Below are 57,671 nucleotides of genomic sequence, written 5' to 3' on the forward strand. Positions count from 1 at the left end.
AGAGATCGTACGGATTTCCTACGCGGGGGTAGGCTCCTGCGGCTCTCTTGCTATACCTTCCGTCTAACAGCTTGCTAGACGTCACGTCTAACAAGCGGGGCGGCGCTCGCGGCCATCGGTCTCATCGAGTGGGCACGGGATGAGGCACCGGCCGGGCGGCGTCGGGTCGATCTCGATCTCTCTCGACAAGAGGAGCCGCAGCATGGCAAGCAGCACTGTCCGGCCGGAGGACCAGGACCGGCTCGCCGAGCAGGACGTCGCCCGACGCCTGCTCGATTCGGCCGCGAAGCTCTCGTACGACCCGGCCACCGAGGTGGACTGGGACACACCGCTCGACACGGACCACCACGGCGCGAGCCCCGAGTGGAGCACGCTCTACGGCACCGCGTACTGGCAGGAGTTGACCGAGGCCCAGCGCAAGGCGCTGACGCGTCAGGAAGCCGCGTCCGTCGCCAGCACGGGCATCTGGTTCGAGATGATCCTGCAGCAGATGGTGCTGCGCGACATGTACGCCAAGGACCCGACCGATCCACGGTTCCAGTGGGCGCTGACCGAGGTCGCCGACGAGTGCCGGCACTCCATCATGTTCGCCCGCGGCGCCGCGAAGCTGGGCGCCCGGCCTACCGGCCGCACCGGATGGTGGTCGAACTGGGGCGGGCCTTCAAGACACTCGCCTTCGGCGAGGCGGCCTACGCCGCAATCCTCGTCGCCGAGGAGGTGCTCGACGTGATGCAGCGCGACTGGATGCGGGACGAGCGGGTCGCTCCCTTCGTCCGGACGATCAACAACATCCATGTGGTGGAGGAGTCACGGCACATGAAGTTCGCCCGTGACGAGACCGCAGGCGGCTGCGGAACGCGGGCCCGCTGCGCCGGCACATCAACTCCCTCGTCGTCGCGATCGCGTCGTACTACATCGTCACCAGCATGGTGAACCGCGAGGTCTACGCGAACGCGGGTCTCGACGCCGGGCGCGCCAGGGCCGAAGCCGGGGCCAACGAGCACCACAAGTCCCTCATGAGGTCGAGCTGTTCGGGCCTGATGGAGTTCCTGTCCTCGGCACGCCTGCTCACCGGGCCGGCCCTGTTCTTCTACAAGCGCGCCTCCCTGATCTGATCCGAGCCGACAACCCGAGCTGACGAGATGACCTACGCCATCACCCAGACCTGCTGCAGCGACGCCACCTGCGTCGCCGTGTGCCCCGTCAACTGCATTCACCCGACGCCCCAGGAACGGGCCTTCGGCAGCACGGAGATGCTCTACGTCGACCCGGCGACGTGCATCGACTGCGGCGCCTGCGCGGACGCCTGCCCGGTCGACGCGGTCTTCCCGGTGGACAGCCTCTTCGGGGCGCAGAAGGAGTACGCGGCGATCAACGCCGCCTACTTCGCGACCAGGAGCCGGAGCCTGCCGCCGGGCCCAACTTCCATGCCTGGGGCGAGCCTTCGTACCCGCGCAGCCTGCCGTCCGACTTCGCACCGATCCGGGTGGCGGTGGTCGGCACCGGGCCGGCCGGGATGTACGCCGCCGAGGACCTGCTGCTGCACACCAACGCCGAGGTGACGCTGGTCGACCGGCTGCCGGTGGCCGGCGGCCTCGTCCGGTACGGCGTGGCGCCCGACCACCCCGCGACGAAGAAGGTGGGCGAGACCTTCGCACGCTTCCACTCGCACCCCGGGTACGCATGCATCTGGGTGTGGAGGTGGGCAGGGACCTCACCGCACAGGAGCTCGCCGCGCACCATGACGCGGTGATCTACGCGGTCGGCGCCTCCACCGGCCGCCGGCTCGGCATCCCGGGTGAGGACCTGACGGCCAGTACCTCGGCCACCTCGTTCGTGGCCTGGTACAACGCCCACCCGGAAGTCCCGCCGGAGACCGTGTCGCTGGACGCGGAGCGGGTGGTCGTCGCCGGCAACGGCAACGTCGCGCTGGACGTCGCGCGCATCCTCGTCACGGACCCCGCCGCGCTGGCGGGCACGGACATCGCCGACCACGCGCTCGCGGCCCTGCGGGACTCGAAGGTGCGCGAGGTCGTGCTGCTGGGACGGCGCGGCCCCGAGCACACCGCCTGCACCGCCTCCGAACTGCTCGCCCTCAAGCACCTGCCGGGCGTGGAGCTGGTCGTCGACGACCAGGATCCGAGGACGGGCGGGACGATCGACGGCGCGGCGCCGGGCGACAAGGCCGCCCTGTTCCGCGACGTACCCGGGAGGCGGTCGACTGGTCGCTGCCCCGGACGGGGGACGACGCATCGTCTTCCGCTTCCACTCCGCGCCCGTGGCGGCGCTGGGTCCCGACCGCGTCGAAGCCCTGCGCGTGACGGGAGCCGGGGGTGAGCAGGAGATACCAGCAGGCCTCTTCCTGCGGGCGGTCGGCTACCGCGGCCTGCCGGTGCCGGGCCTGCCCTTCGACGAGGCAACCGGCACCGTTCCGCACGAGGGCGGCCGGGTGACCGGCATGGCCGGGACGTACGTCGTCGGCTGGATCAAGCGGGGACCGGCGGGCGGCATCGGAGCCAACCGCACCTGCGCCGCCGAGACGGTCGGCACGCTCCTGGAGGACGCCATCGCGGGCGTTCTGCCCTCTCCCGCGCATCCGCCAAGGCGTTCCAGCGCCTCACGCGCAGGCGCGGCGGCGACGTCGTGGACGCTCGCGGACTGGCGGCCATCGACCGGGCCGAGCTGGCCCGCGGCCGTGAACACGGCCGTCCCCGGGTCAAGATCGCCACCGTGCCCGCACTGGTCGCGGCCTCGAAGGGCGGCCGCTGGAGGCCGTCGAGCTGACCGGACCGCCCGGAGCGGGAGCGGACCCGTGACAGCCGATGCCGGGTCTGCTCCCGCTCCGGGCGATGACAGTCGCCCGGCACCAGCCGTCGGCACCGGGACTCACCGGACCGGACGACCGGAGCGATCAGGCTTCGTCCGTCGGGTCCGCAGCCTGCCCCCTGGCCCGCTTGCCGACGACGGCGGCCGCCGCCACCGCGCTCCCCGCGAAGGCCAGAGCCACCGTCCAGGGGCGGTCGAACGCGTGACAGGTGGCGTGGTCGACGGAGTAGCGGCCTGGACCGGTCAGGCCGATCGCGGCGGCGGTGAAGCCGAGGAAGGCCGGGTACTCGTAACCGCCGCCCTGTGCGAAGAATCCGGCGGGTGCGTGGACGGCCACGGCTCCCGCCATGGCGCCGGCCGCCGCCGCGCCGGCCGCGGGGTGGCGAGGCCCAGGGCGAGCAGAACGCCACCGCCCGCCTCGCCGAGTCCGGCCGCGACCGCACTGTGCTTGGGCGGATGGAAGCCCATGGCCTCCATCGCGGCGGTGGTGCCCTCGATGCCACCGCCGCCGAACCACCCGGCCAGCTTCTGGCTGCCGTGCGCGGCCAGCACGGCGCCGGTGCCGACGCGAAGGATCAGCAGGCCGAGGTCTCGACGGTTGACGCTGCCCATGAGGTCTCCGGGAGGTATCGGGGGCTTGCCACGGACGCAGGGGCCCTGGGTGCGGTACGCAACCACTCTCCGTGCCGCCGGGCCCGGACGGGTCCCGGTGTTACGCCGTCCGGGCACTCGCGGACGGACCGTGCCCCCTGCCGCAGTGCGACCAACGTCATTGTGCAACTTGTTGCACAATGACGATCCGGTGGTCTAGAACTGGATCGACGACACTGCGCGAGGAGCCGCCGCATGAGCCCGTACCCGCACCTGCTGAGCCCGCTCGACCTCGGGTTCACCACCCTTCCCAACCGGGTCCTGATGGGGTCGATGCACATCGGCCTTGAGGAGGTCGAGCACGGCTTCGAGCGGATGGCCGCGTTCTACGCCGCCCGCGCACGCGGCGGGGTGGGCCTCATGGTCACCGGCGGCATCGCGCCGAACGACGCCGGCTGCACGTTCCCCGGCGGCGCGAAGATGACCACGGAGGCGGAAGCCGCGCAGCATGAACAGGTCACCGCGGCCGTGCACGCGGCCGGCGGCCGGATCGCCATGCAGATCCTGCACTTCGGGCGCTACGCCCACCACCCCGGCCTGGTGGCCCCGAGCGCGATCAAGGCGCCGATCAGTGCGTTCACCCCGCACGCGCTGACCGACGAGGAGATCGAGTCGACCATCGACGACTTCGTATCCGCGGCCGCGCTGGCACAGCGCGCGGGCTACGACGGCGTCGAGATCATGGGCTCCGAGGGCTACCTGCTCAATGAGTTCATCGCCGCCGCCACCAACCACCGCGACGACCGCTGGGGCGGCTCGTACGAGAACCGCATCCGCTTCCCCGTGGAGATCGTGCGCCGGGTCCGTGAGCGGGTCGGCAGTGACTTCATCCTGATCTACCGGCTGTCGATGCTGGACCTGGTGCCCGGCGGGTCGTCGCTGGAGGAGGTCGTGCAGCTCGCCCGGGAGATCGAGGCGGCCGGCGCGACGATCATCAACACCGGCATCGGCTGGCACGAGGCCCGTATCCCCACCATCGCGACGTCGGTGCCGCGCGGCGCTTTCACCTGGGTCACCGAGAAGGTGCGGGGTGCCGTTTCCGTACCGCTGGTGACGAGCAACCGGATCAACACCCCCCAGGTCGCCGAGGAGATCCTGGCGGCGGGCCGCGCGGACATGGTGTCGATGGCCCGGCCGTTCCTCGCCGACCCGGACTTCGTCGTGAAGGCGAGTGAGGGCCGTGCGGACGCCATCAACACCTGCATCGGCTGCAACCAGGCCTGCCTGGACCACATCTTCAGCGGCCAGGTCACCTCCTGCCTGGTCAATCCCCGTGCCTGCCACGAGACGGAGCTCGTCCTCTCGCCGACCCGGACCCGCAAGCGCGTCGCGGTCGTCGGCGCCGGTCCCGCCGGGCTCGCCTGTGCCGTGACGGCGGCCGAGCGCGGGCACGCCGTGACGCTCTTCGACGCCGCCGACGAGATCGGCGGGCAGCTCAACGTGGCACGCCGGGTCCCGGGCAAGGAGGAGTTCAACGAGACGCTGCGCTACTTCCGTACCCGGCTGGCGGAGGAGAAGGTCGAGGTCCGGCTCTCCACCGTGGCCACCCCCGGCGAGCTCGACGGCTTCGACGAGATCGTCCTGGCCACCGGGGTCACTCCCCGCACCCCGGCGATCCCGGGCGTCGACCACCCCAGTGTGGTCAGCTACCTCGACGTGTTGCGCCACGGGGCGCCGGTGGGCGACCGGGTCGCCCTCGTCGGCGCGGGCGGCATCGGTTTCGACGTGGCCGAGTTCCTGACCGACGGCGGGGACGCGGCGAGCCTGGACCCCGAGGCGTTCTTCCGGCAGTGGGGCGTCGACACCGAGTACCGCGAGCGCGGCGGACTCGGCACCGCCGAGCGGCCGAAGTCGGCCCGCACGGTCCATCTGCTGCAGCGCAAGGAGAGCAAGGTCGGCGCGGGGCTCGGCAAGACGACGGGGTGGATCCACCGCACCGAACTCCGGCACCGGGGCGTCACCATGCTGGCGGGTGTCGGCTACGACCGGATCGACGACGACGGGCTGCATGTCACGGTCGACGGGGAGCAGCACCTGCTGCCGGTCGACACGGTGGTGCTCTGCGCGGGCCAGGACCCCCGGCGTGACCTGCACGAGGAGCTGCTCGCGGCCGGCCGTCCCGCGCATCTGATCGGTGGCGCGGACGTCGCGGCCGAACTGGACGCCAAGAGGGCCATCCGCCAGGGCACCGAACTGGCCGCCTCGCTCTGACCTGGGCGGCCCCGCGACGGCCGGGCGGAGCGGTCCCGCGTCGCGGGGCCGCTCGTCGGGCCGGCCGCGGGAACATCCGGCCGTCCTTAGGATGCACCCCATGTCACTCCCGCACGCGATCCTCACCGCCCTGCTCGAAAAGCCTTCGTCGGGGCTGGAGCTGACCCGCAGGTTCGACCGGTCGATCGGCTACTTCTGGTCGGCCACGCATCAGCAGATCTACCGCGAGCTGGGAAAGCTGGAGCAGGCGGGGCAGATCAGGGCACTCGTGTCGGCGCAGCCCGCCCGCGGCCGGAAGAAGGAGTACGAGGTGCTGCCCGCGGGCCGCGAGGCGCTGTCCGCCTGGGTGGCCCGGCCCGAGGACCCCAAGCAGGTCCGCGATCCGCTGCTGCTGCGGATGCGGGCGGCGGCCATCGTCGGAGCGCCCGGTCTGGACACGGAGCTGCGGCGCCATCTGGACCTGCACCGGGCGCAGCTCGCGGAGTATCTGGCGATCGAGGAGCGGGACTTCCCGCCGGAGCGCGACGCGGCCGGGACCGGCTGCGGCATCTGGTGCTGCGTGGCGGCATCGATCTGGAGAACTTCTGGATCGGCTGGCTGACCCGCGCGCTGGCCGAGGACACCGCTCCCGCGGCCGGGCCCACTGAGTAACCGGCTGAACGGCCCCGCGTGCGCGCCACCGTTCAGCCCTGCGCCGGATTCCGTGTGAGCCGTGCGAGCCAGGCGTCGAGCGGCTCGGTCCGCTCCGGCAGCGGCGTGGCCGGGTCCCACCAGCGGACGGCCGCGATCTCCTCGTCGGGCCGGAAGGTGCGCAGCGCGGTGGTGCGGCCCGTGAACAGCGCGCCGTATTCCGCGCGCCGGTCGGGTCCCAGGAGGAAGGCCGCGTAACCCACGAAGGCGACGGGGTGGTCCGGCTGCTGGCCGCTCTCCTCAAGGAGTTCGCGCAGCGCCGCCTCGCGAGGCGTCTCCCCCGGTTCGATCGTCCCGCCGGGGAGCTCCCAGCTGTTGCGGTAACGGTCGAACACCAGGAGCACCTTGCCGTGGTGCCAGAGAGCCGTGAGGGACATGGGCACGGGGGCGTCGCCGGGAGGCTCACCCTCCACGCCGTGGCTGAAAGCCGCAAGGACGTTGCCGCGGTGGCCGAGGACCGGCGGCTCGGGCGGGAGTTCGGTCACCGGACCGTTCTTCCCCGCCCGGCCCAGGAGAATGCCGGCGGTTGTCCGGCGTCACCGCGCGGCGGCCCGCAACCACCGGCGCAGCGGGGCTACGGGACGGGCCTCAGGAGCGGCCGGCCCTGATCCTCCGGAAGTGCCCGGGTTCATGGTGCAGCGCCCGCGGACTCCGGATCACGACCCGGGAGGGGTGACGGGAGCGGGCACGGCCACGACCGCCTCGGGTGCGGGCGCAGTCCCGCCCTGCGCGCGGCTCAGCAGGAGTACTCCGCGTACCGCCGCTGCCGTGCCCAGCAGCGCCGGGATCAGACTGATCGTGCCGCCCTGCAGGCGCTCGCCCAGCAGGGCGAGGCCGATGACTGCCGCGGCAACCGGGTTGGCGAGGGTGACGACGGCGAGGGGTGCGCCGAGGCCGCCGCGGTAGGCGGTCTGGGAGAGCAGCAGTCCGCCCATCGCGAAGGCCGAGACGAGCAGCGCGACGACCACCAGGCGCCAGCTGAACAGCGGGCCGTGGTGTGGTCGGTGACGGCGACGGTCAGCGTCTGGGTGAGCGCGGAGGCGACACCGGAGGTGATGCCGGAGGCCGCGGCGTGCCGCAGCCCCGGGCGGGCCCCGGGCGGCTGAGGCCGGCGACGACGGCCATCGTCCCGGCGCCGACGGCCAGCGCCTCGACCAGGCTCAGCGTCTCGTGCGGAGCGGACCCGCCGGCGGTCAGCAGCAGGGCTCCGAGGCCGAGCAGGGTGAGCAGGGTGCCGCGCCACTCGGTCGTGGAGACGCGGCGTCCGGCCGCGCGGGCGCCCAGCGGGACGGCGGCGACCAGAGTGAGGGCGCCCAGCGGCTGGACGAGCGTGAGCGGCCCGTACTTCAGCGCGGCGACGTGCAGCAGCGCGCCGCCGGCGTTCAGCCCGACGGCCGACCACCATGCCCCGCGCGCGAGCATCCGGAGCGTCCCGGTGCCGGGTTCGGTGCGCCCGGCGAGCCGTGCCTGAGCCACCGCGGCCGACGCGTACGCGGCGGCGGAGACCAGGGACAGCGCGACGGCGATCAGGGTGGCGTTCATCGTCCGGCCCCGGACGACGCGTAGGACGGGGAGCGGCCGTCGGCACGGGCGGCGGTGGCGTACGGGCGGGTGGGCGCGGCCGGCCAGGGGATGTGCACCCCGACGGGGTCCGTGCGCGGCAGCCGCAGGGCCGCGAGCGCCACCGAGAGCAGCGCCGCGACCACGATCGAGTCGAGCCAGTAGTGGTTGGCGGTGCCGACTATGACGAACAGGGTGACCGCCGGGTGCAGCAGCCACAGCCAGCGCCACCGGGAGCGGGTCGCGACGACCAGGCCGACACCCACCATGAGCGCCCAGCCGAAGTGCAGCGAGGGCATCGCCGCGAACTGGTTCGCCATCGAGTCGGTGGCGGGCGTCGATCCGTACACCGTCGGCCCGTACACCTGCCCGGTGTCGATCAGCCCGGTGGCGGCGAGCAGCCGTGGCGGGGCGAGCGGGAAGAGCAGGTGCAGGGCCAGTGCGGCGCCGGTGAGCACGGCGAGGACGCGCCGCGACCAGAGGTAGTGGCGGGGGCGGCGCCAGTACAGCCAGCCGAGGAAGAGCAGGGTGGCCGGGAAGTGCACGGTGGCGTAGTAGGTGTTCGCCAGGTGGATCAGCGTCTCGTCGTGGAGCAGCAGGCCCTGTACGGCGCCCTCGCCGGGCAGGTGCACGGCCCGTTCGAGGTCCCACACACGTCCTGCGTTGTGGAACGCCTCATCGACGTGACCGTTGGCCGCCTGGCGGCCGAACTTGTAGATCACGAAGAGTCCTGCGACGAGAAGCAGCTCGCGGACGAGGGGCGGTCGGGCAGAAGTGTCCGGCTCCCGGTCCGCAGGCTTGCTACCGGTGTGCATCACCCGGTGCCCCTTACTGACGAAGCGCTGTTACGGCGGCATGGAACGGTCCATGCCGTATCGATACGCCAGTGTACCGATACGCGAACGTATCGGAACACTCGCGTATCGGTACACTGGCGTATCGATGGACCTCGTCGCAGAGTCGCAGAGAGGGAAAGCGCATGTCGTCGCAGGAAACCGAGCAGGAGGCGGCCCCCACGCCGCGCCGCTCGAAGATCACGCCGGAGCGGGCCCAGGAGCTCTACACGGCCGTGCTCGACATGCTCAGAGAGAACGGCTACGAGTCGCTGACCATGGAGGGCGTCGCCTCCCGGTCCCGCTGCGGCAAATCCACCCTGTACCGCCAGTGGGGATCCAAGCCGGAGCTGGTGGTCGCGGCCCTGCACGGCACCCGGCGGGGCCTGCTGCCGCGGATCGACACGGGCACACTCGCGGGAGACCTGCGCGAGGCGGCGCGGGTCATCGGCGTGGGTTCCGGCCGCGACACCTCACTGATGCTGGCCCTGAGTCATGCCGCCCTGCAGAGCCCGGAGCTCCTGTGCGCGCTGCGCGAGGCGCTGATCCTTCCGGAGATGGCGGCGATCGACGCCATGGTCAAGCGCGGCGTGGAGCGTGGCGAGGTGGCGGCGGACAACCCCGCGAGGGAGTTCGTCTCCACCCAGCTGCTCGGCGTCATGCGCGCCCGGCCGATGCTGGCGGGGACCCACGCGGATGAGACCTTTCTCATCCGCTTCGTGGAGGGCGCGGTCCTTCCCGCACTCGGCCTGGACGCGTCGGCGTCCGGGTCCTGACAGACGTGGGTCGTCGTCCGAGCGGATGACGACGGCCCGCCCGCGCCGCACCGTGGGGACGGGGGCGGCGCGCCATCCGGCCGGCCGGCGACTTCTCGCGAAGTCGCCGGCCGGCCGCGGTTCGGGCCGGGAACGGCCGCCGCCCGTACCGGCTCGGCATCTTCACCACCAAACAAACGATTGGTAGATTGACCAGGTCCCGGCAAGCGGCGCACCCGGCACCAGCAGAGGCGGATCATGGACATCGGCAACCCTGTGGACTTCTCCGGGCGGGCGGTGATCGTCACCGGCGGCACCAAGGGCATCGGCGCCGCGATCGCCCGGGCCTTCCTGTCGGCCGGCGCCCAGGTGCTCGTCTGCGGGCGCCGTGAGCCCCGGTCGCTGCCCGCGGCCGGCGGCCGCACCGCGCACTTCCGGGCCACCGACATCCGGGACCCGGCGGCGGCGGCCGCGCTGGTGGAGACCGCGGTGGCGCGCTACGGGCGGCTGGACGTACTGGTCAACAACGCGGGCGGCTCCCCGACGCCGAGGCCGCGACCGTGTCACCGCGGTTCGTCGAGAAGGTCGTCGCGCTGAACCTGCTCGCCCCGTTCCATACGGCGCAGGCGGCGAACCGGGTGATGCAGAGCCAGGACACCGGCGGCTCGGTCATCAATATCGGCAGCGTCAGCGCACACGCGCCGCAGCCCGGCACGGCCGCCTACACCGCGGCCAAGGCCGGACTGCTGGGGCTCACCCGGGCGCTGGCCCTCGAATGGGCGCCGAGGGTGCGCGTCAACCACATCACGGCCGGGCCGATCCGCACCGGGACCGCGGCAGCGGTGTACGGCCCGGACGAGGGCGCGGCGGTGGCGGGCGTGATCCCGATGCGGCGGATGGCCGTGCCGGACGACGTGGCACGCGCCTGCCTGTACCTGGCGGGCGGGCTGGCCCACTACATCAACGGCGCCGATCTGGCGGTGCACGGCGGGGGCGAGTTCCCGCCAGGTTCCTGGCCCGTGAGAGGGAGGCGAGAGCCCCCTTCTCGTCCCCTTGACGATATGCGGCTGCCCCATTATCGTCGTGATGACGAGAACGAGGGGTCCCATCATGGCCGACATCACCAGGCGCTTCGGCTGGCGCCATCTGCGCTCCGCGCCCACCGCCCACATCCGCCACCACAAGCGCGGCCGGCTCGCCCATGACGGGGCGGGTCTGAGCTTCTGGTACCGGTCGCTCAGCGCCGCGCTCTCCGAAGTCCCGGTCAACGACCGGGAGCTGGCCATGGCGTTCCACGCCCGCACGGCCGACTTCCAGGACGTCACCGTGCAGGCCACCGTGACGTACCGCATCAGCGATCCCGCCGAGGCAGCCGCGCGCCTGGACTTCTCCGTCGACCCGGACTCCGGCGTCTGGCGCGGCGCCCCGCTGGAGCAGATCGCGACGCTGCTCACCGGGACGGCCCAGCAGCACACCCTGGACGTGCTGGCCCGCACCCCGCTGGCCGGCGCCCTGGTCGACGGTGTGGCCGCGGTGCGCGACAGGGTCGCCGCCGGCCTGGCCGACGAGCCGCGGCTGCCCGCCACCGGCATCGAGGTCGTGGCGGTACGCGTCGTCGCCATCCGGCCCGAGGCGGAGGTGGAACGCGCCCTGCGCACGCCCGCCCGTGAACAGATCCAGCAGGAGGCCGACCGGGCGACGTACGAACGGCGGGCCGTGGCCGTCGAGCGCGAGCGGACCATCGCCGAGAACGAGCTCGCCAGCCAGATCGAACTCGCCCGCCGCGAAGAGCAGTTGGTCGAGCAGCGCGGCACCAACACCCGGCGCGAAGCCGAGGAGAACGCGGCAGCCGACGGGGTGCGCGCCGAGGCCGAAGCGGCCCGCAAGGTGCGGATCGCCCGCGCGGAGGCCGAAGCGGCCCGTGAGGTCGGCGCGGCCCGCGCCGAGTCCCAGGCGGCCTGGCTGCGGGTGCACGGAGAGGTGCCGGCCACGACCCTGCACGCACTGGCAGCCACCCGGCTCGCCGAGAACCTGCCGCGCATCGACAGCCTCACCCTGTCGCCCGACGTCCTCACCGGCCTGCTCACCAAGCTCGGCCGGCCCGCACCGGAGACCCGGGCATGAGCCTGGCCCCCCGAGCCGTCCTGGTCCACCGCACCACCGAGTACGAGGAGTTGCTCGCACGGCACGGCACCCACGGCCAGGCGGCCTTCTTCCTCTCCAGCCGGGGCCGGTCCATCGAGGAGGTGGCCCGGCGGCATGAGCGGACCCGGCAGGCGCTCGCCGATGTGGCGGCGGCCGTGCCGCTGCAGTGGCGCCAGTCCCGGGTGGAGCGCCAGGACCTGGACCGGTTCCTGTTCGCACCAGAGGACGTCGTGGTCGTGGTCGGCAGGACGGACTGGTGGCCAACGCCGCCAAGTACCTCGCCGGCCAGCCGGTGGTCGGCATCGACACCGATCCCGGCCGCAATCCGGGAGTCCTGGTCCGCCACCGGCCTTCGGACGCCGGCGCGCTGCTGCGGGCGGCCGTGGCTCCGGGCGCCTCGGCGGACGAACTCACCATGGTCGAGGCGGTGGCCGACGACACGCAGCGGCTGCTCGCCCTCAACGAGATCTACCTCGGTCCGTCGGGGCACCAGACCGCCCGCTACCGGCTCGGCCCGGACGTGGCGGACTCCCCCGCCGAGCCGCAGGCCTCGTCCGGCGTCCTGGTCGGCACCGGGACCGGCGCGACCGGGTGGCTCCGGTCCCTGTGGCAGGAACGCCGCAGCCCGCTGGCGCTGCCGGCCCCCACCGACGCCCGGCTGCTCTGGTTCGTCCGGGAGGCCTGGCCGTCACCCGTCACGGGCACCTCGCTGGTCTCGGGCGAGCTGGGCCGCGGCCACGGGCTGCGGCTGACCGTCGAGTCCGACCGGGTGGTGGTCTTCGGCGACGGCATGGAGGCGGACGCACTGGAGCTGACGTGGGGTCAGACCGTGCGGCTCGGCATCTCGGACACCTCGCTGCGGCTGGCCGGTTGCTGAAGTCCCCGGCCCGGGCGCGCCCGTAGGCTCGCTCCTCGTACGGACCCCACCGATCACTCCCCCGATCACTCCGAGGAGCATCATGGACAGCGACGCGGCGCAGGTACCCGCCCGCAACTCCCGCCCGCCACTGGCCCAGGCCGCGCTGGGCGTGGGCGTGATCGTGCAGGACCCGCAGGGGCGCATCCTGCTCGGCCGGCACCACAGCGGCACGTGGGAGCTGCCCGGCGGCAAGGTCGACCCGACGCACGAGTCCATCGCGGCGGCAGCGGTACGGGAGCTCCGCGAGGAGACCGGGCTGGCGGTCGCCGAGCGCGACATGAGCGTCTTCGCGATGCTGCACGACGCCGTCGCCGGCATCAACCGGGTGACGATGGCCGCCCTCGTCGTCCTGGAGTCGGGCAGCCCCCGGGTGACCGAACCCCACCTCATCAGCACCTGGCAGTGGACCCGGCCCGAGGCCCTGCCGGCCTCGCTGTTCGACCCGTCGGCGCAGATCCTCGCGGCCTGGCGCCCCGATCTCGGCATCGAGCACCCGCCCGCGCACCGGCTGAACGTCTCACCGAGAGTACGCAGGCACACCCCTAAGCTTATTAATCATTTGCCTAGGGGTCATAGGCAGAGTTAGCGTCGTCGGTATGAAGGCCGTGACCGAGCAGGACATCCGCACATCGTTCGTCAACTGCTCCAAGGGAGAAGCCAAGCGCCTGCCACTGCCGCGCGATCTCGAGGAGCAGCCGTGGGACGATCTCGACTTCCTCGGCTGGCGTGACCTCTCCGCCCCGGGCGCAGCTACATCGTCACCGAGCACGACGGCAGGCTCACCGGCATCTCACTGCGTTTCCCCTCCCAGCAGCGCGGCTTTCTCCACCGGAGCATGTGCTCGCTCTGCCTCACCACGCACCCGGGCAGCGGGGTCTCGCTGATGACCGCCCGCAAGACCGGAACGGCGGGGCGCGAAGGCAATTCGGTCGGCCTCTACATGTGCACCGACCTGGCCTGCTCGCTCTACGTGCGGGGGAAGAAGGCCGTGGCCTCGGGCGCGCGCTTCGAGGAGTCGCTGACGCTGGAGGAGAAGATCGCGCGCACCACGGCCAACCTCTCCGGCTACGTGGCCAAGCTCTTCAGCTGAGCGGCCCGCGGCCCCGCGCCCGCGCAGCCACCCGTCGGCGACCCCGCCGCACGGGCATCCGCGCAGGCCCGGCTATCCTGGCCGCCGAACCGGACACGGGGTGCCCCATACGGGGGCTGAGAACACACCCGTCGAACCTGAACCAGTTAGCACTGGCGGAGGGATGTCTTCATGTCGTTGCCGTACGCCCCGCACGAGCGCACAGCCGTGGACCCACGACCCGCATTCGACGGGCGCATGCCCACCGCCCCCGGCGATCTGCGCATCGAGGCACACGGGATAGCCCCCGTTCCGAGGACCGCCGCTACGGCGGACCCGGCCGGCTGTTCACTGTCTGGTTCGCCCCCAACCTGACGATGACCGGCGTCTTCACCGGCACCGTCGGTATCGCCCTGGGCCTGGACTTCGCCACGGCCCTCACCGCCGTCGTGCTCGGCACACTCGTGGGCGCCGTCCCCACCGCGTACCTGGGTACCTGGGGCAGCCGGACCGGCGCCGCTCAACTGCCTCTCGCACGACTCGCGTTCGGACGGGGCGTGGTACTGCCCGGCGCGCTGCAGTGGCTGTCGTCCATCGCCTGGGACGCGCTGATCGGACTGTTCGGCGGGGACGCGCTGGCCCAGTTGTGCGGCTGGCCGTTCTGGCTGGGAGTGCTGGTCATGATGGCGGCCCAGGGCGCGCTCGGCGTACTGGGGTACGAGGTGATCCACCGGCTCCAGACCGTGATGACCTTCGCTCTCGCCGCCGCCTTCGCCGTGCTCTCCGCGAAGCTCCTGCACGGTGTCCACCCCGCCACCAGCGGTTCCGTGCACGGCGCCGACCGGGCGGGCGCGTTCGTCCTGACGTGCACCATCGCCCTGAGCCTGGCGCTCTCCTGGGCGCCGTACGCCAGCGACTTCAGCCGCTATCTGCCGCGCACCGCCTCCCGGCCGCGGATGTTCTGGTGCACGCTGCTCGGCATCAGTGTCTCCTTCGTGGCCGTTCAGACTCTCGGCCTGTGGGGTGCGTCCGTCTTCACCGACCAGACCGCGCGAGGTATCGACACGCTTCTGGGAGGCGGCGCCCTCGGCGCGTTCGGGCTGCTCGCCGTGGCACTTGCCGCGCTGTGCAGCAACGCCATGAACGACTACAGCGGATCACTGGCGTTGCAGACCATGGGGGTCCGGCTGCCGCGTCCGCTCGCCGCGGCACTCGCGGCCGCCCTCGGTTTCCCGCTCGTCCTGTGGATGCACGCCGCCGACACCACCACGCGCTTCCAGAACGTGCTGCTCATGGTCGGCTACTGGATCCCGGGGTTCGTCGCGATCGTGGCCGTCGACTGGATCGTGCGGGCGAGGGCCCGTGGCGGCGCCCCCGTCGACCTGGCCGCCGAGAGCGCTCACGGGCAGCCGTGGTGGCCCGCGCTCACCGCCTTCACCGTCGCCTTCGCCGCCGCGGTGCCGTTCATGAGCACCAGCCTGTACGTGGGCCCGGTGGCGAAGGCGCTGCACCACGCCGACCTCGCCTACGGTGTGGCGTTCCTCGCGGCCCTGGTGGTCTACCTCCCGCTGCGGCTGCGCCACCGCCGCTGAACCGCAACGAGGGTCTCGGCCCCTCTGCACTGCGGCGCCGCCCCGCTGCCGGTGGGAGACTGGGCGTGTGACGGACAGCGAACACGGCATGGACCGGCGTCTGGAGCGGGCGATCCTGGAGCTGCTGGAGCGTCGCGGCCCGACCGCGACGATCTGTCCCTCCGACGCCGCACGCGCGGTGTACACGCAGGACGACGACGGCTGGCGCGCCCTCATGGAACCGGCCCGTCGCGCGGCCCGGCGTCTGGTCGCGGCCGGCGAGGCGGAGATCACCCAGGCCGGTCAGCCGGTCGACCCGGACCGGGCCCGGGGGCCCATCCGTATTCGCCGTGCTCGCTGACAGCCCGGCCATCACCTCCTCCGGAACGGGCTCCGCCCGGCCCGCGCGTTGCCCTTCCGACTCCGCATCCGCCGAAGGGCCGGAGAGGGTGAGCCCGCCGGGCCTCAGAAGGCGTACCTGACGCGCAGCCACGGCGCGTGTGCGGCCAGCAGTTGCTGGATGCGTGTCAGTGACTGCCGTTTGATCTCCAGGGAGTAGCGGACGTTGAGGGCCCCGTTCTGCGAGCGCTTGCTCTCCTGGGCGGCCGGCTGCCACAGCACCTCCTCGGCGCGGGGGTGCCAGCCCAGGTTGACCTCGTGCAGCGACCGGTTGTGGGTCAGCATGATGATCTCGGCCGCCGCCTGCCGCTTCACCCGGTCGGGCAGGACATCGTCGAGGTGCGTGAGCAGGTCGGTCCAGTCCCGTTGCCATCCCGGTCGCAGGACGACGGGCGAGAGGTTGAAGTGGACCTCGTAGCCGGCGTCGAGGAAGTCGGCGGCCGCGGCGATCCGCTCGGCGATCGGGCTGGTGCGGATGTCCAGCAGCCGGGCGTCGTCGGGCGGCATGAGGGAGAAGCGCACCCGGGTCCGCCCCTGCGGGTCGAGTGCGAGCAGGTCGGGGTTGACGAACTTCGTCGCGAAGGAGGCCTTCGCCGTCGGCAGGCCGCGAAAGGCGGCGACGAGATCTGCGGTGTTGTCGCAGACCAGGGCGTCCACCGAACAGTCGCCGTTCTCACCGATGTCGTAGACCCAGGCCTGGGGATCACACTGGTTGGGCTCCGTCTTGGGGCCCTGGGCCCGTACGTGGCCGCGGACATGGGCCACGATCGCCTCGATGTTGGTGAACAGCGTGATGGGGTTGGCGAAGCCCTTGCGACGGGGGACGTAGCAGTACGCGCAGGCCATCGCGCACCCGTTGGAGGGCCCGGGAGCGATCCAGTCGGCCGACCTGCCGTTGGGGCGCGTCAGGAGTGTGCGCTTCACCCCGAGGACGAGCGTCTCCGTCTTGATGCGGACCCATCGGGCGATGTTGCCGTCGTTCCCGTGGAGGGAGGGGATACGCCAGTGGCTCGCGACCTCGGTCACCCGCACCCCCGGCAGCCCGGCCATGATCTGCCGGCCGCGCGGGGAGTCCAGTGCCGCAGGCTCCGCGTAGACCTCCCGCACGTCGAGCATCCGGCGCGCCTGCGGGCTGTCCCGGAACGCCGACGGCGCGTGCGGCTCCGGTGCGATGCCCGACCAGTCGAAGAGCGCCTGCTGCTCGGGCTCCCCCGGGGCGGATTCCGCCGGCGGCTGGTCCACGTGCCTTGCCTTCCTTTCTACGACTTGACTGTCAGTCGCGGCGGCCGCGTTCCTGTTCCAGCAGGGCGTCGAGATCGCGGAGCCTGTCCAGCCCTCGCACCGCCCGGGTCATCCGCGCGTTGTGTTCGAACCGGTCGCGGTGGCGGTGCAGCAGGTTCCAGTACCCGGCGGTGAAGGGGCAGGCGTCCTCACCGACCCGTACGGACGGTTTGTACCGGCAGGGGCCGCAGAGGTCACTCATCCGGTCGATGTAGGCGCCTGCGGACGTGTAGGGCTTGGTGGTCATGCGTCCCCCGTCGGCGTACTGCGACATGCCCACCACGTTCGGGACCATGACCCAGTCGTAGCCGTCGACGAAGCTGCGGTGGAACCAGTCGGTGACGGCCCGTGGCTCCCAGCCCCGCTGGAGGGCGAAACTGCCCAGGATCATCAGGCGGGGGATGTGGTGTGTCCAGCCTGTCGTCCTGACCTGTTCCAGGACGTGGGAGAGGCAGTTCGCCCCGGTGCCGTCCGGGGACAGTTCCGCGAACCACTCCGGCAGCGGCCCGTGGTGGCCCAGGACGTTGCTCGTGCGGTACTGCTCGCCGAAGTACCAGTAGACGTGCCAGACGAACTCGCGCCACCCGGCGATCTGCCGCACGAACCCTTCGGCGCTGTTGAGCGGCACCTCGCCCGCCCGCCATCGCTCCTGCGCCCGCTCGACGCATTCGGCGGGGTCCAGCAGTCCGAGGTTGAGCGACGTGGAGAGCAGGCTGTGGCTCATCGTCGCGTCCCCGGACAGGACCGCGTCCTCGTGTGCGCCGAACGTGACGAGCCGGCGCTCCACGAAGCGACGGAGCGCGGCAAGTGCCTCCCGGCGCGTGGCCGGAAACCCGCGCGGACCGTCGTCGCCGAGGAACTCCACGTCGCCGTCCCGCACCCAGCGGTCGAGGTCGGACCGCACCTCGTCGTCGATCTCGCTCTCACGGGGGCGGTAGGGCGCCGGTACGCCCAGGTCGGTGGCGCCACGAGCCGGGGGCTGCCGGTTGTCGTGGTCCAGGTTCCACCGGCCGCCGGCGGGGCGGTCACCCTCCATCAGCAGGTCGTGGGTCTGCCGCACCCAGCGGTAGAAGTCCTCCTGACGGAGGTGTTTCGTTCCGCGGCCGTCCGCCCAGGCCCTGAACTCGTCGTGCGTCACGAGGAAGCCACGCGCCGGCAGCACGCGCACGGAGGGCAGCGTGCCTACGAATGCGTGGGCAGCGTGGGACGTCGGGTGGTGCACGGTCACCGGGGCGTCCCCCACCGCCTCGCGCAGGCCCTGACGGTAGGTGTCCGCCTTGACGTACCGCACGCGGTCACCGAGCTCGGCGGCCCGGTGGCGCATCGCCGAGAGCACGAGGTGTGCCTTGGCGCGGTGGAACCGCCGCCGTCGGAAGACGCCCCTGGACTCGATCATCAGCAGCGGCGTGTCCCGGTGCGGACCGCCGCGTGCCGGATCGACGAAATGGGGGCCGAGCTGATCGCCGAACAGCCAGTGGGGGGTGCCGGACTCTTCCTCGGTCATGCCGGGCGCTCCCTCGATGATCTGTGGCCCGGCCGGCTGCCTTCGCGGCGGGGAACCTTCCCGCACGATCAAAGCGCACGACGGCGCCGGTCGCGTCCGGCACACGCCGGGCGCCACGTGCGCGTGACCGTGTCACCGTCCCCGGGGGTCCCGTCGGGAAAAAGGACGTGGATGCGGTCCCTCCGTGTCGGGATCGGGAGACTCCCCCACGAGACCAGCGCCGCCACGACCACCGGCGCTCCGGACCGACCTGATTCGCCGACGCCGGTCAAGGGCTCAGGCCCCAACTGTCCCCAGAACTGATCAAGGGCCGGTTTCGGATTTCTCCGAAACCGGCCCTGACCTGCGACTCTTTCGAGTCGGGACGACAGGATTTGAACCTGCGACCCTTGACCCCCAGTCAAGTGCGCTACCAAGCTGCGCCACGTCCCGCTGCGATTCCCCCCGGTTTCGCCGGGCGGCTGCGCAGGACAAACATTACCTCACTCGGTGGACCGGATCGACGCCCGTGCCTGCTGGGCGCGGGCCGCCAGGGATTCCGCGCCGCAGGCCGTGGCCAGCTTGTGCGCCCGCGCGAGTTCCCGCGGGGAGCGGGTCGCGACGCCGTAGTCGACGAGGGCGAGTGCGAGCTCGTAGCCGGACGGCGACGCCTCCAGATGACGGACGGCCTCGCGGAGCAGGTGCACGGCCTCCTCCGGGCCGGCGAAGAGCGAGACGCAGCGCAGGGCCTCGCCGATCGCGGTCTCCGTTCCGAAGCGTTCGGCGTGCACGCGGGCCGAGTTGGCGAGCTGGGCGGCGCGGACCCGGTCGTCGTCGGCCAGTGCGCGGGCGAGGTCGCCGGCCCACGGGCCCCAGATGCCGTTGAACCTGCCGCGGGGTTCGAGGGACTGGCCCGCCGCCTCCAGTTCCGAGACGGCTTCCTTCGTACGGCCTTCGGCGAGCAGCAGACGGCCCCGGACGCACGGGGCGTCGGGCAGCACCATGGCGCTGGGGTAGGGCTGACCGAAGTCGTACTGGTCGGCGATCTTGCGGGCATCGGTGATCCGGCCCCGGGCCAGCAGGGTGTCGATGAGCAGGCAGGCGGCGTCCCAGTGGACGGGCAGTCCGCTGCCGACACGGTCGGCGAGGCGGAGCCCCTCACGCAGGAAGCCCTCCGCCTCGGCGAGTCGGCCGCGACGGCGGTGGACCAGGCCGAGGAGCGTGTGGGCGAAGGCCAGATGGGCGCCGCTCCAGCCGGAGATCTCGAAGGCGCGCACCGCCTCGCCGAAGAGCTCCTCGGCACGGTCGAGTTGGTCGGTGAAGGCGTAGGTGATGCCGAGCAAGGTGGGGAGTTCGAAGCCCCACTCCGTGTCGGTCCAGCCGAGGCCGCGGGCGGGATGGCCGTTGACCAGGGCGCGTTCGCAGAGGTCCACGATCAGCTGGGAGTTCTCGCCGCGCAGCATGGCGTCGAAGGCGCGCAGCGTGAGCAGGGCCCGCTCGGCGTTGTCCCGGCCGGCGAGGTGGTCGGCGTTGGCGGCGAGCCGACGGGAGCGGCCCGGTCCGTCCTCCTCGGCGGCCTGCATGCCCTCCCAGAGGAAGTGCGCGGCTTGCAGGCGCATCAGGCCGGGGCCGGGTGCGGTGCGCTCGGCCTCGGCCGCGAGGGCGAGCGCCGCCTCCTTCAGCTGGTTGTTGTGGGACAGCGCGGCTGCGAGCCGGTAGGTGGCGTCGACCCGCAGGTCGTCGGCGAGACCCGGGAGGTCGAGCGCGGCCCGCAGGTGCTGCACCGTCGTGGGCGGGGAGCTGAGCAGCGTGGCACAGCCCAGTTCGTAGAGCAGGGTGGCGCGCACGTCGTGGCGCGGGGGTTCCTGCATGGCGCGTTCCAGGCAGCGGCGGGCGGCTTCGGGGGCGCCGACCGCGAGGTGCTGGTTGGCGGCCGCCCGTAGCTGCTCGACCAGCTCCTGGTCGTCGTCCGGATGGACCTCCAGCAGGTGGCGGGAGGCCGCTGCGGGACCGAGGCCGGCCCGGGTGATCGCCCATGCGGCCCTGCCGTGCATGGCGGTGCGGGTGGCCGGCGGAATCGAGCGGTACACGGCGGTGGCGATCAGCGGGTGCACGAACTCCAGCGGGTCGAAGCCGCTGACGATGCGGGCCTCGCGCAGCCGGGCCGTGCAGTCGGCCGCCTCGGCGGGACTCATCCCGGCGAGGGTGGCGGCGAGGTCCTGCGAGATGTCGGTGCCAAGGACCGCGGCGGCCCAGGCGAACCTGTTGGCGTTGGTGCCCAGCCGCTCCAGCCGGGCGACGAGTCCGCTGCCGCGGGCCGACGCGCCGAGTTCGCGCAGCAGCCCGGCGGACTCCTCCAGCGGGGCCAGTTCACGGTCCTGCACCTTGGCGACGAGCTCGACCGCCTCGTACGGGTTCCCGCCGGTGACGGCCCAGACCTCACGGCAGAACGGGTCGTCGGCGTGGTCCCCGAGACCCGCCCGCACCAGTTCGGCGGTGGCGTCCGGTGTGAGGGCCCGCAGCGCGACCCGTACCTGCGCCGGATGACCACCGGCGGCGGTGCGCTCCGACTCCCGGGCCGCGAGCTCCTCGGGCCGGTGCGCCTGGACGACCAGGACCGGCAGTTCACCGAGCCGGGCGGTGAACGAGGCCAGCCAGGCCAGGGATTCGCCGTCGGCCCAGTGCGCGTCGTCGATGACGAGCAGCAGCGGGCGGTGGCTCAGCCGGGAGGCGAGCCGTGAGACGACCCAGTCGAGACCGTCGCGCACACCCTGCGGATCGGGTTGCGGACCGGTCGGCTCGACGAGCCCCAGCGCCGGTGCGGCGATCTCGTACCAGGCGCCGAACAGGGCCCGTACGTCATCGGCGGGGAACTGGTCCAGTGCCGGCTGCAGCAGTTGGCGCACGACGTGGAACGGCACGGAGGTGACGGTCTCGCCGCCGCGTGCGGACCAGACGGTGCACCGGTCTGCCGCCATGGCCTGGATCTCGGCCAGCAGCGCGGTCTTGCCGATGCCTGCTTCGCCGCTGAAGATCAGCAGCCCGCCGGCTGCCTGCGCACCGCAGAGTGCGTCAACGGCTTGTGCGGCAGCGGCGAGTTCCGGTTCGCGCTCGTACAACGGCCGGGACGGCTTCATGCCTACCCTCCCCCAAAGTGGTACGGACAACTTCCGAGACTAGTCGTGCGCGGGGCCCACCGACAGGGGTTCGGGCAGTTCGCCGCAGGTGCGGGCACAATCGGGGGTGGACGAGACTCGTAGGGACCGCGACACCGAGGGCCGGGCGCACAACGCGCGCCCCCGCGACGGGCTGGGACGCCCCTTGCCGTACGGAACGCCGGGGGTGGAGCGGCAGCCCGAGGGTGTGGTCCGCTCCCCGGAGGAGACCGTGCGCGAGGCGCAGCGGCTGCTGGACGCCGGGATGCCGTTCCACGCCCACGAGGTCTTCGAGGACGCGTGGAAGTCGGGCCCCGCGGCGGAACGGGAGTTGTGGCGCGGGCTGGCCCAGCTGGCTGTCGGGCTGACCCATGCCGCCCGGGGGAACGTGACGGGCGGGGCGCGGCTGCTGCGGCGGGGCGCGGCGGCACTTTCGGAGTTCGCCGGGCCCGGGGACGCCGACGCCTCCGACGTCTCCGGGACGCGTCCGAGGATCAGCTGGTGCACGGGATCCGGGTCGGTGCGCTGGCCGGCTGGGCGCGGGAGCTGGCCGGGCGGGTGGAGGACCCGGGCGCGAGCCCGGTCGACGCCGCTGTGGAGGCGCCGCGCCTGCGGACCGGCGACCGGTAGCGGCGTGGTGGGGCGGGGCCGCGGGCGCGTCCTTTCCCTGCCCTTGACCGAGAGCGGTGAACAGGGCCGCGCGAAGCTATTAACATCCCGGCTCATGAGCACTTCTGACCAGGAACAGGCCGTGGACGCCCCGATAGCCGCACCCGAAGCCGGGGAGTCGAGGCTGACGCCACGTCAGGCGAGACGGCTGCGCATCGTCCTCTCCTCGGTCGGGATGGCCGCGATGGCGGTCGTTCTGGGGCTGCGGATCGCGAGCCGGTCCTCCGTCCTGGTGGTCGGGGTGTACGGGCTGGCGCTGATCCTGTGCGGGATCGTGATCGAGCTCAGCAGGAACGGCCGGACCCGGCTGGGCAGCTGGCTGCTGGGCATCGGCCTGGTGGCGGCGATCGGTTCGGACTGGCTGCTGATTCCGTGAGCCACGCCTGACCGCCGCGGTCAGTGCACCGAGATCCGCACGGCGGCGCCGTGCGGATCCGCCCGGTCCAGCCAGTCGGCGGACAGGTGGAAGGGGTGTCCTGGCCTGGCGGGCAGCAGGAGGCGCTGGCGGTGCAGCTGCTGCCCGTCCTGACGGACCACGAGCAGCGGGGTGGTCAGCCGCCGCTCGGTGCGCAGGACGAAGCGGTCGTGCAGCGGCGGGTCGCCGTCGGGGCCGATGAGATTGGGCGCGATCCACTCCAGCGGGGCCGCGACCTCGATCGCGGCGCGGCCCGCGGGCCATGGCCCGGCGGCCAGGTGGCGCCGCACGGGAGCGGCCACGGCGCGCCCCTCGGCCGCCGCGGTGCCCGCGCTCTCCACCGCGTGCAGCAGGTTCCCGACGGCGAAGACGCCCTGCCCGCTGGTGCGGTACGAGGCGTCGTGGGCGGGGCCGCGGGTGCCGGGGTCCAGGGTGAGGGCGCCGAGCCGGGCCAGTTCGTGCTCGGGGATCCAGTCGCCCGTGAACACCACGGTGTCGCAGCGCAGGGTCGTGGTGCGGCCGTCGTGGTGGCGCACCGTGACTCCGGTGAGCCGCCCGCGGCCCGTCAGACCGGTCACGGTGGTGCGGGTGAGGAGGGGCGCGCCGGGGCCCCGGCGCAGCGCTGCGAGGGGCGCCGGCGGATGGCCGGTGACCAGGGCGACCACCTCGGTTCCGGCGGCGCGCAGGGTGTCGGCAGCGGCGTGGCTGACGGGTTCGTCGCCGACGACCACGGCGCGGGCCCCGATGTGCTGGTGGTGGAGGTGGACGGCCTGCTGGAGTTCGCCGGTGGTGTAGACGCCCGCCGGGCGGGTGCCGGGGACGAGCCGGGCGCTGCGCGGGCGTTCCCGGGCGCCGGTGGCGAGGACCACGGCGCGGGCGGTGATCCGTTCCGGTCCGCCCGGCCCGGTGGCGTCCAGAGTCCGGGGTCCGGCCCAGCCGGTGACGGTGATGCCGGTGCGCAGGGTGGCGCCGGCCCGTTCGGCGGCGGCCGCGCACCGCAGGGCGTACTCGGGCCCGGTCACGCCGCCGGTGGCGCGGCGGCTGCCGAACCCGCGGTGGTGGCAGTGGCGCGGGATGCCGCCCGCGCTCTGCTCGCGCTCCAGGATCTCGACCCCGGCTCCGGACGCGGCGAGTTCGGCCGCCGCGCCGAGACCGGCCGGTCCCGCGCCGACGACCAGCACGTCGAGCGTGCGCTCACGGCGGGTCATGACCTGGCCCCCTCGATCAGTGCGCGGAGACCGGCCCCGCAGGAGAAGCCCTGGCAACGGCCGTTGCCGGCCCGCGTCCTGCGGGCCAGCCCTTCGGCCGAACGCGCCGGCAGCACGCAGTGCAGTGCGTCGCGGATCTCGCCCGCGGTGACGCGTTCGCAGTGGCAGACCACGGTGCCGTAGGCGGGGTCCCGGGCGATGAGCGCGGCGTCTGCGTAGGGGCGTTCGGCCCGCTCACCGAGGCTGGGCATGGTGAGGGGCGCCAGCTCCCGCGGGGCGCCCAGGTCGATGCCGGTCCGGGCGAGGAGGGCGGTGACGTGTGCGGCGATGGCCATGGAGGCGGTCAGCCCGGTCGACCGGATGCCGCCGACCGCGACGTAGCGCCGGTCCGGGTACTCCTTGATCCGGTAGTCCTCCTGGCCGGTGGCCGCCCGCAGTCCCGCGTACACGGCGGTGACCTCCTCCTCGATCAGCCGCGGCAGGATCCTGCGGCCCTTCTCCCGCAGCAGGGCGATCGCGTCCCCGGTCGACTCGGTGGCGCGCTTGTCGTCGAGGTCCTCGGCGGTGGGGCCGAGCAGGACGTTGCCGAAGACGGTCGGAGCCACCAGGACGCCCTTGCCGGCCGCGGTGGGGACGGGGAGCAGGATGTGGCGGACCAGGTCGCGGGCGAGTTTGTCGAAGACGATGAGCTGTCCGCGGCGCGGTGTGACGGTGAAGACGTCGTTTCCGAGCTGCCGGTCGATCTCGTCGGCGTACAGCCCGGCGGCGTTGATCAGTTGGCGAGTGCGGAGCGGGCCGCGGCTGGTGGTCAGGGTGTGGACGTCCGTGCCGGAATCGATGTCGGTGACGCGGCAGTCCAGGTGCAGATGGACGCCGGCCCGCAGGGCCTGGGTGGCGAAGGCGAGCGGGGTCGTCCAGGGACAGATGACCGACTCGTCGGGATCTCCAAGGCACCGAGTGCGCCCGGTCCCAGGTGCGGTTCGAGCGCGGCGAGCCGGCCGGCGTCCAGCAGCCGTGGCGCGTGGTAGCCGTTCGCTTCGGCCTTGGCCAGCAGCGCGGGCAGCGCTTCGAGCTGCTCCTCGTCCCAGGCGACGAGGAGGGCGCCGACGCGTTCGACCGGGATACCGGTCTCGGCGGCGTACCGGGCGAGCCTGCGCTGTCCCTCGCGCACCAGGCGGGCTTCCAGCGAACCGGGTACCGCGTCGAAACCGGTGTGCAGGATCGCGGTGTTGGCCTTGGACGTGCCGTTGCCGATGTCGTCCGAGGCCTCGACTAGGGCGGTCCGGACGCGGTAGCGGGCCAGTTCGCGGGCGATCGCGGTGCCGACGACTCCGGCGCCGATGACCGTGACGTCGTACGGGAACCATCGGGCAGTGGCTGCCCGGCCCTGGTGACCGTGACGTCGTACGGGGGGCCGTCGGGCCGTGGCTGCCCGGCCGTCGTGACGGGGTGCGTCATCGGGCCGCCCGGGCGGCTGTCACGACCGCTCCAACAGGGTGGCGACGGCCGCCCGGAATCCGGCCAGCCGCTCGGCCGCCTCGCCCGGGCCGATGCGTGGCTCGTAGACCGCGGCCGGCTTCCAGTCGGGTACGGCCTGCTGGAGCGGGAGCCCCGGATCGAGGCCGAGCCGGGCCACGGCCCCGACGCCGAGCGCGGTGACGTCGGGCAGCGCGGACACCTCGACGGGCCGTTGCAGCAGGTCGGCCTGGGTCTGCATGAGCAGCGCGGAGCGGGTCAGTCCGCCGTCGACGCGCAGCACGGCCGGCCGCGCGCCCAGATCGGCCGCCACCGCTTCCGCGAGCTCGACGACCTGCGCGGCGATGCCTTCGCACAGGGCCCGCACCAGGTGGCCGGCTGTGGTGTCCAGGCTCAGCCCGGTCACCGAGCCGCGCAGGTCGCCGCGCCACCAGGGGGCGGCGAGTCCGGCGAGCGCCGGCACGAAGGTGACGCCCCCGGAATCGGGCACCGAGCCGCCGACCGGATCGAGGTCGGCCGGCCCGGAGATCACCTTGAGGCCGGTGAGCCAGTTCACCGCGGAGGCCGCCGTGTAGACCTGGCCGTCCAGGCAGTAGCTCGTGTGCCCGCCGAGCCGCCAGGCCACGCAGCTGACCAGTCCGGTGGAGCTGCGCCGGGGTACGGAACCGGTCCGGGCGAGGAGGAAAGCCCCGGTGCCGTAGGTGCACTTGGCGGCGTCCGGTGCCAGCGCACTCTGCGCCAGCAGGGCGGCCTGCTGGTCCACGAGGAGTCCGGTCAGCGGGAGTTCGGGGCCGAACGCGGTGGTGGTGCCGAACACTCCGGCCGCGTCCACCACCGACGGCAGCCGTTCGCCGCCCAGCCCGAAGATGTCCAGGGCCGCGGGTGACCAGGCGACCCGGTCGAGGTCGAGCAGCTGGGTACGCCCGGCCGTGGCCGCATCCGTGACGAAAGCACCGGTGAGCTGGTGGACCAGCCAGGAGTCGCTGGTGGTGACGGTTCCCTCGCGGGTCAGTTCGCGGCGGATCCAGGCCATCTTCGGGGCGGCGAAGTAGGGGTCGAGCGGCAGTCCGGTGAGTTCTTTGAGCTCCTCTTCGCGCCCGGCGAGTTCGGCGCACACCCCGGCGGCCCGCCGGTCCTGCCAGACGATCGCGTCGGTGAGCGGCCGACCGGTGTCCGGGTCCCAGGCGAGCACCGTCTCACCCTGGTTGGCGAGTCCGACGGCGACGACCGGTTCACCCGCGTCCGCCAGGGCCCGCGTCCCCGCGTCGACGACCGAACCGAGCAGTTCGGCGGGGTCCGCCTCCACCAGTCCCCCGGGACCGTACCGGGGTCGTACCGGAGCGGAAGCGGAACCGATCACGCCCCGCTCGGGGCAGATCACCAGCGCCTTGGTCCCGGAGGTTCCCTGGTCCACGGCGAGTACCGGACCTGTCATCGGCTCTCCAGTGGTACGCAAGCTCCGGCGCTTGAACGGAATCGTGATCTTCGTGACGGAAACCCAGGGTGGTGCAGCCCAGCAGTTACGTCAAGCGTCCGCAAAGCGTGCGTCCGCAACCGCTTGTCGGCGCTCAACCTCCCGTTTGCCCAAGTGACTTGAATAAGATCCACGAATCGTTCGGGGTTCGGAGCAACGGGCTCTAAACTCACCGCCGAGCAACAACCGGACGCTTTGCAACAGTTCATATTTCAACAGCTGTTTCACCCCCCACGTTTCTTGAGGATCGATGAGACCGACACCATGCCCCGAGCCAGTCCATGGCCAACAGTGATTTCCGGCCGGTTTACCATCCGGCCGGCCACGACAACGAACTCCGTTCCGCGTTACAGGATTTACGCACCGGCCGCTGGGTCGCCATGCGCAATCTGCTGGAGAGCACCCCGGACTGGACCCTGTGGACCCAGCGCACCCAGGTGCTCGGAGCGGTCGCCGCGGGCTCGGACGCGGTGCAGGCCTGGCTGACCGAGGAGCCCCGGAGCGTCGCGGCTGCCGTGATGCACGCCCGGGTCGTCGTGGAGCGGACCGTCCGCGCCCATCGCGAGGGCCACCACCGCGCGCAGGAGCTCTGGCAGGAGGCCTGGGAGGCGTGCCGCTCGGCCGCACACGCCTCGCCCGCGGACCCGGTGCCCTGGGTGTGCCTGCTTGCCCTCTCCCAACTGGACGAACGCCAGAGGCTGGAGGAGCACCGGCTGCATCCGCCGGGTCCGATGCTCTTCCCCGGACCGTGGGGGCTGCTGGCGGAGGCGGACAAGCGCGATCCGTACAACCGCGAGGCCTACCACCGGATGCTCCAGTTCGTCTATGCGCGCAAGGCCGGCGGCGCCCTGTCCGAAGCGGTCAACTTCGTGCAGTGGGCGGCCTCCGCGGCGCCCGAGGGGTCCGCCCTCCATGTCCTTCCGCTGTATGTGCGGGTCGAACGCTACCGCCGGGAGCGCGGCCACGAGAAGGCGCTGGACCTGCACTGGGTCACCGAGGACGCGGAGCGCGACGCCGTACGCGCCCTGGAGATCTGGTTCCGCCGCACACCCCCGGCCACCCACACCCTGCTCGACCTCAACCATCTGGCGCACGCCCTGTGGGGAGCTCTCCGGTTCGCCGACGCGGCGCCGGTGTTCCAGGAGCTCGGCCCCTACTTCACCTCGCTGCCCTGGGCGTACCGCACCCGCACGCCCAAGGACCCCGGCGGCGCGGAGGAAGTGTTCCTGCGCGCCCGCGGCCGCGCCCTCGCCTCGGCCCGCGACCCCGGCCGGGGACCGCACGGCTGAGCCGGTAACACCGCCCCTCTCTGTCCCCTGCACCGTCCCCGCTCACGGAGGTTTCTCCATGTCCATATCCACCTCGACCCAGACGGGTGCCGAGGCCACTGCGCCGCAGGACGAGGAGCAGCGGCTGCGCGAACTCGGGTACCAGCCGGTGCTGGCCCGCAGGATGGGCGGCTTCGGCAACTTCGCCATCAGCTTCTCCGTCATCTCGATCCTGTCCGGCTGCATGACCCTGTACGGCTTCGGCATGTCGACCGGCGGGCCTGCGGTGATGCTGTGGGGCTGGGCCGGCGTCGGTCTGTTCGTGCTCTGCGTGGGCATGGCGCTCGCCGAGGTCACCAGCGCCTACCCGACCTCCGGGGCGCTCTATTACATGGCGGACCGGCTCGGCGGCCGTAAGTGGGGCTGGTACACCGGGTGGCTGAATCTGCTCGGGCTGCTCGGCGCCATCGCCGGTATCGACTATGGTGCCGCGCTGTTCACCGGTGCACTGATGAATCTGCAGTGGGGGTTCTCCCCCACCCCCGGCAAGACCATGATCATTTTTGCCTGCATCCTGCTTCTGCACGCCGTGCTGAACCTCTTCGGTGTCCGCCTCGTCAGCGTGCTCAACTCGATCAGTGTGTGGTGGCACCTGGCGGGCGTCGCGGTGATCGTCTCCGTGCTGGCGATCGTGCCCTCGCACCACCAGTCGCCGTCGTTCGTGTTCACCGAGTTCGTCAATGACACCGGCTGGGAGAACCCCCTCTACGTGGCGGCGATCGGCCTGCTGCTGGCCCAGTACACCTTCTGCGGCTACGACGCCTCCGCCCACCTGTCGGAGGAGACCTCGAACGCCTCGGTCTCGGCGGCCCGCGGCATCGTCCGTTCGATCTGGGTCTCCTGGCTGGCCGGCTTCGTGCTGCTCGCCGGGCTGACGTTCGCGATCCAGGACTACGCGGGCACCCAGGACAGCGCCACCGGGGTACCGCCGGCCCAGATCCTGATCGACGCGCTGGGCACCTCGGGCGCCACGGCGATGCTGCTGATCGTGATCGCCGCGCAGCTGTTCTGCGGCAACGCCGAGGTCGCCGCGGCCAGCCGGATGGTGTTCGCCTTCAGCCGGGACAACGCGCTGCCGGGCTCGGCGCTGTGGCGCAAGGTGAGCGCCCGCACCCAGACGCCGGTCAACGCGGTGTGGCTCTCGGTGATCGTGGCCGGACTGCTCGCCCTGCCGTCGCTGTACTCCGCGACCGCGTACGGTGCGGTGACCGCGATCAACGTCATCGGCATCACGCCCGCGTACGCGATCCCGATCTTCCTGAAGCTGCGCGCCGGTGACCGTTTCGAGCGCGGTCCGTGGCATTTGGGCCGCTGGTCGAAGCCGATCGGCTGGATCGCCGTGGTGTGGGTCTCCATCGTGACCGTGCTGTTCCTGCTGCCGCAGTCCTCGCCGGTCACCATCGACTCGATGAACTACGCGTCGATCGCGCTGGTCGCCGTGCTGGTCCTGGCCACCGTGTGGTGGTTCGTGGCGCGTCGCTCGTACAGCACCCCCAAGGCGTACGGAAACGCGCGTGAGCAGGCGGAGATCGAGGAAGGCATCATCTGACCCCTGGTCGCCGTCCCCGCCGGCCCGCCCGGATCACCGCGATCCGGGCGGGCCGCGCTCAGTTCAGCAGCAGCTGGAGACCGCCCAGGACGGTCGCGCCGATGACCAGGCGTTCGAACAGCGTCTGGTTGATCCGGTCCACACAGCTGCGGCCGATCCAGGCGCCGGGAAGCACGAACAGCAGCATGCCGGCGTCGAGCAGCAGCGACCGCGCGTCGATCAGGCCGAGGCCCACGCTGAAGGGCACCTTGGAGGTGTTGACGATCAGGAAGAACCACGCCGAGGTGCCGAGGAATCCCAGCTTGCGGAAGCCCGCGGAGAGCAGGTAGAGCGACATGACGGGGCCGCCCGCGTTGGCGACCATGGTGGTGAATCCGCCGAGCACCCCGTACGAGCGGGCCTTGAGCCGCTCGGCCGCGGTCGGCGGGCCCGCGTCCGCCGACGGCTCCCCGCTCCCGGCGCCGGTGCGGCGCCGCCAGACCGTGACGCCCGCCATGAGGACGAGAATCGCGCCGATGGACGTGCGTACGGCGGCGTCGTCGGCCCACATCATGAACAGCGTGCCCGCCACCACGCCGACGGCGACGGCCGGGAAGAGCCGCAGCAGCGTCGGCCAGTGCGCGTGGCGCCGGTAGGCGAGCACGGCGAGCACATCGCCGGCGATGAGGATCGGGAGCAGTACCCCGGTGGATTCCCGGGCGGGCAGTACCGCCGCGAAGACCGCGAGGCTGATCGTATTGGCACCGCTGACGGCCGTCTTGGAGAAGCCGACGAGCGCGGATGCCGCGGCAAGTGCCGCCAGTTGCCAGAGAGTGAGGGTGTCCATGCCAGGGATAGATGGTAATCCCCGTGATTTGCGGCTGTCACCGAGCCCGGGGACCGGCATGGCTATGCTGCGCTCCAAGCGCTCACACGAAGCGTTCAAACGCACAACGCACAGCGGTAGGGCGAGGGGGCCAGCAGCATGCGGGAGCCGGTTGAACTCAGGCGTCAGCGAATCCTGGCAGTGGTGGAGGCGCGGGGCGCGGTCAAGGTCAGCGTGCTCGCCGACGAACTGGACGTCTCCGTGGTCACGGTGCGGCGGGATGTCGAGGAGCTGACCCGGGCGGGGCGGCTGCGGCGCGGACACGGAGTGGCCAGGCCGGTGCGGGACCCGGCGCGGATCGCGGCCGTGCCGGCCCCGCGGGACGGCGAGCCGGCCGGTGAGCGGGACGCGGTCGCCCTCGTCGTCCCGGAGCGGCATTCGTACCTGTACGAGACGCTGCACGGCGCCCGGACCGTGCTGGAGGAGTCCGGCATCCGCATCGCGCTGTACCTCGCGCCGCAGTCGGCCGGCACCGAACGGCCGCTGGTGGAGCGGGCGCTGGCGGACGGGGCGCGCGGACTGCTGATCGCCCCCGGTGGCGCAACGCGCTCTCCGAGGAGCAGGACTACGGCTGGCTGGCGGACCTGGATGTGCCGACCGTGCTGATGGAGCGGCGGCCCCGGCCGGGCAGCGCCCTGCACGCGCTGGACTCGGTCTGCACCGATCACTGGTACGGGACGCACCTGGCCGTGGAGCACCTGGTGGCGCTGGGCCATCGGCGGATCGTGCTGGCCGCCCGGGACGACAGCCCGACCGCACGCACCGTGCGCGCCGCGTTCGCCGAGATCGCGGCCGACCGTCCCGAGGTGGAGGACTGGACGGTGGTGCTGAGCTCACCGGACGCGGTGCCCGGCCCGGGGCCGGCGGAGGCAGGGCCGGTGTCCGGCACGCCGTCCGGAGGCGCTGCTCAGCCGCTCGATCTCGACCTGGCCGCGTTGCTGCGCGAGCGCGGCGCCACGGCCGCGGTGCTGCACGGCGACGTGGACGCGCTGATGCTGGTGCAACGCCTGGCCGAGAGCGGTGTGCAGGTGCCCCGGGACTGCTCGGTGGTGGCGTACGACGACGTGGTCGCGGCGCTGGGCAGCACCCCGCTGACCGCGGTGGCGCCGCCCAGGGCGGAGATCGGCAGGGCGGCCGCCGAACTGCTGCTCCACCGGCTCTCCGACGCCGCCGGTGCGGCCGGTCCGGTCCGCCGGTCTGAGTTGCTGCCCGAGTTGAAGGTGCGTGGATCGGCGCAGGCGCGCACCCCCGCCACAGACTGATCGTTTGACCGCTTCAATTTTCTTCTGAGCGATCTATTGACCGCTACCGATCAGCCGATCAGGATTCCCCGTGTCCTCAACCAGGAGCCGCGGGAGGCGCCCATGCCCGGTCGACAGAGCCGTCGATCCGTGCTCGCCACGATCGCCGCACTGCCGCTGACGGGCGCGCTGAGCGCCTGCAGCGGCGGGACGTCGGAGTCGGACAGCACGAGCAGGACCAGCACCATCAGCAACAAGGCCGGACGGAACGCCACGCACATCACCTTCTGGTCCGCCCTGCGCGGCAGCCAGGAAGTGGTGGACGCGTTCAACCGGACGCACCGCACCGTCCAGGTCGACTTCCAGCAGATCCCCGCCGGTGGCCAGGGCGGTTACGCGAAGCTCAGCAACGCCTCGCGGGCCGGCAACGCCCCGGACGTGGCGACGATCGAGTACCCCCAGATCCCGGGCTTCGCCATCGACGGAGTCGCCCTGGAGCTCACCGGCCTGATGAGTGACGGCCTGCGGGCCAAGCTGCTGCCCCAGGCGCTGGGTCTGACCACCTTCGAGAAGCGCGTCTTCACCGTCCCGCTCGACGTCGAACCGATGGTGATGCACTACCGCACCGACCTCTTCGCCCACTACGGACTGGAAGTCCCGCGTACCTGGCAGGAGTTCGAGGAGACGGCCCGGACCGTGCGGGAGAAGGCCCCCGGCCGGTGGCTGTCGGCCTTCGCCACGGACGGCGGGCCGCAGTTCGCCGCGTTCGCCTGGCAGGCCGGCGCCCAGTGGTTCGACACCCGCGCCGGCGCCTGGAACGTGTCGCTCACCGACGAACCGAGCCGCCGCGTGGCTGCGTACTGGCAACGGCTGATCGACCAGGACCTCGTCATCATGACCCCGGTGGACAGCAGGCAGTACGACGCCCAGGTCAGCGCCGGCAAGGTCCTGGTCCGGCTCAGCGGCGCCTGGGACGCCGGCGCGCAGATGAACGCCCGGCCCGGCCAGAAGGGCAAGTGGGCCATCGCGCCGCTCCCCCAGTGGGACACGGCCGATCCGGCGCTCGGCACCCACGGCGGATCCACCTTCGCGGTCACGAAGAACAGCAGGCACCCGGAAGCCGCGCTGGAGTTCATCGAGTGGCAGGTCTCGCACCCCGACGCGCTGCGGGCCCGGCTCTCCAGCGGAGCCAGCAGCCAGTACCCGGCCGCCCCCGGCCTCGTCGCCGTCGGCCGCAAGGCCTTCGACCGCGGCTACTACAGCGGCCAGGACATCTACACCCTGTTCGAGCAGGAGGCGCACAAGATCCGGGACGGCTGGACGTGGGGGCCGCGCATGACGGCCACGCAGAAGGTCATTCAGGACGGCTTCGCCCGGGTGAGCGGCGGCCAGGGCTCGGTGCTCGACGCCGTGCGCGCGGCCCAGCAGGGCACCATGCCCGACCTCAGGGCACTGGGCCTGTCCACCACCGAGCACAGCAGCTGAGCCGCAGTCCGTCCCCCTTCCCCGCAGCAGAGAGGCAGGTGACACCGATGACCAGCCCCCTCACCAGTCCGGCTTCCGCCCCCGTGAGCGCCTCCGGGTCCGTCGCGTCGCCGAAACCGACCACATCCGCGCGCACCGCCCGCAACTCGGCCCGGCGCCGTGAACTCGGCGCGGCCGGCGCCCTGATGACCCCTTCTTCATCCTTCTGGTGACCGTCTTCCTGATCCCGGTCGCCACAGCGGTCTGGCTCAGCTTCTTCAGCGACGACCAGCCGGGGCTCGGCTTCGGCCCGGAGCGCACGGTCTTCGTCGGACTGCGCAGCTACACCGCCGTACTGACCGACCCGACCTTCCTCAGCGGTCTGGGCACCGTCATCCTGTACTGCCTGATCTACATCCCGCTGATGGTGATCGGCGCGCTCGCGCTGGCGCTGCTGCTGGACTCCGGCGTGGTGCGGCTGCGCTCCTGGGCCAGCTCGGGCTGTTCCTGCCGCACGCCGTGCCCGGCATCATCGCCGCCGTCATCTGGCTCTACCTCTACACACCGGGGCTGAGCCCGGTGGTCGACCTGCTGGGCAAGGCCGACATCACGATCGACTTCCTCGGGGTGCACACGGTGGTGCCGTCGATCGTGAACATCGCCCTGTGGAGCAATCTCGGCTACAACATGGTGGTCTTCTACGCCGCCCTGCAGGCCGTGCCGCGCGAGGTCATCGAGGCGTCCGTCGTCGACGGCGCCGGACCGGTCCGCACCGCGCTCCAGGTCAAGACGCCGCTCGTGCGCTCCTCGATCGTGATGGTCGCGATGTTCACCCTGATCTTCGCGCTGCAGCTGTTCACCGAGCCCATGCTGCTGAGCCAGGCGACGCCGATGATCAGCTCGCGCTTCTCCCCCAGCATGTACATCTACGACGCCGCGTTCACCCGTAACAACTACGGGCTGGCCGCCGCGGCCTCGGTCGTCCTGCTGGTCTGCACGATCGCGCTCTCCTACGGCGTCACCCGCTGGACCAACCGCGCCAACGCCCCCGAGGAGGACGCCCGATGAGCGCGACGAGCCCCACCCGCACCGCCGCCACCCTGCGGCCCCGGCTCCTGGGCCGCTCCGTCGTCAACCTGGTCGTCGGCATCTCCGTGCTCTACACGCTGCTGCCGGTGCTATGGCTGGTGCTCGCCTCGTCCAAGGACCGCGACGCGCTGTTCGGCAGCAACGTCCTGTCGCTCGACCACTTCTCCTTCGCGCGGAACCTCAAGGACCTGTTCGCGATGGACGGCGGTCTGTACACCCGGTGGTACGGCAACAGCCTGCTGTACGCGGTCCTCGGCGCGGCGCTCGGGGCGCTGGTGAGCATCGCGTGCGGGTACGCCTTCGACAAGTACCGTTTCGCACACAAGGAGAAGCTGTTCGGGCTGGTCCTCGCCGCGGTGATGGTGCCGCAGACCGTGCTGGCGCTGCCGCTCTACCTGATGGCGTCGGGCACCGGTCTGGTGAACACCTTCTGGTCGGTCTTCATCCCGGTGCTCTTCAATCCGTTCGGCGTGTACCTGGGCCGGATATTCAGCCGGGGATACGTCCCCGACGAGGTGCTCGAAGCGGCCCGGGTGGACGGGGCCGGGGAACTGACCACGTACTTCCGGGTCGCGCTGCGGATGCTCGGGCCGGGTCTGGTCACCGTGTTCCTCTTCCAGCTCACCGCCATCTGGAACAACTTCTTCCTGCCGATGGTGATGCTGTCCGACCAGCACCTGTATCCCGTCAGTCTCGGTCTGTACACGTGGAACAGTGCCGCCACCGTCTCGCCCGAGTACTACCCCGTGGTGATCATGGGTTCGCTGCTCGCGGTCCTGCCGCTGATCCTCGCCTTCGCGCTGCTGCAGCGCTTCTGGAAGTCAGGGCTCACCGCGGGCGCCGTCAAGTAGCCGGACCGCCCCCGCCTCATCCCCGTCACAGGAGAGAGATGCCCAGCACCACCCCTGTCCCCCCTGCCGCCCGGCGCCGGCCGCGTGCCGCCGTCGCCATGAAACCGGATGCCGCGGCCGCCCTGCTGGACGCCCGGTCGCTGGCCGCGCTCTCGGCGGTGTGCGACCTCGCGCCGCTGCCGGTGCTCGACGACTTCACCACCGACCGGGCCCGCGCCGTCCTCGCGGACACCGAACTCCTGGTCACCGGCTGGGGCTGTCCGCCCCTCGACGAAGCGGCGCTGGCCGCGGCGCCACGGCTGCGGGCCGTGGCGCACACGGCCGGCACCGTCCGCGGACACATCACCGACGCCTGCTGGGAGCGCGGCATCGAGGTGTCGTCGGCTGCGGCCGCCAACGCCCTGCCGGTCGCCGAGTACACCGTCGCGATGGTCCTGCTGTCCGGGAAGCGGGTCCTGGAACGGGCCCGCGACTACCGGGCGGATCACCACCGCGACAACTCGCTGGCCACCTCCACCGAGGTGGGCAACTACGGCCGGACCGTGGGCATCCTGTCCGCCTCGCTGATCGGCCGTAGGGTCATCGAGCTGCTGCGCCCCTACGACCTGCGGGTCCTGCTGCACGACCCGTACGTCTCCGAGGCGGAGGCGGCCGCGCTCGGGGTGCGGCCGGTGGGGCTCGGCGAACTGTTCGCACAGAGCGACGTGGTGAGCGTCCACACCCCGCTGCTCCCCGCCACCCGCGGACTCGTGAGCCGTGAGCTGCTCATGTCCATGCGTCCGGACGGCGTACTCATCAACACCTCGCGCGGGGCCGTCGTCGACCAGGACGCGCTCACCGGCGTCCTGCGCCAGAACCGCATCCGGGCGATCCTCGACGTCACCGACCCCGACACACTGCCGGCCGGCCACCCCTTGTGGGAGTGCGAGAACGCCCTGATCACCCCGCACCTCGCGGGCTCCCAGGGCAACGAGTGGCAGCGGCTGGTCGACCTGGCCACCGGCGAGGCCGCGCGCTGGGCCGCGGGCGACGGCTTCGCCCATCCCGTACGACGCGAAAGGCTGGCATTCCTCGCATGAACCGACCGCACCCGAACTCCCCGCTGGAACTCCCCGCCGACGACCGGTCGACGAGCCCGGTCACCGGCTACACCCGCGCGCACTGGGAGGCGGCGGCGGACGGGCTGCTGAAGGCCGCCTGGCAGTGGGCAACCCCCGGCAGCGCGCTGCTCGACCTGCCGGGACGGCCGTCCGGGTCCGGGGTCCGCTCCGACGGTCTGGAGGGCTATGCGCGCACGTTCCTCGCCGCCGCCTTCCGGGTCGCGGGCGCGGACGGCAAGGACCCGCACGGCTGGCTCGACCGGTACGCCGACGGGCTCACCGCCGGCACCCGTACGCCGGGCCGGGACGACACCGAGTCCTGGCCGCTGATCCGCGACCACACCGTGTTCGGCCAGCCCATGGTGGAGTCCGCCTCGGTCGCCATCGGGCTGCGGCTCACCCGGCCGTGGCTCTGGGACCGGCTGGACCCGGCGGTGCAGGACCGCGCCGAGGAATGGCTGCGCGGCGCGCTGCGGCACACCCCCGCACCGAACAACTGGTACCTGTTCCCCTACTCGGTGGCCGGCTTCCTGGAGTCGGTGGGCCGCGGCGACGCGGAGACGGCCCGTGCCAGGGAGCGGGCGCTGGACCTGCTGGAGGGCTGGTACCGCGGTCAGGGCTGGTACGCGGACGGCGACGGCCGCGCCTTCGACCACTACAACGGCTGGGCGCTGCACCTCTACCCCGTGCTGGACGCCCATCTGTCGGGCGACTCCGAACTCACCGCGCACTACGGCGCCCGGCTGAGCGAACACCTGGAGAGCTTCTCGCTGCTGTTCGGCGGGGACGGTGCGCCGATCCACTTCGGCCGCTCGCTGGCCTACCGGTTCGCAGCCGGTTCGGCGGTCGGGCTCGGCGCGCTCACCGGGCACACCCCGCTCACCCCGGGTACGTCCCGGCGGGTGATCAGCGGGGCGCTGCGCTACTTCCTGGACCGCGGCGCGACCGGCACCGACGGGCTGCTCAGTCTGGGCTGGCACGGGCCGCACGACGCGACGCTCCAGCCCTACTCGGGCCCGGCCTCCCCCTACTGGGCGTCCAAGGCCTTCGTCTCACTGCTCGCCCCGGCGGACCACCCGCTGTGGACGGCCACCGAGGAGCCGTCGCCGAGCGAGGGGCCCGACCGGGTGCTCGCGCTGCCGGCGCCGGGGCTGCTCGTCCAGTCGACGCGGGCGGACGGCATCGTACGGCTGCACAACCACGGCAGCGACCATGTCCGGCCGCACGAGGGCGAGTCGGCGGTGCAGGACGACCCGCTCTACAGCCGTCAGTCGTACTCGACGGTCACCGGGCCCACGTCCCGGGCGAACGCGGCAGACAACCACCTCGCCGTGATCGTCGCGGGCGTCCGCAGCGGCCGCCGCGCCATCCACCCACTGGGCGCGGGCGCGGCCGACGGCTGGGGCTGGGCCGCCTCCTGGCACCGCCCGGTGTTCGCGGGCGGTGCGCCGATGGTGCGGGCCTGCGGGTGGAGAGTGTGACGGCGGTCCGCGGGCGGTACGAGCTGCGGGTGCACCGGGTGGTCGGCGCTCCGCCCGGCGCCCGGGTGGAGCAGACGGGCTGGGCGACCGGCCCCGGGTCCGAGGTGACGTCGGCGCTGCACGGACTGCACGGCTGGGAGACCCGGGACGAGGTGCGGGCCCCGCAGGGCACGGCCTACACGCACTGGGCGGTGCTGCCCCGGCTCGGCGCCGACGCGGAGGGCACGGTGGTGCTGGTGGCGCTCGCCTCACTGAGCGCGGAGCCGGACGCGGCCTCGCTCGACGCGGTGGTGAGCGGGGTGAACGTCGACGGGGACACGGTCGAGGTGTGCTGGTCCGAGGACGCGGCGACGACCCGGATCGGCTTCGGGCCGGTGACCGTCGAACACGGGTGACGGCGAGGACGGGGGTGCGCTCCGGCGCACCCCCGTGCCGCTGGGGTCTTTCGTCCGGATCGCCGGATCTCGCCCTACGCGTCCGTGCGGATCACGACCGCCAGGGTGCGGGGGCCGTGTACGCCCTCCACCCGTTCGAGTTCGATGTCGGAGGTGGCCGACGGGCCGCTGATCAGCGTCGTCGGCCGCTCCGGAACCAACCGGGCCACCGCTTCCGGGACGCCCACCTCCACGGCCGACAGATCGACGACGCAGACGTGCAGATCCGGCACCAGGGACAGCGCCCGCCGCCCTGGTCGGGTGATCCGTCCAGGAAGATGGTGCCGGTCTCGGCGCAGCTGACGGCCGAGGCGGTGACGACTCCGTCCAGGGCGTCGAGCCGCGGCGCGGGGATGTCGGCGGAGTCCTGCTGCACCTCGCCGTCGTAGCCGGTGAGCCACCGCGCGTCGAGTCCGGCGGGCACCCCGATCCGGCGGGCGCCCCGCTCCCGTAGCACCTCGGCGACGACCTCGGCGGTGCGGTCGGCGGTGCAGGGGTGGACCTGGGCCTTGTAGTCGACGAGGCGGTCGGTGAACAGTGCCAGCCGCTCCTGGTCGGGGAGGGTCCGGCCGGTGCGGTAGGCCCGCGGGACCGGGGTGTCGGCGACGGGAGCGAGCGCCAGGGCGTCCCGGACGCGGCCGAGCACCGTTTCGCGAGCGGTCGTCACTTCTCCTCCTCCTGCTGCCGGTTCTGCGCGTACTCGTCGGCGGCCGCCCGCATCGTGTCCGCTCCCTCGGCCGAGGCCAGCCAGGACCGGAAGGTCTGCTCGGGCGGGGCGGGGGTGTCCCGGCTGTCGCTCCAGCCGTTGAACGGCGGCGGCAGGTGCGAGATCCTCTTGTCCCGGCCGGCGATGACGCGGCCGAGGCCCGAGGCCTTCTGCGCGGCGGTGAACAGCTTCGGCCTCTTCATCACTCCGGCCGCCGCCTTCATGGCCAGCTTCTCGGTCGTGGCCCCGCTCCGCTCGGTGTGCTGGTGGCGCAGCTCGACCAGCAGCGACGGAATGTCGATCTTGACCGGGCAGGCGTCGAAGCAGGCTCCGCAGAGGCTGGAGGCGTACGGCAGCGAACTGTTGGGGTCGTCCTTGGCTGCGTGCATACCGGCGAGCTGCGGGGTGAGCACGGCCCCGATCGGCCCGGGGTAGGTGGATCCGTAGGCATGGCCGCCGGCGCGTTCGTAGACCGGGCAGACGTTGAGACAGGCCGAGCAGCGGATGCAGTTGAGCGCCTCGCGGCCGATCCGGTCCGCGAGGGCGGCGGTCCGGCCGTTGTCGAGCAGCACCAGATGGAAGGTCTGCGGTCCGTCGCCGGGCGTGACACCGGTCCACATCGAGGTGTACGGGTTCATCCGCTCGCCGGTGGAGGAGCGCGGCAGCAGCTGCAGGAAGACCTCCAGGTCCTGGTAGCGCGGCAGCACCTTCTCGATGCCCATGACGGTGATCAGCGTGTCGGGCAGGGTCAGGCACATCCGCCCGTTGCCCTCCGACTCGACCACGGACAGGGTCCCGGTCTCGGCGATCCCGAAGTTGGCCCCGGAGACGGCCACCTTCGTCGTCATGAACTTCTCGCGGAGATAGGCGCGGGCCGCGGCGGCGAGATGGGCGGGGACGTTGTCCAGCGAGGGGTCGACACCCGGGATCTCCTTGAGGAAGATCTCCCGGATCTCGTCCCGGTTGCGGTGGATCGCGGGCACCAGGATGTGCGAGGGCTTGTCGTGGGCGAGCTGCACGATGAGCTCGGCGAGGTCCGTCTCGTACGGGGTGATGCCGACGGATTCGAGGTGCTCGTTGAGGCCGATCTCCTGGGTGGCCATCGACTTGACCTTGATGACCTCCTCGCTCCCGGTCTCCTTGACCAGCCGCGCGACGATCTCGTTGGCCTCGCCGCCGTCCCGCGCCCAGTGGACGGTGCCGCCGCGTTCGGTGACCTTGCGCTCCAGCTCCTCCAGGAGTTCGGGCAGCCGGTTCATGGTGTCGGTCTTGATGGCCGACCCCGCGTCGCGCAGTTCCTCCCAGTCGGGCAGCTCGCCGGTGACGTTGAGGCGCTTGGCGCGGATGGTGTGGGTGGCCTTGCCGAGGTTGCGGCGGAGCTGTTCGTTGCCCAGGTCGTCATGGGCGGCCGCGGGGAACTTCCGGTCGCCGCGCAGATTGCCGGTCCCGTACGGGGAGCGGGGCGGGGTCGCGGGCATGCCGAGAAAGGTGCTGCTCATCGGGCTGCCTCCGTCGGGAGATGCGGCGAGGTGCGGGTGGCGGAGAGGATCTGCGCCAGGTGCAGGGTGCGGGTGCCGGACTTGATGCGGGAGAGTCCGCCGCCGATGTGCATCAGACAGGACGAGTCGCCGGCGGTGCACACATCGGCCCCGGTGGTGGCGATGTGGCGCATCTTGTCCTGGAGCATCGCGGTCGACGTGTCGGCGTTCTTCAGGGCGAAGGTGCCGCCGAATCCGCAGCAGGCGTCGGACTCGGGCAGCTCGACCAGGTCGATCGAGTCGACGGCCCGCAGCAGCCGCAGCGGCTTGTCGCCCACCCTCAGCATGCGCAGCGAGTGGCAGGTGGGGTGGTAGGTGACCCGGTGCGGGAAGTACGCGCCGACATCGGTGGCGTCCAGCACGTCGACGAGGAACTCCGACAGCTCGTACGTCTTCGCCTTGACAGTGGCCACACCCGCGCGCAGCGCCGCGTCCCCGTACCGTTCGGCGACGAGTGCGTGCTGGTGACGGACCGATCCTGCGCACGATCCCGACGGCATGACGACCGCCTCGATGGAGGCGTCTCCGAACTGTTCGGCAAAGTTGCGCACCAGCGGGACGGGTTCGCGCTGGTAGCCGGTGTTGACGTGCATCTGACCGCAGCAGGTCTGCCCGGGCGGGAACACCACCTCGTGCCCGAGGCGGGCCAGCAGCACCGCGGTGGATTTCACCGCCTCGGGGAAGAGCGTGTCTCCCAGACAGGTGGCGAAGAGTCCGATGCGCATGGGTCTCCCCGATCGTTTCTCAGCGTGTGGCACGGGCGGTGCGGTGTGCGGCGGTGCGGCGTGATGTTCGGTGCAGGCTGTCCGTTCGGTACAGGCTGTCCGGCGTCCGCGGCCCGTACGTTTTATGGTCCGACCATACTATCCTCAAGCCGGAACTCGGAAGAGGTCCGCCGCGTCGGACGGCCCGGTCCGTCCGCACGCCGCACCACGCAAAAGCCGCCGTGACGCCCCCGGCGGGGGGGCGTCACGGCGGCTCGGGCGGCGGGTCAGGCGGTGCGCTTCTCGTCGACCAGCGTGCCGTGCAGTCCACGGATGTGCGCCTCGACCAGGTCGGCGGCGCTCGCACCCTCGCCCGCACGCACCAGATGCAGCAGCTCGATGTGGTCCGCGTTGAGCGCGGCGGCCGTCGCCGGCCAGTCCTCGGCCGCCTCCAGGGCGCGAAGGATCAGCGGCCGGACCGACTCGCGCACCGCGGAGGTGAGCGTGGAGGTCAGCTCGTTGCCGGAACTGCGGGCGATCCGCACGTGGAACCGGGTGTCCAGGTCGTTGAACTCGGGCACCTCGACGTCCGGCTCCCCCATCCGCAGGACCAACGCCTCGGCCTCGTCCAGGTCCGCCGCGGAGGCGTGCCGCGCCGCGGCCTCGAAACTGGAGCGTTCCAGGACGACGCGCGCCTCCAGCACGTCCTCCAGGCTGTAACTGCCGAGCGCGAAGTGGAGCCTGAGCAGCCGCCCGAGCGCGCCTTCGGGGTTACGGACGATGCGCGCCCCGGCGTCCGGGCCCCGGCCCGGCTGCGCCACCAGTACGCCGATGGTCTCCAGCACCCGCAGCGCCTCGCGCAGCGCGGACCGGCTGACGCCGAGGACCGGGGCCAGCTCCCGCTCGGGCGGCAGCCGGTCGCCGGCCTTGAGCTCGCCGGCGAACACCCGCTGCTCGATGCTCTGGAGCACCAGCTCATGTGTGCGTGACTGCCGTACGGGCTGCCATTCGACGGGCATCCGTCACCCCCTGCCGCGGCCGGCACCGTTCCCTGGCCGGCCGCTTCGGTCCGAATCTCCAACTATGTCACACATGGCATGTGGTCGGACCAGAAAGCGGCGGGGGCTCCGCCGGGCCGGGGAGCCCCCGGCGACCGATCCCTCAGTACGTCACGACGATGCGCCGGGCCACTCCGTCCACCCGCACCAGTCCGCCGAACGGAATCACCAGCTGCGGGTCCGTGTGGCCCAGGTCGACATCGAAGACGGCCATGGCCGCAGGGGCGTACTCACTCAACGCCCGCAGGACCGCCTGCCGTTGCCGCACGCGGTACCGGTCACCGTCCTCGGCTGTCAGCGGACTGCCGAAGGACCAGTTCTTGGCCCGGCCCATCAGCAGCGCGGGGAACTGCCGCAGGAGCCCCCGCTCCCCCATGCACCGCAGGATCCAGTACACCTGGTCGGCGCTCGGCAGCTCCTCGGACGTTTCGAGGAAGAGCACCCGGCCCGCGTACTCGTCCACCGGCCGTATCTCCCGGTCCGCCATCAGCAGCCAGGAAAGGATCTCCACGTTGCCGCCCCAGCTGGCCCCTTCGACGACCCGGTCGGCGTTGTGCCAGGTCCAGCCGTCGACGGGCAGCAGGCCGGGTTCGCGCGCGAAGGTCTGCGGGTCGTCCCAGGGCTTGTTGACGCTGCCGCTCTCCTTCGCCGGGACGAGTTCATGGGCATCGCGGGTGAACAACGCGGCCCGCAGCGAGCCGGCGGTCAGGGGGTGCATCGAGCCGGGACGTCCCAGCTCGACCATCACCGTTCCCCCGTGGTAGCCGACGATGCCCAGGTTCCCGAGGAAGACCAGCAGCGTGGTGTTGTCGCTGTAGCCGAAGAACGGCTTGGGGTTGGCCCGCAGCAGTTCGCGGTCCAGGTACGGCAGCACGGTGATCTGGTCGTCGCCGCCGATGCTGGAGATGACGGCCCTGATGCCGGGGTCGGCGAAGGCCGCGTGGATGTCGGCGGCCCGTTCCTGCGGCGAGGAACCCATCTTCCGGGTGCTCGGGTACTCCACCGGTTCCAGCCCGTAGTCCTCGCGGAGCCTGCTCAGTCCCAGCTCGTACGGCAACGGGAGGATGCCGGGGAGTCCGGACGAGGGCGAGAGCACGGCGACGCGGTCGCCGGGCCGGGGCTTGGGGGGATAGCGGGGAGTCGTCATGCGGGCAGAGCCTAAGCGGCGTGTGACCAGCAGTCCGTCGAATATTCGCCGGCCTAAGGGGAGTTGACCGGCGTGCCCTGATGGAAGTACAGCCGCCAGCGCGATTCCGTGCGCCGCCAGATCGAATTGCGCCGCACCCGGCGTCCGTCGCTCTCCGTCGTGAACGTCAGGTGGACGAGGCCGGGGGCCAGGAGCGCACCCGTCATGTCGGTGGCGGCGACCGGGACGCGGCCTTCCGCACCGCCGGCGGACGTGACGGCGAGGACCGACACCCTGTCATAACACCGCCCGGACGCACCGAACTCGGTGAACTCGGGGTCGAGGAGTTCGGTCACCGCCTCCGGCAGGACCCGCACGCCCGGATCGAGCAGCCGCAGCTCTCCCTCGACGGCGGCCCGCACGGACCGCTGCTCCTCATCGTTTCCGCTCATGCGGAAACCCTAAGGTGCGGGACGGCCTTGAGTGCCTCCCGTCCGGAAGCCGCCGGGCCGCCGCGGCCGTTTCCGCCGCGGTCAGGCCAGGACCAGCAGGTCCATCCAGCTGACGGCCGGCCGGTCCGGTTCCTGCGCCGCGGCCTGCCGCAGCCGCCGCATCCCGCTGTCGAACTCCTCGTCCGTGAGGCCCCGGAGTTTCGCATCCGTGTCCCGCCGGATCCGGTCGGCGAAGGCGGCCAGACTCGGCGCGCTCTCCTGCGGCACCGCGTGCAGCGCCACCCGTGTGAAGCCGGCGGCGCCGAACACCTCACAGATCCGCTCGACGCTCGGATAGCCGTCGACGATGCGCGCGGTCCCGGGGAAGAACCGCACCCGCAGATCCCGTGTGCACCGGCCGGGGAACGAGTTGCGGATGAGTACCGGCGCTCCGGGCTTCAGCGCCCTGCGTATCTCCCGGGCCGCGGCGGGCAGATCGTCGATGTGGTGGATGACCGACCCCAGCCAGGCCGCGTCCGCGCATCCGTCCGGCACCGGCAGCGCCTCGGCGCGGCCCTCCAGCACCTCGATGCCCGCGGTCCGCGGGATCAGCGCGCGCATCGCAGGGGCGGGCTCCACCGCCAGCACCCGCACGCCGAACCACTCGGCGAACGCGGCCGAGAAGGCGCCCGTACCCGCGCCGACGTCCAGGACCACCACACCCGGCTCCAGCGCGACCTCGGCCGCGAGGGCCGCACGCCACGCGGTGAGTCCGTCGCGGGGTATCTCCCGGGCGAGCCGGTAGTCCTCGGCGAACCGACGGTCAGGAGCAGTCGCTTCCATGTGCCCTCAATCCTGCCGCGGTCGACCGGCCGGGCGAACCGCTGCCGAAAGCCGGCACGCCCCGTCGCGGATGCTAGCGACCCCACCACCAGTTGTCTAGACCAAAAACCGGGAGGGCGGCATCCGCCGCCTTTCTGCCCCGCGAACGAACCGCGCCGGCCCACCGGTACCCGAACCACTCCCGTCCCGACCGGCGTTCACCCGCCTCGGTCAACCGGTCCAGGCCGGGGCTCCCCCGCCCAGCCGATTCACCAGGTTCATCGGATTCATCGGATTCTCACTCAACCCGACTACGGTGGCTGCCGTGACCCAGACGAGCCCTCCCGGCTGGCATCCAGACCCCGGGTATACAGGATTTGGCCCCCTCCAGGAACGCTGGTGGGACGGCATGCAGTGGACCGATCAGCTCCGCGTGCCGCCGGCGGCACGCCGCAGCCGCCGGATACGCGTCGCGGCCGGCATCACCGCCGGCGTGGTGGTCCTCGCCGCCATCGGGGGCGGCGTGTATCTGCTGTCGGACGACTCCGGCAAGAAGACGGACAAAACGGCAGCCGCCCCGTCCACCCCGCCCTCCCCGGCGCCGAGCCGGCCCGGTGCACCGGGTGGCAGCGGCGGGAACGGCGGCGCCGGTGGCGGTGGCGGTGGCGGTGGCGGGGACGAGAACCCCGGGCAGCAGCAGCCGCAGACCGAGGACGGCTACGCGACGGACCTGGCCAGCGGCATCAGCATCCCGGTCCCCGACGGCTGGAAGGGCCAGTCGGGCGTGGGCGCCGGGGTGACCGTCGGCACGTACGCCTGTCCCGGAAAGCCCAAGGAGCAGTGCGTGCGCGGCGGGGTGTTCTCCGCGCCGGCCGAGGCGCTGAAGCTGAGCACCAAGACCGCGAAGGCCACGGCCGAGAAGGACATCACCACCAACGCGAAGGAGTCGTACGGCGGGGAGATCTACGGCGCCATCACCTCGCACCAGCAGCTGAAGTCCGAGGCGGTCACGGTGGCCGGCCAGCAGGGCTACCGGGTGCGCTGGAAGGTCTTGACGCAGAAGGGCGACGACGGGTACGTCGAGTCGCTGGCATTCCCCTCGCCCCGGGCCAAGAACATGTTGATCGTCATCCGTTCGGGCTTCGACATCAACACCAAGGCACCCGCCCTGTCCGTCCTGGACGACATCACCAAGGGCATCAAGGCCGCGGAGGGCACGGGCTCCGGTCCGGGCACCACGGCCTGACCCTCCCTTCGGGGACGCCGGGCGGCCCGGGTGAGTACCCGGGCCGCCCGGACTGAGTACGTCAGCCGATCCCGCGCCGGTCCCCGACTGCTGGAATGGGGTCATGGCTCCCGACACAACGCGCCCCCGCTTGCAGCACGTCACCGGTGCCGGCACCACGCTGGCCGTCACCCTGGCCCCGTTGGTGATCGGGGTCCTGCTGGCCCGGACGATGGCCCTGGACCCCCACTCCCCCGTGAACGCCCTGATCACCCGGGGCGCCCGCGGCACGGGCATCTCGCCCGCCGAGTGGCGCGGCTGCGGCAGGAACGCGCTGCGACGGTGCGGCCGGACCCTGCGGACCCGCACCCACCGCACCCGGCCGGCGGCACGCGGCCCCGAGGCGGCACCCGGCGGGCGCGCCCGGCACCTCGCTCAGCCCAGCCGGTAGACGAACGAGGGCCAGGGCTCCCCGGTCGCCCGCCGCCAGAGCCGCCTGACCTCCTCCGGATCCCGGGCGCCTGCCCAGGCGAAGGCACTGACGCAGGCCGCGTGCACGTCACTCTGACCCGTGCGCCGGGTGAGCAGGCGGATACGGTGCAGGGCCGCCACGGCCTCGTCCGCGCGGCCGGCGTCGAGATGGGCGTCGACGGCCACGCCGAGGGTGACCACGAGTTTCGACAGGACCGCTTCGAGATCTGCCTCGTGCCGCTTGTGGTCACCCGCCGCCATGAGCGCCCGCAGGATTTTCTCGGCCTCCGTGAAACAGGCTTCCGCTTCCTCGTCATCCGCCGCACCGTGCAGGGCCCCGCCGAGAATCCGCAGCCGCCGCGCGACGAGTGCCCGGTGGGCCTCCCCGTCCGGTTCCGTCAGGCGGCGCGTGATCTCCAGCGCCTCGCGGGCCGCGGCCACCGCGCCCTCGCCCGCGTCCGTGCGGCGCAGCCGGAAGCTGAGAACAGCCAGTGTCCGGGCCAGCTCCGGTTGGTGAACCACGGGATCGCGTTCGGCTGCGCGGCGGCAGAGGGCCACGCCGCGCTCGATGGCGGCCACGGACTCATGAACCTCTCCGGCCCGTGCGTGGCAGCGGGCCAGCCCGTCGAGAGCCCTGGCAAGCGCCGGCTCGTAGGCGTCGGGGTCGGTTTTCGCCAACCGCTCGCAGAGTGCGGCGAGTTCCCCCTGCGCGACCCGCTCCTCGGCGTGAGCATCCAGCTGGTCCAGCTGATGAGCAAGGCACTCCAGGGCAATCACCAGCCGGCGTTCGCCCGACGCCGAGTCGCGAGCGACCAGTGTGCGGCAGATGTCTACGGCCTCAGCCGCCGTCTCCCGCGCCCGGTCGAGTTCCCCGGTGGCGCCCCGACACCATGCCAGGTCGCTGAGCAACCGGGCACGCAGGGACAGGCCCTCCGGGTACAGCCGGAGCAGGGGGCCGTCGATGCGCTGTCGTGCGTCGTCGCCCACCGAGACCGCCTCGTCGTACTGGGCGAGCTTGCGCAGCCCGGCGGTCAGCTCGACCAGCGTCCGTGAGTACAGCAGGCCCAGGCGGGACCGTCGCCACAGACCCAACTCCCCCAACGCGTCGTGACATTGACGGTAGACCTGGACGGATTCGCCCGTGCGCCCGGACCACCCGAGCACGCACGCGTAGGCGCGCAGCGCGCCGATCCGGCCGCCCGGTGACTGGTCGGCGCGACCGGTCGTGGCGTCTGCCCAGTCATTCACACACCCACGGGCCGCCACGAGCGCTTCGTCGAGCCGGCCGAGCCCAGCCAGTGCATAGGTCACTGTCAGGTGGCAGGGGGCGGTCCACGCCCTGGGCGCGTCGGCAACGGTGAGGGCCAGGGATTCCTCCACCGCGGCAAGCGCCTCCTCGTACCGCTCCGCAGCGAGGAGCAGTCCACCCTGCAGCGCGAGGGCTCGGGCCAGCCGTTCCCTTTGACGACCGTGGGAGCCCCCGGCAGAGGCCAGGACACGAAAAAGGGCGACTGCTTCCCCGCCCCACTCCAGCCGCCGCACCAGAGGATGCGGCCGCAGGCGCAGCCACGGGGTGGACGAGCAGCGCAGTAGTACCAGGCCGAGCAACGGTCCGGCCGGACGGAGCCCGGCCCTGGTTGCGTGCCTCAACGCGGGCAACAAGGCCCGGACAGCTCCCATGTGCTCCCCCTCGGCGCTCGGCGGTCGTACTGATGACGGCTGGGGGCGCGGCCCGGTTGCGGCCCCGGCGTGGCACGGATCGGTCCCTGGACGGCTACGGGCCGGTGACAGCGTCGGCTTCTGCCGGAAAACCGGTTCCCCCGGCAGTACCCGGATCCCTAGACTCACCACGCATCACGCGCCGGGTCTTCGCCATGGCGCACACCGTGACCAGTGAGGGGAGACCTGCCGTGCGCTACCGCACCGCTGTCGTCGTACCCCTGTCGCGGTACGAGGTGATCCTGGTGTCCACCTCGGCCCGGCGTCGGCTGCGCGGCCGGCCCCGGACATCCTGACGAACAACTCCCTGGTCCTGTGCGGTCCTTGATGGACCGTCGGTGCGACGGCACCCCCATGTGGGCGGTGTGCCGCGTCCGTGGGTTTCCGGGGGCCTGAGCACAGGCCGGTTCGTCGGGGGATCGCGCCGTCTTCTTCCGGATCACCCCGAAAGGCCACGGACCGTGCGTACCGAACTGCACCGTCATCTCACCAGCGCACTGACCGGCGTTCGCAATCTGGGCATCCTCGCCCATGTCGATGCCGGCAAGACCACCGTCACCGAACGGATCCTCTACGCCACCGGCACCACCCACAAACGAGGTGAGGTCCATGACGGGACGACCATCACGGACTTCGACCCGCAGGAACGCGACCGCGGTATCACCATCTTCGCCGCCGCGGTCAGTTGCAGCTGGGCGGGCCACCGGATCAATCTGATCGACACCCCCGGCCACGTCGACTTCGCCGACGAGGTCGAGCGTTCACTGCGGGTGCTCGACGGGGCGATCGCGGTGTTCGACGCCGTCGCAGGCGTGGAACCGCAGAGCGAGTCCGTGTGGCGCCAGGCCGACCGGCACGCGGTCCCGCGCATCGCCTTCGTCAACAAGCTCGACCGCGTCGGCGCCGACCTCGACGCGGCGGTCGCCTCGATCCGGGAGCGGCTGCACACGGTGCCGTTGGTGGTCCAGCTGCCGATCGGGAGCGAGGAGCGGTTCACCGGGGTGGTGGATCTGCTGCGCATGCGCGCACTGGTCTGGGCCGACGGCAGTGGCACGTACGAGGAGGGCGAGGTCCCCGACGATCTGCGGCAGGAGGCGCACCGGCGTCGGCGGATGCTGGAGGAGGCCGTGGCGGAACTCCACCCGGCCGCGTTGGAGGAGTTCTGTGCGCAGTCCACGCTCTCCGCACGGACGCTGGCCGAGGCGCTGCGCGATCTGACCCGCACGGGTGAGGGCGTCGTGGTGCTGTGCGGTTCGGCCTACCGCAACCGCGGCATCGAGCCGCTGCTGGAGGCCGTCGTGGCCTACCTGCCCTCGCCGTTGGACGTGCCGCCGGTGCGCGGCATGCTCGGCGACTCGGTGCAGGAGCGGGCCGCCGATCCGGCGGCGCCGTTCGCCGCGCTGGCGTTCAAGGTGAACGCGACCGCGACGGGCCGGCTGACCTATCTGCGGGTGTACTCGGGCACGATCAGGAAGGGGGAGACGGTGCTGGACGTGGCCGCGCGGCGCAGCGAGCGCGTCGGCCGGATCTTGCGGGTCCAGGCGGACCGGCATGTCGATGTGGACGCGGCGGTGGCCGGGGACATCGTCGCGGTGATCGGCCTCAAGGCCGCCCGGGCCGGTGCCACGCTGTCCGCGCCGGGCGCCCCGCTGGTCCTCGAACCGCCCACCGTGGCCGATCCGGTCGTGTCGGTGGCGGTCGAGGCCCGGCGGAGCACCGACACGGAGCGGCTGATGTCGGCACTGGCACGGCTGGTCGAGGAGGACCCGTCGCTCGCGGTGCGGACGGACTCCGAGACGGGTCAGACCGTGCTTTCGGGCATGGGCGAACTGCATCTGGAGGTGGCGGCCGAGAAGATCCGCCGCGCTCACGGACTGGACGTCCGGGTCGGCCGGCCACAGGTGGCATATCGCGAGACCGTCGTGCGTGGCGTGCCGGGTCTGGTGTACCGGCACGTCAAGCAGGACGGTGGGGCCGGGCAGTTCGCCCATGTCGTCCTCGACGTAGAGCCGTTGGAGGCCGAGGACGGTCATGACGGTGAGGGTGCGGCGGAGTTCGTGTTCCGTTCGGCCGTCGTGGGCGGAAGGGTGCCGCAGGAGTACGTGCGGGCGGTCGAGGCCGGCTGCCGGGACGCTCTGGTCGAGGGTCCCGTCGGTGGGCATCCGGTGACCGGGGTACGGGTGACGCTGACCGATGGCGCCACCCATCCCAAGGACTCCTCGGAGATGGCGTTCCGCACGGCCGGCCGGTTCGCACTGCGGGAAGCCCTGCGCGCCTGCACGATGGTGCTGCTGGAACCGGTGGCCGAGGTCACGGTCACCGTGCCCGACGATGCCGTCGGCGGGGTGCTCGGCGACCTGGCCGCACGGCGCGGACGGGTCTCCGGCTCCACCGCGCGGGCAGGTGCGGCGGTGATCACGGCGACCGTGCCACTGGCCGAGCTGTTCGGCTACGCGACGAGGCTGCGCAGCCGGACCCAGGGCCGGGGAACGTTCACCACCCGGGCCACGGGCTACGCCCCGGCACCGAGCACGGTGCCGGGCCGGTAGTGCGCGGCCCCGGGTCGTAGCCCGCCGGGGCCGGTCCCACACGTCAGCGTGGGGCCGGTCCCGGGCCGGTCCCAGCCCCCCTCGGCAGGTGGAGGCAGGTGGAGGCGGTCCCACCCGTCAGGCCGAGGGCCCGTCGCCGGTCCCACCCGTCGGTGTGCGGGCCGGTCCCACCCGGTGGCGCGGGGCGACGCCCGCACCCTCAGCGGCGGGGGCAGCCCGCATCCCGCACCGCGGCGGCTGCCCGCACCGCTCCGGTGCGGGCGGCCCCGGCCGCCCGTACAGGGAGGGCAGCCGCGGCCGTGACGCGGAGGTCAGAGCACAGGGACGGGGTACGTCGGGTACTCCACCCCGGACACGTGCTGCACGACCCGGATGACCTGGCAGGAGTAGCCGAACTCGTTGTCGTACCAGAGGTAGAGGATCGCGTTGTCGCCGTCGACCTGGGTCGGGCCCGCGTCGACGATGGAGGCGTGGCGCGAGCCGATGAAGTCGCTGGAGACCGCGTCGGGTGCGGTGGTGAAGTCGATCTGGCGCTTGAGCGGCGAGGTCAGCGACACCTCGCGGAGGTGGTCGAGGACCTCCGTCCGGGTGGTCTCACGTCCGAGCTTCAGGCTGAGGATGGCGATCGACACGTCCGGCACCGGGACGCGGATCGAACTGCCCGTGATCGTCGCGTCGAGGTCGGGCAGCGCCTTGGCCACGGCGGATGCCGCACCGGTCTCGGTGATGACCATGTTGAGCGGCGCCGACCGGCCCCGGCGGTCGGAGCTGTGGTAATTGTCCAGCAGGTTCTGGTCGTTGGTGAACGAGTGGATCGTCTCCACGTGACCGCGCAGCACGCCGTACTCGTCCGCCATCGCCTTGAGCGGCGGGACGATCGCGTTGGTGGTGCAGGAGGCGCACGAGATGATCTGCTCGTCCGGCTTGATCATGTCGTGGTTGACGCCGTGGACGACGTTGGGGACGTCCCCCTTGCCCGGCGCGGTGAGGACGACCTTGGCGACGCCGGGGCGCAGGTGCTGCGACAGCCCCTCGCGGTCGCGCCACCTGCCGGTGTTGTCGATGAGGACGGCGTTCCGGATCCCGTACGCGGTGTAGTCCACCGTCGTCGGGTCGTCGGAATAGATCACCTTGATCTCGTTGCCGTTGGCGATGATCTTGTTGTTCGCCTCGTCGACGGTGATCGTGCCCTGGAACTGGCCGTGGATGGAGTCGCGGCGCAGCAGCGAGGCGCGCTTGACGATGTCCTGGCCGGCCGCTTTGCGGACGACGATGGCGCGCAGCCGCAGCCCGTTGCCGGAGCCCGCCTTCTCGATGAGCAGCCTGGCGAGGAGCCGGCCGATGCGGCCGAAGCCGTAGAGGACGACATCGCGGGGTTCCTGGCGCTCGATCTTGTCGGCGCCCGTGGCGCCGGCGACGGCGTCGGCGGTGAACTCCGCCGCGGAAAGGCCGCGGTCGTCGGCCCGGTACATCGCGGCGAGCATGCCGATGTCGATCTGGGAAGGCCCGAGATCGAGCGCGGCGAGGGCCTGGAGGAACGGCAGCGTCTCGGTGACCGAGAGCTCCTCACCGGCGATCTGCCGGGCGAACCGGTGGGTCTTCAGGATGCTGACCACCGACTTGTTCACCAGGGAGCGGCTGTGCAGCAGGACGGTGACGTCCCGCTCCCGGTGCAGCTTCCCGATGATCGGGATCATCGACTCCGCGATCTCCTCGCGGTTCTTCCAGTTGGTGAACGAGTCGTCATTGACAGTCACAGGTTTATCTTTCGAGCTAGGAGGCGCTCATATGCTAACCCGCTCCTCTTTTGATCGTTCAGACGGTGCCCGCCAAGAGCCGGCCGCCGGGACCGGGACGCGTACACACTGCCGACACGAAGTCGTCATACGGGCAGCGGAATGTGCGTCCAACTGCGGTGGTTCCAGTCAGACATGACTGTTGGAGTAGCACTCGCCGCGACCGGTCCCGGCAACCAGATCGACGCCACCGTGCAGCTCGCCCGGGAGGCCGCCGCCGCGGGACTGCGGTCCGCCTGGTTCGGGCAGACCTTCGGGGCCGACTCACCTCAGCTCGCCGCACTCGTCGGGCGGGAGGTACCGGGCCTCGACGTGGGAACGTCCGCGATTCCCGTTTTCGGACGCCATCCGCTCCTGGTGTCCAGCCAGGCCCAGACCGCGCAGGCGGCCACCCACGGCCGCTACCACCTCGGACTCGCGCTCGGCACGAAGCTGTTCACCGAGGCGGGCTTCGGCATCCCCTACGAGCGGCCCATCGCCCGGCTGCGGGAGTTCCTCACCGCACTGCGGCAGCTGACCGAGACCGGCACCGCCGACTTCCACGGCGAGCTGATCACCGCGGCCACCCCGATGCCGGCCCGCGTGCCGGGGGCGGAGGGAGGCGTGCCGCTGCTCGTCGCCGCGATGGGTCCGCAGGCCCTGCGCGTCAGCGGTGAGCTGGCGGACGGGATCCTGCCCTACCTCGCGGGACCGCGGGCCCTGGCCGAGCACATCGTCCCGGCCGTCAACGCCGCCGCGCAGGCCGCGGGGCGTCCCGCGCCCCGGATCGTCGCGCTCGTGCACGGCGTGGTCACCGGTGATCCCGACGCCGCGCGCGAGACGGCCACCGAACAGCTGGCGTTCTACGAGCAGATCCCGTCCTACGCGCGGGTCGTGGAACTGTCCGGCGGCAAGCGGGCCGCCGACGTGGCCGTGATCGGCGACGAGCGGACGGTCGCCGCCGAGGTGCAGCGTTACCGGGACGCCGGGGCCACCGAGGTGGTGTTCTCGGGGACGGACATGGCCGGGGAAGCCGACCGGCACCGGACCTGGGCGCTTCTGGGAGAGCTGGCCGGCTGAGCGTTCGGACGGTTGGCGGACGGACTCTGCTCAGTTCGGCGACGACCCGATCCGCCCGGCCGTACCGAGCGCGGCTCGGAGGTACCGGGCGCGGTGGACGTCCGCACCGGCCCGGTCGGGGGCCGGTGCGGGCGCCCGCGGCCGCCGAAGCAGCAGGGGTTTGTTCTGACGTATATACGTACGGAGCTTGAGTCGAACGTGCGGCATACTGAAGCCGTGGCACAACGTTCCGAGGAGCCCGCCGTGGAGTCGATCACCAGGCTGATCACCATCGACCGAAGCAGCCCGGTGCCGCTGTACTTCCAGGTCGCACAGCAGCTTCAGCAACTCATCGAGTCCGGCACCCTGGCGCCCGGGACGCGCCTGGAGAACGAGATCGCGCTGGCCGACCAGTTCGGGCTCTCCCGTCCGACCATGCGCCAGGCCATGCAGCATCTGGTGGACAAGGGTCTGCTCGCCCGCAAGCGCGGGGTGGGCACCCAGGTGGTCAACAACCGGGTGCGCCGGCAGATCGAGCTGACCAGCCTGTTCGAGGACCTGACCCGCGAGGACCGGCGGCCGCGCACGGAGGTGCTGTCGATGCGGACCGTGCCCGCGTCCGGCAAGGTCGCGGTGGCGCTCAAGCTGGAACCCGGCGCGGACACCGTGGCCCTGCGCAGGCTGCGCTACGCGGACGACGAGCCCATAGCGGTCATGGAGAACCACCTGCCGGCCGGCCTGCTGCGGCTGACCGAGGAGGACCTCACCGGACACGGCCTCTACCAACTCCTCAGGCGGGCGGCATCTCCCTGCGAACCGCCGACCAGACCATCGGGGCGCGCAGGGCCACAGCGGCTGAGTCCCGCCTGCTGGCCGAGCCCCGCGGCGGCACCCTGCTGACCATGGAGCGCACGGTCATCGGCGACGCGGGCCGCCCGGTGGAGTTCGGCTCGCACCTGTACCGGGCGTCCCGGTACTCCTTCGAGATGACGCTCACCGCCCGCTGACCCGGCGCCCGCCGGTCAGTGGAACGACCGGGCAGGGCGGCGGCCATGATCGGCACCTCGCTACCTCGTGCGGCCCGCCCGCCGCGCCGCCTGCTGGTCCATCGCCAGCCAGACGCGGTCCCGGGTCACCGGCATCTCGGTGAAGCGGATGCCTGTGGCGTCGTACAGCGCGTTGGCGAACGCGGGGCCACCGGGTTGAACGGGCTCTCGCTCATCGACTTGGCCCCCAGCGGGCCGATCGAGTCGGTCGTTTCCATGAAATGGACCTCGGTACGCGGCACGTCGGCATATTGCGGGAGGCGATAGCGGCGGAAGGCCGCCGTGGTCACCTCGCCCCGCTCGTCGAGCCGTACGGTCTCGAAGAGCGTGGCGCCCAGGGCCTGGGCGACGCCGCCCTCGATCTGCCCTCGGCACTGCAGCGGATTCATCACCTTGCCGGCGTCGGCGGCGTGGACACTGCGCAGGATCTTCATCTCCCCGGTGTCCGGATCGACGGCGATCCGGAACCACTGGGCGTTGAACGCCACCGAACGCGGGCTGCCGCCCCAGTGGCCGTCCGCCGTGATCTCGTCCTGTGCCCCCGCGGTGTGGGCCGCCTCGCAGAGCTCCTTCAGGGTGACGATCCGGCCTGCGCAGTCGAACCCGTCGGCGCCGAGCGTGCACAGGTGGCGGGCGACTCCCGAGTGCCGGGCCGCGAAGGTCTTGAGGCGCCCGGCCAGGGACTCCGCGGCGAGCAGGACCGCCTTGCCGGCGACTACGGTGCCGGCCGAGCCGAAGGCCCCCGTGTCGTGCCGGACGACGTCGGTGTCGGACTGGCGGATGACGATCCGGTCGACGGTGGTGTTGAGTGCCCCGGCGGTGATCTGTTTGTGGACGGTGGTGGTGCCGTTGCCGAACTCCGCCGTGCCGACGGCGATGTCGTAGGTCCCGTCGGTGAGGAGACTGACGGTCGCGTCGGCGTAGTGCCCGCCCGGCGGGCCGGTGGCGATCATGGCCATCGCCGTGCCCTGGCCGGTCAGCCACCCCTGCGGGGCGTCCTCGGCGCTCCGGTCCTCCGCGAGGGCGGTGCGGACGATTCCCAGGCACTGGGCGAGGCCGTACGAGGCGATGTGCAGGTCCTCCTCCTCGCCGATCGGGCTGACCATGTGATCGCCGGGGCCGATGATGTTCTTCTCCCGGAAGGCGAGCGGGTCCATGCCCAGGCGGCGGGCCATCTCGTCCATGGCGGATTCGACGGCGAAGGTGACCTGGCCCAGGCCGTAGCCCCGGAAGGCGCCCGCGGGGACACCGTTGGTGTAGACGGAGTAGGCGTCGACCTTCTTGTGCGGTGCCCGGTAGACGGCGAAGGACTCGCCGACGCTGTGGAACATGACCGCGGGGCCGTGGTTGCCGTACGCACCGGTGTTGGAGACCACCCGCATCCGGATCGCGGTCAGCGTGCCGTCCCTGCGGGCGCCCAGCTTGATGCGGATCGTGAAGGGGTGGCGGGTGGTGGCGCCGTGGAACTGCTCGGCGCGGGTGTATTCCAGCTTGACCGGGCGGCGCAGCTTGAGCGCGGCAAGGACGACGATGTCCTCCGTCAGCATCTCCTGCTTGCCGCCGAAGCCGCCGCCGACCCGGCCCGCCACGACCCGGACCTCGTCCTCCGGAAGGCCGTAGAGCGCGCACAGTGCGCGGCGGGTCAGGAACGGGGTCTGGGTGCTGGAGCGCACGGTGAGCCGCTCACCGCCGCCGTCGTCCTTCGGCTCGAAGTAGGCGACGCAGCCGTGCGTCTCCAGGCTGGCGTGCTGGACGCGCTGGGTGCGGAAGGTCTCCTCGTACACGACCGCCGCTTCGGCGAACCCGTCCTCGACGGAGCCGACCTCGCCGTGCACCTCTCCGGCCACGTTGTTCTCGACGCGGGCGATCCGCATCTGCGGACCCTTGCCGGCGTGGATGACGGGCGCGCCGGCGCGCATGGCCTCCTCGGGATCGGTGACGTACGGGAGTTCCTCGTAGGTCACCTCGATCCGCCGGCAGCCTTCCTCGGCCGCCTGCTCGCTGTCGGCGACGACGGCGGCGACGCGCTGGCCGACGTGGCGGACCGTGTCGTCGAGGACGCGGGTGTCATCGGGGTCCTCGGTGGGGTGCTCGTGCCGGGCACTGGAGTACAGCGTGTCAGGGGCGTCCTCGTGGGTGAGGACGGCGTGGACCCCTGGGACGCGGCGGGCTGCCGAGGTGTCGATGGCGAGGATGCGGGCGTGCGGGTGCGGGGAGCGCAGCAGCTTCATGTGGAGGAGCCCGGGGACCTCCACGTCGAAGGTGTACCGGGCGGTGCCCGTCACGACCTGGGGGCCGGCGGGGGCGCCGAGGCTCTTGCCCACCGCCTGCCCTGCGCAGGGGCGTTCGGTGTGCCGCACGCCGTGGACCGCGTCCTCGATGGCGCGGTATCCCGTGCAGCGGCAGATGTTGCCCTTGAACGCCCGGGGGAGGTCATCGAGCTTGCCGTCGTCGTGGGCGGTGCCCTTCTCCTCTTCGAGTGCGGCCGTGGTCATCAGGAAGCCCGCTGTGCAGAAGCCGCACTGGAACCCCTGGGCGTCCAGGAACTTCTGCTGCACCGGGTGGAGTTCACCGTCCCTCCCGGCCAGCCCCTCCACCGTGGTGACCGACCGGCCCTCGGCCCGTACGGCCGGATAGAGACAGCTGTGGACCGGCTCGCCGTCGACATGGACCGTGCAGGCACCGCAGTCGCCGGCGTCACAGCCCTTCTTCACCCCGAACCAGCCGCGCTCGCGCAGATAGGTGCGCAGGCACTGCCCGGAGCGGGGCTCGGAGTCGAAGGGCTGATCGTTGACCTGGATGCTGAAGCTCATCGCACACCGTCCCGGGTGAGTTCGTGACGGACCTGCTCGGCCAGGTGGAAGGCCATGTGGCGCCGCCACTCGGGCAGCCCGTGGATGTCGTCGAACCAGTCGGCGTCGCGCACGGCCGAGGCGATCGCCGCGCGCAGCACGGCCCGGGTGGGCGGCAGGGCGAACCAGAGGCGGAACGGCCGTCGGGTCGCGGCCGTGACGGTCACGGCCAGCGATCCGTCCACCGGGTCGAGCGTCCCGATGACGAGTGCGCCGGAGCGCCCCAGGCCGTAGAGCGACGCCTGCCGGAAAGCGGTACGGCACCTCAGCGAGCGGGCGGGGATCGTCACCGAGCGCAACAGCTCACCCTCGGCGAGATCCTTGCGGCCGGCTCCGGTGACGAAGTCCGCGGTCCTCACCCGCCGGGTCGAGCCGCCCTGGGCCCGGAGCAGGCACTC

Annotated in this window: 33 protein-coding genes, 1 tRNA gene, 17 pseudogenes and 1 riboswitch (1 of these 52 running past the window's edge); of the genes and pseudogenes, 28 read left to right on the plus strand and 23 right to left on the minus strand. The window is 72.1% G+C overall.

Features of this window, described 5'->3' with window-relative positions; genetic code table 11:
- The first annotated feature begins 202 nt into the window (after positions 1-202).
- Both LNW71_RS00005 and LNW71_RS00010 read left to right on the plus strand, forming a co-directional pair.
- Positions 203-1,115: pseudogene (locus tag LNW71_RS00005) on the plus strand (diiron oxygenase).
- Between the two features lie 27 nt (positions 1,116-1,142).
- Positions 1,143-2,784, plus strand: a pseudogene (locus tag LNW71_RS00010) (FAD-dependent oxidoreductase).
- A gap of 127 nt (positions 2,785-2,911) precedes the next feature.
- Here the strand turns inward: LNW71_RS00010 and LNW71_RS00015 are convergent.
- Positions 2,912-3,438, minus strand: a pseudogene (locus tag LNW71_RS00015) (DoxX family protein).
- 234 nt (positions 3,439-3,672) lie between these two features.
- On the opposite strand from LNW71_RS00015, the gene LNW71_RS00020 reads away from it, so the two are divergent.
- A complete protein-coding gene (locus LNW71_RS00020; protein ID WP_250966326.1) occupies positions 3,673-5,688 on the plus strand; it encodes an NADPH-dependent 2,4-dienoyl-CoA reductase in 2,016 nt (671 codons plus the stop codon).
- A gap of 100 nt (positions 5,689-5,788) precedes the next feature.
- Positions 5,789-6,339: pseudogene (locus LNW71_RS00025) on the plus strand (PadR family transcriptional regulator).
- A 32-nt stretch (positions 6,340-6,371) separates the two neighbouring features.
- On the opposite strand, the gene LNW71_RS00030 reads toward LNW71_RS00025, so the two are convergent.
- From LNW71_RS00030 to LNW71_RS00040, 3 genes and pseudogenes are all read right to left on the minus strand, one after another.
- Positions 6,372-6,863: an NUDIX hydrolase gene (locus tag LNW71_RS00030; RefSeq protein WP_250966327.1), complete on the minus strand. Its 492-nt coding sequence runs from the start codon at positions 6,861-6,863 to the stop codon at positions 6,372-6,374.
- A 103-nt stretch (positions 6,864-6,966) separates the two neighbouring features.
- Positions 6,967-7,920, minus strand: a pseudogene (locus LNW71_RS00035) (hypothetical protein).
- A complete protein-coding gene (locus LNW71_RS00040) occupies positions 7,917-8,753 on the minus strand; it encodes a phosphatase PAP2 family protein (RefSeq protein WP_285337901.1) in 837 nt (278 codons plus the stop codon). The pseudogene LNW71_RS00035 and the gene LNW71_RS00040 overlap by 4 nt, the downstream one beginning before the upstream one ends.
- 164 nt (positions 8,754-8,917) lie before the next feature.
- Here LNW71_RS00040 and LNW71_RS00045 point away from each other — a divergent pair, with 164 nt between their 5' ends.
- From LNW71_RS00045 to LNW71_RS00080, 8 genes and pseudogenes are all read left to right on the plus strand, one after another.
- Entirely contained in the window at positions 8,918-9,547 is a 630-nt protein-coding gene (locus LNW71_RS00045) for a TetR/AcrR family transcriptional regulator (protein WP_250966329.1), read from the plus strand.
- A gap of 237 nt (positions 9,548-9,784) precedes the next feature.
- A pseudogene (locus LNW71_RS00050) lies at positions 9,785-10,530 on the plus strand (SDR family oxidoreductase); the annotation flags it as partial.
- Between the two features lie 106 nt (positions 10,531-10,636).
- Positions 10,637-11,650 (plus strand): SPFH domain-containing protein, encoded by a 1,014-nt coding sequence (locus LNW71_RS00055; RefSeq protein WP_250966330.1) that lies wholly within the window; start codon positions 10,637-10,639, stop codon positions 11,648-11,650.
- Positions 11,647-12,548: pseudogene (locus tag LNW71_RS00060) on the plus strand (hypothetical protein). Before LNW71_RS00055 ends, LNW71_RS00060 begins: the two are co-directional and overlap by 4 nt.
- Before the next feature lie 82 nt (positions 12,549-12,630).
- Entirely contained in the window at positions 12,631-13,176 is a 546-nt protein-coding gene (locus LNW71_RS00065) for an NUDIX hydrolase (RefSeq protein ID WP_250966331.1), read from the plus strand.
- A gap of 10 nt (positions 13,177-13,186) precedes the next feature.
- Positions 13,187-13,680 (plus strand): annotated as a pseudogene (locus tag LNW71_RS00070) (FBP domain-containing protein).
- An 86-nt stretch (positions 13,681-13,766) separates the two neighbouring features.
- A riboswitch (TPP riboswitch) is annotated at positions 13,767-13,861 on the plus strand.
- Positions 13,852-15,251, plus strand: a pseudogene (locus LNW71_RS00075) (cytosine permease). (Overlaps the previous riboswitch by 10 nt.)
- Positions 15,252-15,339: 88 nt before the next feature.
- Positions 15,340-15,591 (plus strand): DUF3253 domain-containing protein, encoded by a 252-nt coding sequence (locus LNW71_RS00080; protein ID WP_250971843.1) that lies wholly within the window; start codon positions 15,340-15,342, stop codon positions 15,589-15,591.
- Between the two features lie 104 nt (positions 15,592-15,695).
- Here the strand turns inward: LNW71_RS00080 and LNW71_RS00085 are convergent, their stop codons facing one another.
- From LNW71_RS00085 to LNW71_RS00100, 4 genes are all read right to left on the minus strand, one after another.
- The gene (locus tag LNW71_RS00085) at positions 15,696-16,871 is read right to left on the minus strand and encodes a spore photoproduct lyase family protein (protein WP_250966332.1); all 1,176 of its coding nucleotides are present in this window, start codon (positions 16,869-16,871) and stop codon (positions 15,696-15,698) included.
- Between the two features lie 31 nt (positions 16,872-16,902).
- Positions 16,903-18,414: a cryptochrome/photolyase family protein gene (locus LNW71_RS00090; RefSeq protein WP_250966333.1), complete on the minus strand. Its 1,512-nt coding sequence runs from the start codon at positions 18,412-18,414 to the stop codon at positions 16,903-16,905.
- A 359-nt stretch (positions 18,415-18,773) separates the two neighbouring features.
- Positions 18,774-18,846 (minus strand) — tRNA-Pro (locus LNW71_RS00095).
- 50 nt (positions 18,847-18,896) lie between these two features.
- The gene (locus LNW71_RS00100) at positions 18,897-21,530 is read right to left on the minus strand and encodes an AAA family ATPase (protein WP_250966334.1); all 2,634 of its coding nucleotides are present in this window, start codon (positions 21,528-21,530) and stop codon (positions 18,897-18,899) included.
- Between the two features lie 106 nt (positions 21,531-21,636).
- Between LNW71_RS00100 and LNW71_RS00105 the strand changes: the two are divergent.
- A pseudogene (locus LNW71_RS00105) lies at positions 21,637-22,178 on the plus strand (DUF309 domain-containing protein).
- 94 nt (positions 22,179-22,272) lie between these two features.
- The gene (locus tag LNW71_RS00110) at positions 22,273-22,593 is read left to right on the plus strand and encodes a hypothetical protein (RefSeq protein ID WP_250966335.1); all 321 of its coding nucleotides are present in this window, start codon (positions 22,273-22,275) and stop codon (positions 22,591-22,593) included.
- 20 nt (positions 22,594-22,613) lie between these two features.
- Here LNW71_RS00110 and LNW71_RS00115 read toward each other — a convergent pair whose 3' ends face one another.
- The 3 genes and pseudogenes from LNW71_RS00115 to LNW71_RS00130 all read right to left on the minus strand — a co-directional run bounded on the left by LNW71_RS00115 (position 22,614) and on the right by LNW71_RS00130 (position 26,751).
- Complete coding sequence (locus tag LNW71_RS00115) at positions 22,614-23,840, minus strand: FAD-dependent oxidoreductase (RefSeq protein WP_250966336.1); 1,227 nt, start codon at positions 23,838-23,840, stop codon at positions 22,614-22,616.
- Positions 23,837-25,298: pseudogene (locus tag LNW71_RS00120) on the minus strand (NAD(P)/FAD-dependent oxidoreductase). The gene LNW71_RS00115 and the pseudogene LNW71_RS00120 overlap by 4 nt, the downstream one beginning before the upstream one ends.
- A gap of 19 nt (positions 25,299-25,317) precedes the next feature.
- Positions 25,318-26,751 (minus strand): FGGY family carbohydrate kinase, encoded by a 1,434-nt coding sequence (locus LNW71_RS00130; RefSeq protein ID WP_250966337.1) that lies wholly within the window; start codon positions 26,749-26,751, stop codon positions 25,318-25,320.
- Between the two features lie 320 nt (positions 26,752-27,071).
- Between LNW71_RS00130 and LNW71_RS00135 the strand changes: the two genes are divergently transcribed.
- Both LNW71_RS00135 and LNW71_RS00140 read left to right on the plus strand, forming a co-directional pair.
- Positions 27,072-28,079, plus strand: coding sequence for a hypothetical protein (locus tag LNW71_RS00135; protein ID WP_250966338.1), 1,008 nt, complete (start codon positions 27,072-27,074; stop codon positions 28,077-28,079).
- Between the two features lie 58 nt (positions 28,080-28,137).
- Positions 28,138-29,667, plus strand: a complete 1,530-nt coding sequence (locus LNW71_RS00140; RefSeq protein WP_250966339.1) for an amino acid permease — start codon at positions 28,138-28,140, stop codon at positions 29,665-29,667.
- Between the two features lie 58 nt (positions 29,668-29,725).
- On the opposite strand, the gene LNW71_RS00145 is transcribed toward LNW71_RS00140, so the two are convergent.
- On the minus strand, positions 29,726-30,493 hold the full coding sequence (locus LNW71_RS00145) for a sulfite exporter TauE/SafE family protein (RefSeq protein WP_250966340.1): 768 nt from the start codon (positions 30,491-30,493) through the stop codon (positions 29,726-29,728).
- 138 nt (positions 30,494-30,631) lie between these two features.
- Here LNW71_RS00145 and LNW71_RS00150 point away from each other — a divergent pair.
- The 6 genes and pseudogenes from LNW71_RS00150 to LNW71_RS00175 all read left to right on the plus strand — a co-directional run bounded on the left by LNW71_RS00150 (position 30,632) and on the right by LNW71_RS00175 (position 38,153).
- Positions 30,632-31,794, plus strand: a pseudogene (locus tag LNW71_RS00150) (substrate-binding domain-containing protein).
- A gap of 102 nt (positions 31,795-31,896) precedes the next feature.
- Positions 31,897-33,258, plus strand: a complete 1,362-nt coding sequence (locus tag LNW71_RS00155; protein ID WP_250966341.1) for a sugar ABC transporter substrate-binding protein — start codon at positions 31,897-31,899, stop codon at positions 33,256-33,258.
- Between the two features lie 47 nt (positions 33,259-33,305).
- Positions 33,306-34,305: pseudogene (locus LNW71_RS00160) on the plus strand (ABC transporter permease subunit).
- Entirely contained in the window at positions 34,302-35,177 is an 876-nt protein-coding gene (locus tag LNW71_RS00165) for a carbohydrate ABC transporter permease (RefSeq protein WP_250966342.1), read from the plus strand. Before LNW71_RS00160 ends, LNW71_RS00165 begins: the two are co-directional and overlap by 4 nt.
- 38 nt (positions 35,178-35,215) lie before the next feature.
- Positions 35,216-36,256, plus strand: coding sequence for a hydroxyacid dehydrogenase (locus LNW71_RS00170; RefSeq protein WP_250966343.1), 1,041 nt, complete (start codon positions 35,216-35,218; stop codon positions 36,254-36,256).
- Positions 36,253-38,153, plus strand: a pseudogene (locus LNW71_RS00175) (DUF2264 domain-containing protein). Before LNW71_RS00170 ends, LNW71_RS00175 begins: the two are co-directional and overlap by 4 nt.
- Positions 38,154-38,227: 74 nt before the next feature.
- Here the strand turns inward: LNW71_RS00175 and LNW71_RS00180 are convergent.
- The 7 genes and pseudogenes from LNW71_RS00180 to LNW71_RS00210 all read right to left on the minus strand — a co-directional run bounded on the left by LNW71_RS00180 (position 38,228) and on the right by LNW71_RS00210 (position 44,598).
- Positions 38,228-38,859: pseudogene (locus LNW71_RS00180) on the minus strand (lactate utilization protein C).
- Entirely contained in the window at positions 38,856-40,397 is a 1,542-nt protein-coding gene (locus LNW71_RS00185; protein ID WP_250966344.1) for a lactate utilization protein B, read from the minus strand. The pseudogene LNW71_RS00180 and the gene LNW71_RS00185 overlap by 4 nt, the downstream one beginning before the upstream one ends.
- Positions 40,394-41,161, minus strand: a complete 768-nt coding sequence (locus tag LNW71_RS00190; protein WP_250966345.1) for a (Fe-S)-binding protein — start codon at positions 41,159-41,161, stop codon at positions 40,394-40,396. The genes LNW71_RS00185 and LNW71_RS00190 overlap by 4 nt, the downstream gene beginning before the upstream one ends.
- A gap of 266 nt (positions 41,162-41,427) precedes the next feature.
- Positions 41,428-42,159 (minus strand): FCD domain-containing protein, encoded by a 732-nt coding sequence (locus tag LNW71_RS00195; RefSeq protein WP_250966346.1) that lies wholly within the window; start codon positions 42,157-42,159, stop codon positions 41,428-41,430.
- 142 nt (positions 42,160-42,301) lie between these two features.
- Positions 42,302-43,345, minus strand: a complete 1,044-nt coding sequence (locus LNW71_RS00200; protein WP_250966347.1) for a S66 peptidase family protein — start codon at positions 43,343-43,345, stop codon at positions 42,302-42,304.
- 53 nt (positions 43,346-43,398) lie between these two features.
- Entirely contained in the window at positions 43,399-43,776 is a 378-nt protein-coding gene (locus LNW71_RS00205) for a DUF4440 domain-containing protein (protein WP_250966348.1), read from the minus strand.
- Between the two features lie 81 nt (positions 43,777-43,857).
- On the minus strand, positions 43,858-44,598 hold the full coding sequence (locus LNW71_RS00210; protein WP_250966349.1) for a class I SAM-dependent methyltransferase: 741 nt from the start codon (positions 44,596-44,598) through the stop codon (positions 43,858-43,860).
- A gap of 304 nt (positions 44,599-44,902) precedes the next feature.
- On the opposite strand from LNW71_RS00210, the gene LNW71_RS00215 reads away from it, so the two are divergent.
- A complete protein-coding gene (locus LNW71_RS00215; RefSeq protein WP_250966350.1) occupies positions 44,903-45,823 on the plus strand; it encodes a DUF2510 domain-containing protein in 921 nt (306 codons plus the stop codon).
- Between the two features lie 103 nt (positions 45,824-45,926).
- The gene (locus LNW71_RS00220; protein WP_250966351.1) at positions 45,927-46,253 is read left to right on the plus strand and encodes a hypothetical protein; all 327 of its coding nucleotides are present in this window, start codon (positions 45,927-45,929) and stop codon (positions 46,251-46,253) included.
- Here LNW71_RS00220 and LNW71_RS00225 read toward each other — a convergent pair.
- Positions 46,238-47,653 carry a hypothetical protein gene (locus LNW71_RS00225; RefSeq protein ID WP_250966352.1) on the minus strand — a complete coding sequence of 472 codons (1,416 nt, stop codon included), beginning with the start codon at positions 47,651-47,653 and terminating at the stop codon, positions 46,238-46,240. The genes LNW71_RS00220 and LNW71_RS00225 overlap by 16 nt on opposite strands.
- A 494-nt stretch (positions 47,654-48,147) precedes the next feature.
- Between LNW71_RS00225 and LNW71_RS00230 the strand changes: the two genes are divergently transcribed.
- Positions 48,148-48,288, plus strand: coding sequence for a hypothetical protein (locus LNW71_RS00230; RefSeq protein ID WP_250966353.1), 141 nt, complete (start codon positions 48,148-48,150; stop codon positions 48,286-48,288).
- A gap of 165 nt (positions 48,289-48,453) precedes the next feature.
- Positions 48,454-50,541: an elongation factor G gene (fusA, locus tag LNW71_RS00235; protein WP_250966354.1), complete on the plus strand. Its 2,088-nt coding sequence runs from the start codon at positions 48,454-48,456 to the stop codon at positions 50,539-50,541.
- 311 nt (positions 50,542-50,852) lie between these two features.
- Here the strand turns inward: fusA and LNW71_RS00240 are convergent, their stop codons facing one another.
- Entirely contained in the window at positions 50,853-52,298 is a 1,446-nt protein-coding gene (locus tag LNW71_RS00240) for a glyceraldehyde-3-phosphate dehydrogenase (protein WP_250966355.1), read from the minus strand.
- 174 nt (positions 52,299-52,472) lie between these two features.
- Between LNW71_RS00240 and LNW71_RS00245 the strand changes: the two genes are divergently transcribed.
- Both LNW71_RS00245 and LNW71_RS00250 read left to right on the plus strand, forming a co-directional pair.
- The gene (locus LNW71_RS00245) at positions 52,473-53,396 is read left to right on the plus strand and encodes an LLM class F420-dependent oxidoreductase (RefSeq protein WP_250966356.1); all 924 of its coding nucleotides are present in this window, start codon (positions 52,473-52,475) and stop codon (positions 53,394-53,396) included.
- Between the two features lie 243 nt (positions 53,397-53,639).
- Positions 53,640-54,382: pseudogene (locus LNW71_RS00250) on the plus strand (GntR family transcriptional regulator).
- 60 nt (positions 54,383-54,442) lie between these two features.
- On the opposite strand, the pseudogene LNW71_RS00255 reads toward LNW71_RS00250, so the two are convergent.
- Both LNW71_RS00255 and LNW71_RS00260 read right to left on the minus strand, forming a co-directional pair.
- Positions 54,443-57,234: pseudogene (locus tag LNW71_RS00255) on the minus strand (molybdopterin-dependent oxidoreductase).
- Positions 57,231-57,671: the 3' portion of a xanthine dehydrogenase family protein subunit M gene (locus tag LNW71_RS00260; RefSeq protein WP_250966357.1), read on the minus strand. Its footprint extends 384 nt past the window's final position; 441 of the gene's 825 nt are visible here — the last part of the coding sequence; the start codon falls outside the window, past its right edge; its stop codon occupies positions 57,231-57,233. Before LNW71_RS00260 ends, LNW71_RS00255 begins: the two are co-directional and overlap by 4 nt.

Origin of the sequence: Streptomyces sp. RKAG290, assembly GCF_023701695.1 — a bacterium.
GTDB lineage: Bacteria > Actinomycetota > Actinomycetes > Streptomycetales > Streptomycetaceae > Streptomyces.

Excerpts from the sequence above, each read along its gene's own strand:
- LNW71_RS00195 (WP_250966346.1), bottom strand. The coding sequence starts at position 42,159 with ATGCCCGTCGAATGGCAGCCCGTACGGCAGTCACGCACACATGAGCTG.
- LNW71_RS00200 (WP_250966347.1), bottom strand. The coding sequence starts at position 43,345 with ATGACGACTCCCCGCTATCCCCCCAAGCCCCGGCCCGGCGACCGCGTC.
- LNW71_RS00135 (WP_250966338.1), top strand. The coding sequence starts at position 27,072 with ATGGCCAACAGTGATTTCCGGCCGGTTTACCATCCGGCCGGCCACGAC.
- LNW71_RS00100 (WP_250966334.1), bottom strand. The coding sequence starts at position 21,530 with ATGAAGCCGTCCCGGCCGTTGTACGAGCGCGAACCGGAACTCGCCGCT.
- LNW71_RS00055 (WP_250966330.1), top strand. The coding sequence starts at position 10,637 with ATGGCCGACATCACCAGGCGCTTCGGCTGGCGCCATCTGCGCTCCGCG.
- LNW71_RS00220 (WP_250966351.1), top strand. The coding sequence starts at position 45,927 with ATGGCTCCCGACACAACGCGCCCCCGCTTGCAGCACGTCACCGGTGCC.
- LNW71_RS00145 (WP_250966340.1), bottom strand. The coding sequence starts at position 30,493 with ATGGACACCCTCACTCTCTGGCAACTGGCGGCACTTGCCGCGGCATCC.
- LNW71_RS00140 (WP_250966339.1), top strand. The coding sequence starts at position 28,138 with ATGTCCATATCCACCTCGACCCAGACGGGTGCCGAGGCCACTGCGCCG.
- LNW71_RS00190 (WP_250966345.1), bottom strand. The coding sequence starts at position 41,161 with ATGCGCATCGGACTCTTCGCCACCTGTCTGGGAGACACGCTCTTCCCC.
- LNW71_RS00110 (WP_250966335.1), top strand. The coding sequence starts at position 22,273 with ATGAGCACTTCTGACCAGGAACAGGCCGTGGACGCCCCGATAGCCGCA.
- LNW71_RS00065 (WP_250966331.1), top strand. The coding sequence starts at position 12,631 with ATGGACAGCGACGCGGCGCAGGTACCCGCCCGCAACTCCCGCCCGCCA.
- LNW71_RS00185 (WP_250966344.1), bottom strand. The coding sequence starts at position 40,397 with ATGAGCAGCACCTTTCTCGGCATGCCCGCGACCCCGCCCCGCTCCCCG.
- LNW71_RS00080 (WP_250971843.1), top strand. The coding sequence starts at position 15,340 with ATGGACCGGCGTCTGGAGCGGGCGATCCTGGAGCTGCTGGAGCGTCGC.
- LNW71_RS00170 (WP_250966343.1), top strand. The coding sequence starts at position 35,216 with ATGCCCAGCACCACCCCTGTCCCCCCTGCCGCCCGGCGCCGGCCGCGT.
- LNW71_RS00020 (WP_250966326.1), top strand. The coding sequence starts at position 3,673 with ATGAGCCCGTACCCGCACCTGCTGAGCCCGCTCGACCTCGGGTTCACC.
- LNW71_RS00205 (WP_250966348.1), bottom strand. The coding sequence starts at position 43,776 with ATGAGCGGAAACGATGAGGAGCAGCGGTCCGTGCGGGCCGCCGTCGAG.
- LNW71_RS00210 (WP_250966349.1), bottom strand. The coding sequence starts at position 44,598 with ATGGAAGCGACTGCTCCTGACCGTCGGTTCGCCGAGGACTACCGGCTC.
- LNW71_RS00045 (WP_250966329.1), top strand. The coding sequence starts at position 8,918 with ATGTCGTCGCAGGAAACCGAGCAGGAGGCGGCCCCCACGCCGCGCCGC.
- LNW71_RS00165 (WP_250966342.1), top strand. The coding sequence starts at position 34,302 with ATGAGCGCGACGAGCCCCACCCGCACCGCCGCCACCCTGCGGCCCCGG.
- LNW71_RS00130 (WP_250966337.1), bottom strand. The coding sequence starts at position 26,751 with ATGACAGGTCCGGTACTCGCCGTGGACCAGGGAACCTCCGGGACCAAG.
- LNW71_RS00040 (WP_285337901.1), bottom strand. The coding sequence starts at position 8,753 with ATGCACACCGGTAGCAAGCCTGCGGACCGGGAGCCGGACACTTCTGCC.
- LNW71_RS00090 (WP_250966333.1), bottom strand. The coding sequence starts at position 18,414 with ATGACCGAGGAAGAGTCCGGCACCCCCCACTGGCTGTTCGGCGATCAG.
- LNW71_RS00230 (WP_250966353.1), top strand. The coding sequence starts at position 48,148 with ATGGCGCACACCGTGACCAGTGAGGGGAGACCTGCCGTGCGCTACCGC.
- LNW71_RS00155 (WP_250966341.1), top strand. The coding sequence starts at position 31,897 with ATGCCCGGTCGACAGAGCCGTCGATCCGTGCTCGCCACGATCGCCGCA.
- LNW71_RS00115 (WP_250966336.1), bottom strand. The coding sequence starts at position 23,840 with ATGACCCGCCGTGAGCGCACGCTCGACGTGCTGGTCGTCGGCGCGGGA.
- LNW71_RS00245 (WP_250966356.1), top strand. The coding sequence starts at position 52,473 with ATGACTGTTGGAGTAGCACTCGCCGCGACCGGTCCCGGCAACCAGATC.